This window comes from Rhodococcus sp. NPDC057529, assembly GCF_042802055.1.
GTDB lineage: Bacteria > Actinomycetota > Actinomycetes > Mycobacteriales > Mycobacteriaceae > Rhodococcus_F.
The window spans coordinates 1-42,848 of record NZ_JBHVEY010000022.1; the positions used below are offsets into that span (position 1 = coordinate 1).

Below are 42,848 nucleotides of genomic sequence, written 5' to 3' on the forward strand. Positions count from 1 at the left end.
TGGGCGCGTAACAGCGCGATCTCCTCACGCTCGGCGAACGACAGGTAGCGGCCCGTGGGCTCGTCCAGGCTGATCGGCGGCATGCCACCAGCGTGACGGAACCAACGGCACCCGACCGGCCACGACACGCCGACGGCCTCCGCGGCCTCGACCGTCGTCACTCCCGATGCGATCCGCCGCCAGAAGTCCCGCTGCACCGCACGAGAGGGCTCCGGCCGGCCCGGTGAACGCATCGGAGGTCGCAATGCCCTGTCCGCCGCCCACTGCCGCCTGGCACCCACCGGCGCCTCACGCATCTGCTTGTTGCTGCATCCCATCGCCACACCTCCGTGATCGAGGTGTTGCATCGACCGGTTGAGCCCGCCCAATATGCGTCGGCCGAGTTCGCCGAACTCTGCCGCGAGCTGGGGGTGACCAGATCGCGGGGTGCGGTCGGGACGTCGGCGGACAACGCGGCTGCCGAGTCGCTGAACGCGACGTTGAAACGGGAGACGCTGCAGGGCCGGAAGCGCTGGAACAGCGCGGGTGAGGCACGCGCCGCGGTCTTCCGTTGGATCACGCGATACAACACCAGAAGGAGGCATTCGAGCCTGGGCCAGATCTGCCCGGTCGAGTTCGAACGGCGATCGGCTACGCTGGCCACCGCCGCATAGGAATAGGTGTCCACATCTCGGGGGGAACGCCCGAGCATATGGGACTCTACGCGGACGCGCTGATCGTCGCGGACGCTTTCGCCACGTCGATCAGCTCCGAGCGGTCGGTACAGAATCCGCCGCGCGCACCCAATGTTCATGCGCCCGACCTGCCCCACCCGGCGGTGCCGGGTTGCGTGGGATGGGTTTCGTCGACCACCACCACAGCTCCGGGCCACTCGCTGGCGAGGCAGTCGAGGTAGTCCGGGCGCCGAACCGGCCCGCTGCCCACGGCCACGGCCACGGCCAGATGCCTGCTCTACCCGATCGGGGTCGCGGGCACAGGCAAATTCGACTGCCCGGGCCAACTTGTGGGGATCCAGCCGACACCGCCGACGGCGGCCCCGATCAGATAGCGGCGCCGCCCTCGCCGACGGCCAGGTATGCACCACGCATCCGTAATATACTGCTGCCGAGTTGATGTCGGGGTGGCGAAGGGGATGCCGGCGACCCGGTCGATCGTGACCGTTCGGGGTTGTCGGTCAGTAAATAGGTCGGCGCCCCATGGAACCGGCGCGCCCCTTCGATTCGGACCTCCCCTCGGCAAGAACGGATTCGACGTTTCCGCGGGCTTCTCCCAGTGACGCCTGGTTGTGGACCAGTGTTATCGTGCCCGGTGCCCGGTGCCCGGTGCCCGGTGACCGGTATTTCCGGGACGCGTGATGCGCTGTCGCCGTCCAAATCCTGCGGCACAGAGGAGGTCACACGCGGTTGGGCCGGCGGTCCCGTTGCCGATGACCAGAATCCGCCCGGGCGCTGCGGTGAAATGTCATCCCGGGGCCCGGTCATGCGAGCGTGAGTGTAGCCACCGGACAGACCCGGACACCCCGACATTGCGCCGTCGAAAACGGCATGCCGAGGCACCGGAAGCTGTGCCTACAGGGCCGCGGGCAGGATGAACGCACCCCACAGCAGCGGCGGCGCGACGAGGACGACGACGGCGCCATAGATCATCAGTTGCCTGAAGAGTTTCTCGCGTCGATCCGGGGTGGCGTTGGCGACCACCACGGCCCCGTTGGTGGAGAAGGGGCTGACGTCGACGATCGTACTGGCCACCGCCAATACTGCGACGACCGCCAGGGGGTCGAGGTTCGAGGTGCTCAACAGCGGTATGACCAACGGGACCAGCGCGGCGATCACGCCGCTGGAGGTGGCGAAGGCCGAGATCACCGCACCGACGTAGGCGAGGACCAGTGCCGCCGCGAGCGGCATTCCGATGGCGGTGACGGCTTCACCGACGAAGTCGATGGTGCCGATGGTGTCGAGCACCCCCACGTAGGTGAGCACTCCGCACACGAGAAGCACGACGGGCCATGGGATTGCCGCGATGGCGGCCTTGTGCTGCTGCGGACGGTACACGCCGACCGCGATGGCGAGGGTGATCGCGAGCAGGCCGATATCGAGGTTGAATGCGACACCGAGCAGGACGAGTGCGGCAATGGCGGCAAAGGTCAGTGCGATCTCGAGGGTGATCCTTCCCCCGCCGGGAGCCTCCGTCAGACCCGGGTCGGGGCCGTCGCCATCCGGCTCACCGGCCGGGCCGTCGCCGGGTCCCGACCCGGTCGCCGGAGTCGCGTCCGAGCCACCTCCCGCATACACCAGGGTTCGGCTCGCCCGCGACCTCCGCACACCGGTGGTCATCGAGGTGCGCGCGCCGATCACGAGGAACACCACGATCGCGGCGACCAGATTTGCCGCGAATCCGATCAGGAAGAGCATGGTGGGGTTGCTGGGATAGCCGTTGGCGTCCAGGACGCCTTGCACGATCACTCCGTAGACACTGATCGGGGACAAGGCGCCGGCCATGCATCCGTGGATGACGAGCAGACCCATGAGCAGCTGCGAGATCCGGTTCCTCGCCGCAAACGCCAGCGCGATCGGGGCCACGATGGGCACCGCGAAGACCGCGCCGATGGCGGAGAACAATGCTGCTGCACCGAACATGATCCACGGGATCAGCAGATTCCGGCCCTTGACCAACCGGACCGCCGCCCCGACCAACCAGTCGACGGCACCGTTGGCGCTGGCGATGTTGAACAGGTACGTGACACCGACCAGGACGATGAACAAGTTCCCCGGGAATCCGCTCAGCAGTTCCTTGGACGGAAGGTCGGCGAGCAACGAGCCGACCACGAAGACACCGACGAATGCGATCGCACCCAGGTTCAGTGGGGTGACGGTCGCCAGCACGAACGCGGCGATCAGGACGAGTATCGAAACGATGTGTAATGTCATGCTACCGAGCACCTTTCCTTGTCAACACGGTAGAAGTCGAGTTTGTCGTCGTCGATCTCGATGCCGATTCCGGGTGCGTCGCCGGGATGCAGATAGCCGCCGGTGATCTGGGGTGGCGTGCACAGCAGGTCGTCGGAAAGCCGATGGAAGTAGCTCAGTTCGGCGGGCAGCGCCGCAGCGGCAGGAAGCGCGGACCCGAAGGCCAGGCCGCACAACGCTCCGATCCCGCTGTCGCCCTGGCTTCCTATCAGCACGCGACCGCCGAGCGCGGTCACCAGGGCCACGATGTCGGCCGACGCCGTGAAACCGGTCCGCGCGACCTTGATGCTGATGTAGCGGGCGGCGCCGCCGACGACCTCCCGGGCGACGTCGCCGACCGTCGGGCAACTCTCGTCGCCGAGGATCGGTATCGGCAGGGCATTCGCTACGCGTCGACGACCGAGAAAGTCCGCTGCCGGGGTCGGTTCCTCCACCCACGAGATGGCCGCGACGTCCCGCATCCTCGCCAGGATCCGAATCGCGTCCTCGGGTTCGTAGGCCTGATTGGCATCGACGTAGATCGTCGCGTCCTCTCCCACCGCCCCGCGTACCCGGGTGACGCAGTCGAGGTCGCTGTCTTCGCGGTGTCCGACCTTGACCTTGAAGGAGCTCGCCCCGTAGGTGGCCTGTGCGTCCGCGGCCTCGTCGGCAACCGCGGCAGGGTCACCGAGACCAAGCATGTGGGTGACACGCAGCGGTTCGGCGGATCCTCCCAACAGCATTCGCACGGGCAGCCCGACCGCTTTGCCACGCAGATCGTGCAGCGCCATGTCGATGGCGCCCTTTGCGGTGTTGTTGGCCACCACTCGGTCCAGGTGGCGGCGAATGGATTGAACGGCGAAGGGATCCTTACCGACGATGACCGGGGCGAACCAGTCATTGATCGCCGCGACGATCGAGGCGAGTGATTCGCCGTAGAACATGGGACGGGCCGGCGCTTCGGCCTGACCGACGAGTCCGTCGTCGGTGTGCACCCGCACGAGTACGTGTTCGGCCCGAAGCAAGTCGCCGGCGATCATACGCATGGGCGCCCGATATGGAAGTACGAATGGAATCGCCTCTACCCCAGTAATTTTCACTTCTGAACCTTCCGATCGGTAGGACGACACTCCCGACACCGGCCGAATGTGAGGCGTATCTCTTCTGGACCAGTCAGACGCTAAGGCACCGCACTATGAAAGTCCATGACGCATTCAGCTCATGATTATGTATCCGATTGTTCATAATTCTGCGGCGTGACGTACCATCGCGATGAAGTTCTGCACCACCAGCGACGCATCGTCCGGGCGCCACACCATATTGAGCGTCACGGTCTCCGACTGCTCCGCAGGAACCGGGATCAGGCAGGCGCCGTCGACCACCAGATGCCGCGCCGCCTGCGGAACGAGCGCGACCCCCATCCCAGCGGCAACCAGGCAGCACACCGTGTGGCTCTCGTTGGCCCGGTGGAGCACCCGGGGCTCGAAACCCGCTCGCTGGCACGTTGCATGCACGGCGGCGACGACCGCGGTTGATCCGCTGTAGGACACGAAATCCTCGTCGTGCAGTTCTCCGACGTCGATCCACTCACGATCGGCTAGTGGATGGTCTTGCGGCACCAAGGCAGTCAGTCGTTCTCGCAGCACCACTTCACCGTCGAAATTGGTCAGTCCCGGTGTCGGGCGAACGAACCCGACGTCCAGGTCACCGACGCGCAGCGCATCGACCTGCCGCGGCGAGGTCAGCTCGCCTCGCAGATGTACCGCAACCTCCGGGTACTCGGCACGGAATCGGCGGATCAGACGGGGAACGACCCCGTAGGCCGCGGACCCGGCGAAACCAACGGAAATCTGACCGAGCTCGCCCCGCGCGGCGCGTGCCGCAGCAAGGCGTGCCTCCTCCGCGTCGTCGAGGACTTTGCGCGCACCTCGGAAGAACACTTCACCGGCCGGGGTCAAGGCGACACTCCTGGTCGAGCGCGCGAAGAGACGGAGTCCCAATTCGGCCTCGAGTTGCAGAATCTGCTTGCTGAGCGGAGGTGCGGCCATGTGGAGGCGGGCAGCCGCCCGCCCGAAATGCAGTTCCTCCGCCACGGTCACGAATGACTTCAGCACCCGAAGTTCCACAGCACACGCCCTTCTTCTCGAGTCTGGAAGCGGCTTCTCTCCCCGCCCACAGCTGGGCCGATTCTCGCAGCCGAGTCGACCCGGCCCGGCCCGCGACTGCCAGTACCAAACCTCGATCCTCGAGTGTCGGGTTTTCGGCCTGAGCGGTTTCGGATATTGGGTGTTTCCCAGCCGTCCCCCGCTGCTCGACCGGGGAAGGCGCCGCTGGCACGCGAGCCGACGGAGGCCGCCTGCGGTGTCCTCACTGGGGCCCGAGTCGAGAGTCTCGCTGCCGATGGGCATTTCCAGGGCGCTGTCAATTCAACGGCGCGTATTGGCTGGACTGTGCATCGGAGTGCGGTGGGGCCGGTTGCCGTCCCGGCTCAGGCTGCAGCGGGACGGCATGCGGTGCCGGTGACCTGATTCCAGATGGCGAAGCGGCCGGCCATTTCGGTGCGATAGACGCCGGCGGCCGGACGGTGTCGCCGGGGCCGGAGGTGCGGCGAAATCTGACTGACTACGACAGGAATCGGTGGGCGCCGCCGAGGGGTGCGGAAGCATCTCATGGCGCGGTCGCGGTGCCGGTCGGCTGCTGTGCGTTCCCCGCCCGGTTGTTCAGGCACTTCGCTTGCCCGGTGGTCGACCCAAGGGCATCACCCTCTCGCTGCCCCACCCGGTAGCTACCGAGCTTGTCGGTGATCAGCCCCTTGGCCGCTCCAGGTCGCCAACGGGTTGACACCGCGAAGTTCCTCACCGATGTCCACGATTCGGGTCCAGCGCACCGGGCTGGACGAACTCGCCACCCCGACAACCACTCCCACTGCCGGGCTGCCTGCGGTCGACTGTCACCGCCTACCGCGCCCGTCGCTCACCGCCACAGCACAACTCGCGGCCGGAAACATCACGTGGTCGAATGTGACCCCTACGCCACACGCGTGGCCCGAAACCCGGGGTACCCGCTTCTCGCCTTCTAGACCCGTTCGAAGATGGCTGTCAGACCCTGTCCCCCACCGATGCACATGGTTTCGAGGCCGTAGCGCACGTCCCGTCGTTCCATCTCACGCAACAGCGTGGCGAGAATCCGGACGCCGGTCGCGCCGACGGGGTGCCCGAGTGAAATCCCGGATCCGTTGACGTTGGTGCGCTGGAAGTCTGCTGCGCCGAAGTTCCATTCACGGGTGACGGCGAGGGCCTGCGCCGCGAAGGCTTCGTTCAGCTCGATCAGATCGATGTCCGCCAGTGACAGCCCCGCTCGTTTGAGGGCGCGCTCGGTGGACGGGACGGGTCCGATGCCCATCTCGGACGGCTCCACGCCGGCCACCGCCCAGGTGACGAGACGGGCCAGGGGGCGGAGTCCGAGTCGCTCGGCGTGGGCGCGGGTCGTGACGATGCACGCCGCTGCGCCGTCGTTCTGCCCACTCGCATTGCCCGCGGTGACCGTTGCCTCGGGGTCGGCGTTGCTCATGATCGGGCGCAGTCCGGCGAGCGATTCTGCCGTGGTGTCGGCACGCGGATGCTCGTCGCGGTCGATCACCGTGGGATCGCCTTTATGCCGCGGAACGTCCACGGACACGATTTCTTCGGCGAACGCGCCGGAGGCGATCGCTGCCACCGCGCGGCGATGCGATTCGGCCGCCAGTTCGTCCTGCTCCTGACGGCTGATGCCGTACTTGCGCCGGAGGTTCTCCGCCGTCTCGAGCATGCCGCCGGGGACGGGGTGATGGCGGCCACCGGAGGTGACGCGGCCCCGCGCCAACCTGTCGTGCAACGTCGCGGGTGCACCCTTGGCGCCCCAGCGCATCGACTCGGTGTAGTACTCGGCGCGGCTCATCGACTCCACCCCGCCCGCGATGATCAGATCGGCGACACCGGTCTGGACCCGCATGGACGCGTCGAGCACGGCCTGCAGACCGGACCCGCACCGGCGGTCGAGTTGCTGGCCGGGAACGGTCACCGGCATCCCCGCGTCCAGGGCGACCACGCGGCCGACAGCGGGAGCCTCGCCGTTGGGATAGCACTGGCCGAAGATCACGTCGTCGACGGCGGCCGGATCCACCGCGGTACGGGCCAGCAGTTCGGAGACCACGCGGGCACCGAGGTCGGCGGCGGGTATGTCCGTGAACTGGCCGCCGTAGCGTCCGACGGGTGTGCGGAGAGGTTCACAGACGACGATGTCGTTCGCCCGGGCACTCGAATTTTCAGACACTGCGGAAATCCCTTTCGTGGTCGGTCCACTGCTGCGCCCATTCGCGGAGTTCGACAGCCCGGACCTTCGTCCCGTTTCCCCCCACCGTGGTGGGCATCTTCTCGATCACGTGGACGGCGGCCGGCACCTTGAAGGCCGCCAAAGCGTCCGCACACCAGCGCCGGAAATCGGCGCCGCCGGCCGTTGCGCCCTCGACCGGGACAACGAACGCGATTGCCTCGGTGTAGCCGCCGGCGCCGGTGAGGCCGACGACCTTCGCGAGGTGGACGGCGTCGTGCTCGGTCAGGCGTTGCTCGATCTCGGCCGGATCCACCAGGAATCCGCGCAGACGCAGCACGTCACCCATCCGGCAGACGTAGGTGTATCCGCCGTCGCCGCTGGCGACCGCGAGATCGCCACTGCGGAACCAGCCGTCGTCGGTGAACGCGCGTGCCGCGGCCTCCGGGTTGCCCAGATAGGCATCGACCACGTTCGGTCCCCGCACCTGCAGTTCGCCCTGCTCCCCGTCCGGAAGGATGCTGTCGTCGAACGGGTCCGCAATACGAACCTCGATGGCGGGTTCGACCGGACGTCCACCGCCGTGCCAGCGTAGCGACTCGGGATCGCCGGAGGACCACAAGAGCATCAGGGCGAATACTTCGGACGAACCGAACACGCCGGTGGTGGCCGCGCCGAATTGGTCACGCGCCCACCGAGCAATCTCCTGTGAGCGGCCGAGGAAGTCGGCGATGCCGAGCGTCTTCAGCGACGACAGATCGGCGCGGACGCCGCCGTGCCAGGTGTCGTAGAGTCGGCCGAAGAGATCGTCGCCGCCCACCACGTGGGTCACGCGCAGCGACTGCATCCGGCCGAGCGTGGCCGCCGGGTCGAAAACCGGTTCCATCAGCAATGTGCCGCCGCCGGCCAGAGTGGCCATGGCGGTGCTGAACCCGAAGACCCCGGAGACCGGTAGCACGCACAACGTCACGTCACCGGGCGCCATACCGAGGATGGGCGCATCGGCGCGGGCGTGCCGGACGACGGCGCCTTCCCGGTGCGCGGCCAGTTTGGGCACCCCGGTGGACCCCGACGTCGTGAACGCAACCGTCAGTGGGTCGTCGGCGTCGGCGCGTGTGCCCGCGGCGGTGAGCGTTGCGGTGTCGGGGGTGACGGGAACCTGCACCCCACGGGTCTCTCCGCTGTCGGCGAGCCAGGCGCCGCCGCCGAGGTCGAAGGGCTGGGGGTCGGCGCTCTCGGAGGCCCGGCCGGGGCCACGAACGAGTGCCACCGACGGCGCCGGCAGTTCTACCGAATGCTGCGCCTCACGGAGCCTGCCGATCAGATCCAGCTTGTGGAAGCGGGCTGCCACGGCGATCACCGCGGGCCGTGCCGAGGTGAGGATGTGCGCGATCTCGTGGGTGTTGTATCGGGTGTTCACGCCGATGACGTGCGCGCCCACGGCGGCTGCGGCGAACTGCCAGAGAACGGCGTCCGACCAATTGGGCAGCAGCACGGCGACGCACTGTCCACGGCTGACGCCGACCTGCGTCAGCTCCGTACTCAGCGCAGCGACCCGGTCGGCGAGTTCGGCGCGGGTGGTGACGGTGGGGTGACCCTCGACGATATCGATGGTGGCTGCTGCCGTGGGGTCGGACGCCACGAGGTCGTCGAGCATGGCGGCGAGGGAGTCGCGACGGGTGGCGGTGCGTTGCGCGGTCACGAGAGCACCCCCACCGGGGCGAGGAGGACTGATCGAAGCTGGTTCAGCCATTCGGCGGCCACGGCGGCGAAGTCGGTCATTTCTTCCATGGGGTAGTGACCGACGCCGTCGAGGAGGGTGTAGCGGGCGAGCCCCGGCCGGTCTGCGTTGATCGTCACCGCGGCGTCTTCCACCGCGGCGGCATCGATCCAGGGGTCCTGCGCGCCGGCGACCAGGTGGATCGGGCAGGTGAGGTCGCCGAGCCGGTCGCGCACGTCGTGCGTTCCCCACCCGATCAGATCTGACGACGAGATCTCCGGGTCTTCACGTTTGTGCATCGTCGCGATGATCCGCGCCTTGGGCTCGGGAACCGCGTGGCCGACCGAGGCGAGCGTCCCGAGGTAGGTGCGCTCGGCGCGACTGGGACCGGCCACGTCCTCGAGCTCGCGGCGGAGCCCATTGACGTTGACGCGGCCGAGTCCCGCCTCGGCTGCCATCACGATCGCCCCGGCGAGCGGTCGTTGCGGGCGGGTGGCCAGCTCGAGGGTCAGCTTGCCGCCGATGGAGCAGCCGATGACGTGGGGGCGCTCCACTCCGAGCAGGTCGAGCGCCTTTCCGAGCCAGTCGCCGTAGGTGACCAGACTGGTGACCGGGCCGTCCACCGCGGGTTCGGAACGGCCGTGCCCCGGCAGATCGGGCACGATCACCCGATAGCCGTGGCCGGCCAGGTCGGACGCGACGTGCCGCCACTGCACCCCGCTCTGGCCGGCGGTATGCAAGCACACGACGGCGGGAGCTTCGGTGTCCGAGTGGGTTTCGGGGCTGATGATCTCGACGAATCCCAGCGCGCCGTCGATCTCCAGGTACCGGGCCTCGATCATGGCCGATCCTTCCTGCCGGCGATAGCGCGGGCATGAGCGATGATGGTGTTCAGCGGCTTGGTGAGGCGGATGTACTCGTAACCGTCACCGCTGGAGGAGAATCCGCCGCTGATCGCGCGTCGCATGAAGTCGTTGCGGTCGTCGAAGACGAGATCCACCCAGGTGGGTGCGGGGATGCGCAGTGTGAAGGTTGCGCCGGCCGGAACGCGGCGGGTGACGTCGATGATGCGACCGCGGTAGATCCGCACGTGCACCTCACGGCTGCGTCCCGATCCGTCGACGCAGCACAGTCCGATGGTGCCGTCCCAGGTGGACAGCGACGACGCGAAAGTGGGGTCTGCAGTAAGTGATTCGCGAAGAAGCTGCCCCCACTCCGGGGTGCAGAAGTCGGTTCTCGCGTCAGCTTCCGCGGTGAGCGGCGATGGCACCGACCAGGTCTCGTCGCCTTCCTCGCGGACGCGTCCGGCCTCGTCCACCAGGCTCACGCGCCGGTCGACGACCGCGCCGTCCCCGGAGGCCTGCACGCGAGTGACCACTGTGTCGGCGTGCACGACATCGGCGGCGCCGATCGGGGTGATGGTGCTCCACTGCAGCGCGGTGCGCGTGGCGCCGTCCGGTTGCGGGGCGAGGAGTCCGGCCACGACGATGCCGGTGATCGCGGGAGTGGGCACCATCGCGGCGGGCAGGGTGATGCCCGACTCCGCGATGAGGTCGGAAACCCGGCGGCCGGGGCCCTGAGTACGGTCACCGACCGTGATGCGCCGCTGCGGAGTGAGGATGCTCATTGTGCGGCCCGTCCCAGCAGCTCGTCGGAGATGATCCGCATCTGGATCTCGCTGGTGCCTTCGAAGATTTTGGTCAGACGGGCATCGCGCCAGTGACGTTCGACCTGGAAATCGGTGGTGTAACCGGCACCGCCATGAATCTGCACTGCCTCGCTGGTGACGTGCTCGGCCATCTCGGTGGCCACCAGCTTGCACATCGACGCTTCGAGCGAGCACCGTCGTCCGGTGTCGATGTCGGTGGCGACGGAGTACATCAGCTGACGGGCCGCCTCGATGTCCGCCGCCATCTTCGCGACCTTGAACCGCAAGTGCTGGAAGTCGGCGAGCTCGTGACCGAACTGTTTACGGACGTGCAGGTAGGCGATGGAGTCTTCGAGGGCGGCGCGGGCCAGGCCGATAGCGCGGGCGGCGGTGTGCGCGCGGCCGACCTCGAGTCCGGAGACGGCCAGGTAGAAGCCCTTGCCCTCCTCGCCGAGCATCCGGTCGGCGGGGATCCGGAAGTTGTCGAACGACAGCTCCCAGGTGCTCCAGCCGAAGTAGCCGATCTTGCGAACCTTGGTGCCGGAGACGCCGTCGGGGAATACCCCGCGGTCCTTCTCGACGAGGAAGGTGCTGATGCCGCGGTGCGGCTTCGCCGGATCCTTGTGCGGGTCGGTGCGGGCGAAGAGCACCAGGTAGTCGGCCTCGTCGGCGTAGGTGCACCACATCTTGGTGCCGTTGATCACCCAGTCGTCGCCGTCGCGGGTGGCGCGGCAGGAGATGTTGGCGACGTCGGAGCCGGCTTCGGCCTCGGACAGGGCGTACGCGCCGAGGTACTCGCCGCGCGCCACCTTCGGCAGCAATGCCGCTTCCTGCTCGGCAGTGAAGCCGCCGCCCATGCCGTTGCCGCGCGCCAGCAGGCCCGACACGCTCATCCAGGCCCGGGACAGTTCCTCCGCGACCAGGCAGTACTCGAAGACGCCCAGACCCAGGCCGCCGTATTCCTCGGGGATCATGATCCCGAAGAACCCGACCTCGGCCATCGCCTTCTTCAGCGAGTCGGGGATGGTGCCCTGCACCGGATCGAGGTCGTTGGCGACGGGCAGCACCTGCTTCATGGCGAAGTCGCGGGCGAGGTCGCGGATGGCGAGGCGGTCCTCGGTCAGATATCGCGGCGAATCGGTGCGCGGTTGGGACGGCCGGTGGGTCATGGACACTCCCTCGGGGAACAGCGGGCGGGGAACCAGCAGACGGGTGAATCACCAACCCGTCGATTAACGCTTGTTCACCCAGTAGAGCACGGCGCCGGGGCGCCGGTCAACGCCGGGGTCACCGCGGGCGGTATCCGACCAGGTTGAGGGCGTAGACGCCGTACGACTCCGCCACCGCCTGCGCCGAGAGCGGACCGTCGGTTCGGTACCAGAGGGCGATGCCCGAGCACATCGTCAGCACCGCGGTCACGGCCTGATGCACATGCGGGACCGAGAATACTCCCTGCTCGACGCCCTTTTCGGCGATCTCGACGAACAGGTACTCCTGCGCGTCGCGGGAGCCGACGACCCGTTTGCGATCGATTTCCTCGAGATAGCGCAGCTCCGTGTTGGCAACGAGGCAGGCACGCTGATTCCGGGCGGTGTAGAGCGAATGCGCAACCACCGCGGCGGCCCATCGATCAGCAGGTTCCGGCCCCGCCTTCCGCAAGGCGTTGCGGGTGGCGGCGAACTGCTCGTCACTGGCGGATCGCAGAATCTCCACCAGGAGCTCGGCCTTGTTCTCGAAATGGTTGTAGACATTCGCAGCGCTGCATCCTGCGCTTTTGGCAATGTTCCGCATGGTCGCCGCATGGAAGCCGGCCGTATAGAACTCATCGAGTGCGGTGTCGAGGATCCGTTGCCGAACGTTGGACAGCACCGCACCGTTCGACCGACTGTTCATGCCTCGGAGAGTAGGGCGAAGTCGACCACCAGGCAACAACCGCCCTTGACCGCGCGCTGTTTCCTCGGTTATGGTCCACATCACATGAACGACCGTTAATCGCCGCTCAGTACACCGTGGAGGTCTGGCACCTTGAGCACCCTCGAAGAACGAATCCGCCGCCTGGAGGATCTGGAAGCCATCCGGTACCTCGACGCGCAGTACTGCCGCCATCTCGACGACGGCAACTGGGACGCCCTGATGGAACTGTTCACCGACGACGGTGAATTCGACGGCCTGTCGAATCCGAACGGCAAGGCCGAGATGAGGGCCTTCTTCGCCGGGCTCGGCGACGGCGGGCTCACCGCCTTCTGGCACTTCATCACCAACCTCGAGATCGACCTCGACGGCGACCGCGGCACCGTCCGATCCTTCCTCTGGCAGCCCTGCGTCACCGACGCCAACGCGTCCGTCGCCGCCGGCCGGTACACCGATCAGGTGGTCCGAGTCGACGGCCGGTGGCTCTACCGCGTCAAGCAGGTCCGGTTCCATTTCTTCGGACCCTTGACCGACGGCTGGGACGAAAACCAATTCGCTCTCGACTCCGCCCGACGCGCGGCGGTGCGCGCATGACCGACATCACTGCCACGGATTCGACCTGGGTGCCGATGCTGCACCTCCCCGAAATGGCCGAACTCCGGCGTCGGCGCCGCACCGTCACCAACACCCTCGGCCTGGTCACCATCGCGCTGTTCGCGAGCTTCCTGGTCGGGTTCATCGTCTTCCCGGATCAGCTCGGGAGCCTCTCGCTGCTCGGCATCCCTCTCTCGCTGTGGGTGGTGTTCTCACAGTTCGCAGGCACCTGGGTGCTGGTGTTCGCGTATTTCCGACTGTCCCGCACCTACATCCAGCCCGCTGTCGACGACGCCGTCAGAGCTGTCACCGCGAACCGGGTTGTCACCGAAGAAGACAAGGAGCGTGCCGTATGACCGGCGACGCGGACTACCTCGCCATCGCGATTTGCGCGCTCGTCATCTCGCTCACCCTGTGGGTCACCTTCGCGGCCTCCCGACGGGCCCGCAGCGCAGACGGGTTCTTCGCCGCCGGCCGTTCGATCTCCAGTTGGCAGAACGGCTTTGCCATCGCCGGTGAATTCATCTCCGCGGGCAGCTTTCTCGGCACGACCGGATTGATCTTCTACAAGGGTGTCGACGGCACGATCATCCTGTTCACCTCGGTGATCTCGTTCCTGCCGATTCTGTTCCTGCTCGCCGAGAAGATGCGCAACCTCGGTAAGTACACCCTCGCCGATGTCCTCGTGTTCCGCACCGAAGCACGCAAAGTACGGGTGGTGGTGGCACTGAGCACGATCACCACCGGCGCCTTCCTGTTGATCGCTCAGCTGGTCGCCGCGGGCGTACTGCTCGAATCGGTCTCCGGCATCCCGTTCTGGCTGTCCGTGATCGTCGCCGGAACGCTGATGGGGGTCTACGTCTTTGTCGGCGGCATGCTTGCGACGACGTGGGTCCAGGTGATCAAATCGTCCATCCTCGCGGTTCTGGCGATCATCGTGGGATTCGGCATCCTCGCGCAGTTCGGTTTCAACCTTCCCCGACTCCTCGGCTCCGCCACCGATAACGCCGCCGCCGGGGAGGCCATGCTGTCCCCCGGCCTGATCTTCGGAAATTCCGGCACACTCGATCTGATCTCGTACGCACTGACCTTCGCACTCGGCACAGCAGGCATGGCGCACATCCTTATCCGGTTCTTCACAGTCCCGGAGGCCACCACGGCCCGCCGCTCGCTCGGCTGGACCATCGCCCTGTGCAGCATGTTCTATCTGATCGTCATCCTGATGGGCTTCGGTGCCGCGGCACTGCTCGGGCAGGGTGGCGCGGATCTCGTCGGCGCCGGCGGCAATATGACCGCACCGGTCCTGGTCACCGAACTCGGTGGTGGCGCCGGCACGATCGGCGGCTCGGTCGCGCTCGCCCTGGTGGCGGCGGTCGCATTCGCCAGCATCGTCGCGGTCGTCGCCGGGGTCGTGATTTCCGCCGCCGGCACGTTCGCCCGCGACGTGTGGCCGGCGCTCACGCGTAAGGAACCCGTCGAGCACCTCGACGCGGAATCGCGCGCCCGCGAGGACAACGCACAGGCCCGCATCGCACGCTTGGGCGCAGTGATGTTCAGCGTCATCGCCATTGCACTCACCCTGCTGGTCAGCGACGACACCAACATTACGTACTTCATGGGCATGGCATTCATGGTCGCCGGCAGCGCACATCTGCCCGCACTGGTACTGAGCCTGAACTGGCGTCGGTTCAACAGCACCGGCGCGATGTGGGGCATCCTCACCGGCCTGATCTCCACCATCGTCAGCCTGATGTTCACCCATGCACTGTGGCTCGGCGACGGTCCGGCGCCGCTGGCCATCCAACTCCCGGTGATCATCACGATGCCGCTCGGACTTGCGGCATGTGTCATCGGATCGCTCGTCGGCGAAAAGCGCCGCGGGCGCCGCGGCCACGAGGACGAGAAGTTCGCCGAAATGGTGGTGCGCGCCGAAACCGGCATCGGAGCGGAAGTCGCCGCCGTCCACTGATCCTCGCGGGGTCCGTTCCTCGCCCGCGGACGGACCCCACCCCGCAAAGGAGAAATCGAACATGACTCTGCCCTCCACGACCCTGCCGTCCACGACCGCGATGGAGTCAGTGGCCGCCGGACTGTGCGCGCGGTACAACTTCGCGTGGGACCGACTCGACGCCCAGGCCGTCAGTGCCTGCTTCACACCGGACGGCGTGTTCGTCGGCGCATCCGGCGAACCCCACCGTGGTACTGAGGAAATCGAGGCTTTCGTCCGGCTCTCGCCCTCGATCTTCGGCCCGAAAATGCGGCACATGACGTTGACACACATGGTCGAATCCGCTGACGAGCAGACGGGCACCCACACGTGTTATCTGATCTTCGTGGCGTGGACGGAGGACGGTGAGAGAACCATCAGCACCGGTGTGTACGAGGACACCCTACAGAACACACCCGACGGCTGGCGGTTCCGGAAGCGGGTTGTCCGGCTGGACTGAGCGCCGGAAGTCAATGTCCGGCGAATCACTTCGGAGACAGAGAACAACCCATGAATGACACCCCGACGATCCACACCAGTCTGTACTTCGAGGACTTCTACGTCGGCCAGGTACTGCACAGCGGCTCTCGCGTCGTGACCGCTACCGACCTCGCCGAGTTCACGCGGGTCAGTGGCGACGCGCATCCGTTGCACAGTGATCCGGAGTTCGCGGCCAGAACCCGATTCGGGCGACCCATCCTGCAGGGTCCGTTCGGGCTCGCGTCGGTGTTCGGCCTGCTGGGCGACATGCACGTGATCGACGACAGCATCATCGGCATGCTCGACACGAATTGGCGCTACCTCGGGCCCATCTTCGTCGGTGACGAGTTGTCCTTCGACATGACGATCACAGGAAAACGGCGGACGTCCCACGGCGATCAGGGCGTCGTCGATCGGCACATCACGCTTCATGATTCCATCGGCCGGATCGTCCAGGAGGGAACGAGCGCCATGCTCGTCCACGCGCGAACTGACGGAGCCGCAGACGAGGCGCACCGTGCCTTCGGCTCCGTGCAGTGGGGTGAGCGCCTCATCGAACATCTGAGTGGCGACACAGAATTCGCCTCCTCCCTAGGCGGTTTCGAGGGAACTATTGCACTTCGCAGCGGCTCCGACGAGGTCGGGTTCAGCATCGGAACGGGCCGCACCGTCGAGGTCGCGGAGCAGACCCCCACCGGACCTGCCTTCACCCTGATCGGCAGCAAGCTGACGTGGACCCGACTGTTCACCGGACCACGCAACGATTTCGGCGAACGCGTGTCGGACGCGGACATCACCGTCTACGGGAACACCCTCGAATACGACCGGACGACCGAGGCACTGACCATCCTCGTCGATCACGGCCGCGCACTGGCCGACGAACTGTGAGAGCGCACCAGTGCCTTCACCTGCGCGTTCCCGGGTGACGTGAAGCGTTCATCCGGGAGCTCGGCGCCGGTGGGACCGCGGGTTTCCGGTGGAAGCGATCTACCGCGACTGCGGGGTCGGCGAAATCCACTCGGCGCCAGCGATAGCCAGAATTGAATCATCGCTCGCCTGCTCGGCCGGGATATCACCGGCTGACCATCACCGCGTGCTGCAGACACGTATCCCGTCGTCCGCAGCACGCGGATCCACCGACCCACTCAGAAACGGGAATATTTCATGAAAACGATCGCGATGGGCGCCGTTCTCGCCGCTGTGCTCGTGACGGCCTGTACGGCGAACGGCGCTCCTGCGCAGGACACCCCGTCGGCGCAGTCCGGTGAACCCGGCAGAACCGTCGAGGAGGTGACGTATTCGAACGTCGTCCTCGAAGTCGTAGCGGAGGGCGAAGGCACCCCTCTGGTATTGCTGCCGTCGGCCGGACGGGACTCGTACGACCTCGATTCGGTCGCGGAAGAATTTGCAAACCAGGGTTTTCGGGTACTCCGGCCCCAGCCGCGAGGCATCGGTTCCAGTACCGGCCCGACGGAGTCGATCACCCTGCACGACTACGCTGCCGACGTGGCAGCGGTGATCGAGCACGAGAAGGCCGGGCCTGCGATCGTCGTCGGCCATGCCTTCGGGCACTACGTGGCACGAATGCTCGACGCCGACCGACCGGATCTGGTCCGTGGAGTCGTTGTCGCAGCCGGCGCGGAGCGCGACTTCGCCCCGCACCTGCGCGCAGTCATTGCCGATTCCGCCAACCTGGAACTTCCCGAGGAAGAGCGTCTCACCGCGCTACGTGAGGGATTCTTCGCGCCGAACAGCGATCCGACGGCATGGCTCGACGGATGGCATTCCGACGTGAAGGTGCAGCAACTCGCGGCCTCCGATCAGACCGATAAAGACGAATGGTGGGCCGTTGCGCACGCGCCGATTCTGGATCTGCAAGCCGGTGCCGATCCGTTCCGTCCGGACGCGAGTAGGAACGAGCTGAAAGACCGGTTTCCCGAGTTGGTTACGGTGGCGGTGATACCCGATACCAGCCACGCGTTACTGCCGGAGAATCCAGGCGCGGTCGTCGAGGAGATCGTCACCTGGGCCGAAAGCCTGTAATCGGAGGTTCGGTCACGAGAGTAGACCAGCCTAACTCCGCGGTGACACCGATTGGCCTGTAACGCGCCATCAGCGGCTGGCCCGGCGCATATTCCGATCGTGGCTCGCCCTCCCGGGCGGCCTTGGCATAACCGGGCCGATAGCCAGTTAGCACCTCCCGGACCTGCTCATCACGCTCTCATACGCGGACGAATTGCCCTCATTACTGCGTGGTTGCGGTTTAGTGAGCGATTTTTATCCGATCATGCGGAACGTGTGTGTTCGCCGGGAAAATCGCCGCGGGTTCCCGGCTACGGTCGAACGGGCATATCCACCCGAGCGATGCAGGTCCTTCGATGCGTTGTCCACCCCCAACCAGCTCACCAGCACGGTCACTGTCGGTGATGGCAACTGTGAAGGACAAGCTGGACGACGGCAAGCAGATCGTGACCGCCTCGATCACCAAGGAGGCCCGTCGACGAGCTCGGTGTCGCGGCCGGAGTCGCAGCGACGGCGCTGGTCAAGTCCACCAAGGTCATGCTCGGGGTCGAATGGTCCCGCCGGCGACCGGGTCGGGCGCACCCCGGGTGCCGGCAATCGGGCGCAACCACAACCGATCTGGTTGAATGCGGCCGGTCGAGACGCTCATGCTGGTGTCGGTGTGTCGTAAAGCGGATCGAGCACTGGCATCTGGTGCAGCCAGTACCATCGGGGGCGGCAAGTGACCACACGCTGCGCTGACTATGAGGAGTGGGAATGGCACACATCTCGATCATTGGCACCGGCAACATGGGTCAGGCCATTTCCGGTGTCGTCACCCAAGGTGGCAGCACCGTCGAGCTCTTCTCCACCAGCGACACCGACAAGCCGGTCACGGGCGACATCGTCGTGCTCGCAGTGCCCTACACGGCGGTGAGCCTGGTTCTCGATCAGCGAGGTGACCAGCTCGACGGAAAGATCGTCGTCGACATCACCAATCCGCTGAACTTCGATACCTTCGACTCCCTCACGGTGCCGGCGGACAGCTCCGCGGCGGCAGAGATTGCCGCCAAGCTTCCCAACTCCCATGTGCTCAAGGCGTTCAACACGACTTTCGCCGGCACACTCGCCGCGGGAACCGTGGGCCCGTTGCCCACCACGGTGCTGATCGCTGGCGATGACTCCAACGCCAAGTCCGTCCTGACCGGCGTGCTCACCGCTGGCGGGCTCAAAGCCCTCGACGCCGGCTCGCTCAAGCGTGCCCGCGAGATGGAGGCGCTCGGCTTCTTGCAGCTCAGCCTGGCCGCCAGCGAGAAGATCTCGTGGACCGGTGGCTTCGGCATCGTCACCTGATCCCAGGCTTCAACGAAACGGACTGCCTTTCCGGTAGCGAGCACCGTGCGGTCCGCGGTTCCGGTGATGGTCAGGTCGAGGGTTCGGGTCAGCATGTCCGTCACCATCCCCTACCGGCCGCGTCTCGATCTGCCTGCTATGGCTGCGTGCGTCCTCCTGGGAGCCGGTGAGTTGGTCATGCCGCGGTGTTTGCCCCTCGGGCATGACCAGCTCGCATGACCTGGGCTCAGGCCCAGATGTACTCCTCGGTGATGGCGCCGTCGCGCCACTTGGCAACGGTGACCATGCGGCCACCGCCTTCGATCGCGTCGATGTGCGCCTGGACACCGCGGGTTGGTTCCTGGCCCTTCCAGTCGACCAACACGTCCTCGGTGTGGTGATGGGCGAGAAGCCCTGCCAGTTGCTGGCCCATGCTCGCGACCCGATCCCTGCAGCCCGGGCCGCGACCGGCGAGAGGATTCGGAGTACGTGCGGCACGGGACCTGCTCGATCTTCTGCTGGACCAGAGCCCCTGGCCGGCTGGCGGCGTGTCGATGCCCAGCCCCGGCGCACCAACATCGACTGGGCCGGCAAGACAAAGACCTTCTGTGCGTGGACTACCCCGACGCAGAGACAGTGGTGCTGGTGATGGACAACCTCGGGCACCCACGGCATCGGATCGCTCTACGAGGCCTTCGAGCCGGCCGAGGCGTTCGCGCTCGGCGCAGCGGCTCGAGATCCACCACACCCCCAAACACAGCTCGTGGCTCAACGTCGCCGAGATCGAACTCTTGGTGCTGACCCGCCAGTGTCTGGACCGGCGCATCGAGGACCTCGAGACCCTGGGCGCCGAACTCGCCGCCTGGCAACGACAGACCAACGCCGATCAACGCCAGGTCCAGTGGCATTTCACCATTGACGACGCCCGCATCAAACTCCGCCACCTATATCCCAATACTTAGCCGCGACGGTCTACGGGGGTAAAAGGCAAACCGTGCGACTTTCAGGCGCCGCCCGCTAAATCTCACAGCTCACTCGTGGTCGCGGATCCGGCGGGCGGGACGACTCATCATTCTCAGATCGTTGCAGCTTCCGGAGGAACCGCTTGGCGGCCTCAGCGTATCGCCGGGGACAGCACCAGCACGCCGAGGACGACGCCATCCTGGTCGACGGCCCGCCACAGACCGCCGTCGATCGTCAAGAACACCTCGCCGAGATGCCACCTGTCGCCGGGGCGCGCGCGTCGGCCGCGCAGCCGGTTGCGAAGGCTGACCGAACTCGGCGCACCAGCGCCGAACCGTCTCATCTCGGGCTCGGCAAATTTGTCGAGTACGTGAAAACTCGATCTCCAGGGGTCATCCGACTGCCCTTCGGGCTGGCGGGGAAGGCTCTTCCGTGTCTCGCCGGAAGGTCCGGCGGTACGAATCAGTCCGGTCCAGGTCGGCGCGGGGTTTCACCCGGGGGTGGGGCGACCCCTCGACGACCCGACAGTGTGTGAACGGTCGACGGCGAATGACACGGTGAGGGCGGCCCGTGGTGTCTCCGATGCGGCGCCGACAGGCCGCTCAGGGAAGGACCCGTGCGGTCGACGCTCCGCGCGGCGGAGTCGGGGTGGGCGCTTTCGCCGGTCCGCCTCGGTCGTGCCACCCCACACGCCATAGGGTTCACCCACCGCCAGCGCGTGATCGCGACACTGCACGAGCACTGGGCAGACCTCACAGATCTGCCGGGCCCGCGCTTCGCGCCGATCGCGGGCGTGGCGCCGTTCCCCGTCGGGTGAGAAGAACACCGACAGATCGGCGCCTCGGCACGCGGCACGCACCCGCCACTCACCGGAATCAACGGTGACCGTCGCCGGGGACGGCTCCCTCGAGATCGACGAAGGCGGATCGCTATCCATCGACACCGCCGGCGTCGCGGCGCGGCAGATGCGCTCTGGCACGGGGATACTGCCGCTCACAGCCACCGGGATCCGCAGACGGCCCGGACAGGACACGTACAGCTGCGGTGGTGACGCTAACGTGGCTGCGGCGGGCCAGATCGAGCAGAGCATCGAAGGCGGTGTCATGGCTGCAGGTACGTTGCTCGGCCAGGGCTGCAGCCGCTGCGGACAGCAACTGCGCGTCCGTAGCTTCTGGCGAAGGCCCTCGTCCGGATACTGCTGAGGTGTCGGTCGGCACGAGTGTCCTTTCGCTACATCGGGCGGTCCGGCGGTACAGATGACGTCGGCACGGGTGAGCGATGCCGCGGCCCTCACCGTCGACGCCACCGATCCGTCACTCCAGCCTCCATCAACGGACATCCAGAGAACACGGACCTTTCCCTAGTCCTACCTAGTAGACCGTCGTGGCTAAGTGTTGGGATAAAGGTGGTGGAGTTTGATGCGGGCGTCGTCGGTGGTGAAGTGCCACTGGACCTGGCGTCGATCGGCGTTGGTCTGTCGTTGCCAGGCGGCGAGTTCGGCGTTGGGTGTCTCGGCCCCGGGAGTATCCGTCGGACGCCGACCGCCTCCGCGCCTGGCGAGCCAGGCAGAAGGAGAAGGCCACCCCGGCCGCACCGGCAATCGCCGAGGCGCCGGCGGACCGGCCGAAGCTGCGGCCACACGCTCAGGTCCTGCCGTTGCTGCGGCAGGAAACCGGTGACGCCGTAGCGAAGCTTTCCGCAATTGCCACCCGGATCACCGGCGCCGTCGACCATCTCGGAGATCCCGCCGCCATCGATGCGCACCCTGCGCCGCACCCAGGTGGCCGCGGACGAGGTGCGAGCCGACGCCGGCGCCGAGCTCGAGCAGCTCCGCGGCCAACTCGATACAGTGCTCGACGACCGAACCAACGCCGACGACCGCCGCCCAAGCCGTCGAGCGGACAGCGGAGGAGTCCGCTGCGGAGTTGGTCAACGCCCGGCGTGAGCATGCTGAGACGGTGCGCGCCTTGACGGCCACCCACGACGAGGAGAAGGCCGAGCAGCATCGCCTCGTCGAATCCCTGCGTACCCGGGTCGCCGAGCGTGAGAACGAGATCGCCCTGGTCCCCAGGGAAGCGGACCGTGCGTCCGCAGCCGCCGCGGCGACGGTCAGTCGGTCGGTCAGAGTTCGCACCATTCTTCTATGCGCGGCTGCGAGTGTCGGCGAGATCGGCACGTAGTTCTTCGGCTCGTTCACGGGCGGCGGCTGCTTGCGCTGGGGCGGTCGCGAGATCAGCTTTGGTGGTGGCGAGTTCGTCGCAGATTTCGTCGAGGTCTAATTCGAGGCGGTCGAACCTGACGGCGCACCTGGACCCGACGCGCACAACAGGTGTTCCAGCGCGTCACACATCGTCGAAGCGCGGTACGTGCGTGCCCTGCTACCCCTTCCCCGCCGTCCGGGCCACCCGCGGGAAGATTCGTCCATTGGATGGAGCACCGGCCTAACATCGTCAAATGACGACGATGACGTCGCTACCGCTGAGCGCGCTGAGACTCGGCTACCGGATTGCGCGCCTTCCATTGCGGCTTGCGGAGGACGTCACCGCTTCCGAACACGTCGGGGTGTTCGCCTATCGGTGCGATCGTATCGCCGCCCGGGTGCTCCGGGACGAGAGTTTGCTGATCGTGGACCACGAGCAGTCGGGGGTGGTCCGGCTGCACGAGTACCGTGACCGACAACGTTGCCGCAGGAACTCAACGCAGTGAACGAACACCGGACCTCAATCTCCCTCGACGACAACGGCTGGACGGGTGCAGTCGAGTAGTGACGACGTGCAGTCGTCTTCTGAAACTGACAACCTGCACGCCGCACATCGTCGATGAACCGAACCGTCCGAGAACCTGACCTCGCCGCAGTTGCCTCGAGGTCGGCGAGGCCGCCGGGCCGCACCAACCCCCGCACACACCCGGCTGCGCCGCTCTACTTCCAATCAACCTGACAGTGCTTTCAGTCCTCCGGCATGGCGCCCAGGCGCGCCAATAACGGAACAGCCTCGGCGAGCTTGGCGGCGTCCGTGGGACTCATCCCGTCCAGAAGGCGTCGAACTCCCCGGATCCACATCTCGTCGATCACACGGTTGTTGCGCTGGGCCACGGCCGTCTGATGCAGCCGGTGCGAGCGACGGTCGCCGGGGTCGGCCCGCTTCTCGAGCAGACCGCGGTCCACCAGGCTGCGCACGGTGGTGCTCACGTTGCTGCTCTGCAGACCCAGGGACCGAGCAACGTCGGACACGGTGCATCCGGGGCGTTCCTCCACGGCGCGGAGCACTTCGATCTCCGACTGCGGAAGCCGCGTCAGGCCGGCCTCTCGCTCCCCGAACCGGCGCAGGGCCCACACCAGGGAGCGCGCGGTGTGGGCCAAACGTTGGACATCGGCATCGACTATCGGCGCGGCTTTGGACACCACGCCAGCTTACCCTTACTATATATCTAATAATAGATATACTTCTAGATATACCTTTGCGAAACTGGAAGGTCGATGTGAACCAGAACTCACACGAATACGGCAGCGCAGTGCACGATACGGACGGGGAATTCCGCACTCCCCCGGGCCAGGCACGCGTCGCGCCGCCGAACGCGAACCTGCGCGCGGATCGATCGCCCCGTCTCCCGGCCAAGTTGGTCGCCACGCTGGCGCTGCTGGCCGCGGTGGCACCGTTGGCAATCGACATGTACCTGCCGGCGTTCCCCGCCATGGCGGTCGAGTTCGACACCAGCGCGTCCGCAGTGCAGTTGACCCTGACGACCTTCCTGGTCGGTCTCGCCCTGGGGCAGCTGGTGTTCGGGCCGCTCTCGGACCGGTACGGTCGGCGGCCGCTGCTGCTCATCGGCACCCTGGCCTGCGCAGCGTTCAGTGCGGCGTGCGCGCTCGCCCCCAGCATCGAACTTCTGGCCGGCGCACGATTCGTACAGGGCTTCGCCGGGGCGGCGGGCATCGTGCTGGGCCGCGCCGTGATCAGCGACCTCGCCCGCGGCGGCGCCGCCGCGAAGCTGTTCGGCCTGCTGGTCGTCATCAACGCCATCGCCCCGGTCCTCGCCCCGCTGCTCGGCGGCGCGGTCGTCACCGGCTTCGGATGGCGCGGGGTGTTCTGGGTCCTGACCGTGCTGTCCGCGCTGATGTTCGTATGCGTGCTGACGGTGGTGGCCGAAACCCACCCCCGGGAACGACGCACCGCCGAGGGCACCGTCGCGATGCTGCGTGACGCCCGCACCGTCCTCCGCAACCGCCGGTACGTCGGGTACACCCTGGTGTACGCGTTCGCGTTCGGCGTCATGTTCGCCTACATCTCCGCGTCACCGTTCGTCCTGCAAACCGTCCACGGGCTGTCGACCGCCTGGTACAGCGTCGCGTTCACCGCCAACGCACTGGGCCTGGTCCTCTTCAGCGTTGCCAACGGTGCCGTGGTCGCCCGCTTCGGCGACCGCGCCACCCTGCGGATCGGCCTGACGCTGCTGGCCGTGTTCGCCGTCGTGATGCTGATCAACAGCCTCGCCGGACCCGTCCTGTGGATCACCCTGATCGCACTGTGGGCCACCATGGGCAGCCTCGGCCTGGTCATCGCCAACGCCACCACCTTGGCCCTCGGCGAGGCACGACAGGCGGCTGGTACCGGCTCGGCCGTCCTCGGAGCGCTGCAGTTCCTGCTCGCCGCCGCGATCTCCCCCCTCGTAGGCATCGGCGGCGAGCACACGGCCGTGCCCATGGCGCTCGCCATGATCATCAGCGCAGTCATCGGCTCGGCCGCACTCACCCTGACCAGACAACGCCCCGCCGCACGCACCGCATAAAGCCTCCCCGAACTCCCGCACCACCAAAGACACAATTTCAGGGCGACAGATCATCGAGCAGGTGCGCATCATCGACCGCGACCACCACTCCGGCACTGCCCGCCCCGTCCACCAACGCGGACGGGGCCCGCTGCATTACCCGTGACCGGTTCTGGCCCGTCACGTTCAGCACGCCCGCGAACGCGCCGAGCGGTAGTGCCCTCGCGGACGCCGTCGCCGGAATCCGCCTGTTCTGCGCTCCGCGGCGCGGAGCCGACGACAACGTCTCCCGTGCGAGTCGCGTCTTGCCCACGCCCGCCGCGGCCGCGGCCACAATCCCCGTGATCCATCTGTCCGGCGCATGGCACGTTCGACGAACCGCAGTTCCTCTTCCCGCCCGATCAGCGGCCACGCCGCACCCATGGGTGAATCCTAGAATCGCACCGATCGCACTCGAGGCCGATTCACCGGACACCGCCCACATCAGACGAGCGACTGGTCAAGTCCCTGCGCGTGGTGTGCGACGCCGTCGCGTGATTCTCGTGAGGTGGCTATGCGGTCAGCGCGGCGGGTGACACCTCCCGCGCGCGTAACCCGTCACCGGTGGAGTACCCGCGCGGAGTACCCACCGGCAGGAGGAGTACTCCAGTACTTCTCACCAGGTCGAGAGTGCTTCTCACCAGGTCGAGCCGACCCGCCACACTTCTTCCTGCACCCCGCACGGGGCGTCGCCCAGAACGGCACCGCAGCCCAGGAGCACTCACCATGACCACCACCGTTGCTCACCACGTCGACCCGCACCTGATCGGAATCATCCACGATGCCCTGCGCCGCGACCTCGGCCGCACCTTCGACACCTGAGCACTCGCACCCCGCTCGGCGGCCACCACCGCACCGCCCTCGCCAACCACCCGCGCCGAGCACCCACAGCCGATGGCTCCCGCGGCGGCCTCGGTGTCCGGGCCGGAGTGCACCTTGGCGGCGCGGGCGCCGGTGGCGTCGACCAGGACGGTCACCTGAGGTTCCCGAACGGTGGACACGGGGGGTGTCCCTATGGTTCCTGTCAAGCCGCTGAGGGGAGCGGCTCCCGGTAAAGTTCCTTGTTTTTCAGCATGGCATAGAGGACGTCGCAGCGGCGTCGGGCGAGGCAGATCAGGGCCGCGTTGTGCTTCACTTCTCGGCACGCTTTTGTCGTAGTAGGTGCGACTGGTGGGGTCGTGGAGGGCGGAGAACGCGGACAGGAACAGCGCTCGTTTGAGTTTTTTGTTGCCGGAGCGGGCGGGGTGCTCACCACGTATCGATGAGCCTGATTTTCGGGTGACCGGTGCGATGCCGGCGTAGGCCGCCAGGTGGGCGGCGGAGGGGAAGGCGGAGCCGTCGCCGACCTCGATCAGGATCCGGGCCGCTGCCGAAGACGCCGATGCCGGGCATCGAGGTCAGGACCCGGGAAAGAGGGTGTTCATCGAGGGCCCTCTCCACGTCCGCGGCGACCGCTTTGCGTTGTAACAGAGTCTCTTTCAGTGAATCCGCGAGTTTGGGGAGAACGGTTTCGGCGGCCGCGGTGCCGGGCACCACCACGGTCTGCTCATCGAGGGCGGCAAGGATGTCGGTGGCCAACCGGGCGCCCATGCGGGGTGCGTGCTTGACCGCGATCGCGGTGAGCTTGCGCTTGCCGGCCTGCCGGATTCCGGCCGGCCCGCCGCAGCGGGAGAGGACCTCGAGCACCGCCGGATGGGCGATGCGGGGGCCGAGGACCCGCTCGAGGGCGGGGTGGATGGAGGTGAGCAGACCGCGGATGCGGTTGCTGACCCGGGTGGCCTCGCCGGCAAGGTCGTCGTCGCATCCGACGAGGACCTCGAGTTCGGCGAGGGCCTCGTCGCCGGTATCGACCCGGCGCAGGGTGTGCGGCATGGTGCGGGCGGTATCGGCAATGATGAACGCGTCTCGGGCATCGGTTTTCGCCTGTCCGGGGTACAGGTCGGCGATGCGGCGCATCGCCAGTCCGGGCAGGTAGCCGACGTCGTGGCTGCAGGCGCGGGCCACGGTGACCGGTAGGGCGCCGATGGTATTGGGTTGGTCGACGACCACCAGCACCGATCCGTGGGTGGCCAGGCGGTCGAAGACCGCCCGCAGCTTCGTCTCGTCGTTCGGCAACGCCTTGTCGTAGATCTTCTTTCCGGCGGCGGTCAGTCCGACGGCGTGGTGCTCACCTTTGCCGACGTCGATTCCGCAGTACACCGCATAGTTCGAGTCCATTCAGGGGTCGTCCCTTGTGTCTCGGTCGGCCGGTCGCCGATCCGGCATCGACGCCCGGCACCCACGCCTGCAAAGAGACCTACACAATTTCGGTTGGCCGTGTCCCTATCAGCGGTCCGTCGACGCCACCACACCCGGCGACACCACCCCCCGGATCATGCGAGAGACAGGGGCAACGAGTCATACCGGGTCTGGCGACCGTAGCCCTTCTGCGAAGGACCATAAATAACGTAACGGGTTAGCGGAAGATCGGGGCAATAGCCACCGACGATGCTATCGGCCGCGGAGGTCGAGTGACGGACACCGTCGCTGGGGTTGTGGTCGCTGCACTAAATTGGATTCGCCCACAGTGCGGGACTTGGCGACCACGCCGTAGGCAAGTCAGCAGCTGCCGATCGGGTAGCAGTGAACCCCTTCTGCCAGCTCTCACGTATCGAAATGATTAGGGGATTTTTCGCTGGTGAGTTGGGTTATTGTGCTGTTCGCCTCCTTATGCCCACCACCCAGAACCTTCGCGAAATGTGTCTTGACTCACGTTCCCCGTGAACCTACACTTTCGATTATTGAATCGGTTGCTCGATTCAATAACGACCCAATGACTTCTTGATTCGGCGACCTTCATCGATGAGAGAACTGAACTGCGCCCCATTGGTCGGCCCACACGAGTCTCAGCACTGTCGAGGCTCGCGTGGGCCAGTGCTAGCGCCGGCTCGGCCGCGGACTCATTGCGCCCCGTGCCCGCCGACGCCTCGATCACCGTCCGTCAGCACCTACGAAAGGGTCGCCATGGCTGCCGAACCACAAATCAAACGACCGCCACTACACAGGTTCCAGGTAATGATCGTCCTGCTGTGCGCGCTTCTCAACGCGCTGGACGGCTACGACATCTTCATCATGGGATTCGCGATCCCGTACTTCCCGGATGACTTCGCCTCCAGCTCCATGCAGGGCTACCTGATCAGTGCCGCGTTGGCGGGAATGGGCATCGGGTCCGTTGCTTTTGCGCCGCTGGCAGACCGATACGGTCGTCGTCTCGTACTGGTGGCGGGACTCACCCTCAACGCTGTGGGTCTGACCGTTTCCGCTCTGGCGCCGAACTATTGGGTTCTCCTCGGCTCACGCGTCATTACGGGGATCGCGGTCGGAACGATCGCGACCGTCGTCGTGGTCCTCGCGCCCGAAGTGGTCCCCCGGGCCTGGCGAAGCTTTGCGGTCGGCACCGTGATGTGCGGATATCCGCTAGGCAGTACCATCGCTGGCTTCGCCGGTGCGGCGCTCCTCGCTGCGGTCGGGGGGTCCTGGCAGGGAATGTTCTGGGTAGGGCTGGTCCTGTGCGTCATCGCGCTGATCGCCACGGTCACGTTCATGCCGGAATCGACCGTCTTCCTCCTCAGTAAGGGCGACCCAGAATCGTTGCGGAAGGCGGCCGTCACGCAGAGTCGTCTCGGGTTGGAAGACGACGCGCCGGTGGTTCAGGCCGACGAAGACGAGGTGCGCAAGACTCCCGCGACCGTCCGGTTGCTTGGACGCGAACTCAGGACACTGACCTTGCTGCTCTGGACCACCTACACCGCGTTGTCGGCGTCCTTCTACTTCATCAGTTCGTGGACACCCAAGCTGATTACGGATGCGACATCCGACAAGGCAGAAGGAGCACTTGCCGGTCTCATGATCTCGTTCGGCACATTGGCCGGGGCCGCGTTGTACGCGATCGTCGGACATAAGCTCTCACCGCCTCGGTACGTCGTGGCCGGGTCGGTCGTCGCAGTGGTGTCGTTGATCGGATTCGCGTCCACGCTCAATGGGGTGTTCGCGCTCATGATGGCTGCCGTCATGGGGCTCACCGTGTACGGAGCGATGGCGGCCACGGTGACGAGCACGCTGGTTTATCCGGTGCTTGCGCGAACACGCGGCATGGGCACGATGATCGGAGTGGCACGAGTCGGTGCGATCATCGCACCCATCCTCGCCGGCTATGCCCTGTCCTTCATATCGATCCGTAGCCTGTACTTCTCGGTCGTGGTGCTTCTGATCCTCGCCCTTCTGACGGCCGTTTCCCTGCTCAGCCTCTCCCGGAAGCCTCAGCAGTCCAGCGAAGTTCACAGTCTGCAGACCAGTCGATGAGCTATTCCATAGGTGAATGGAGACGTACCGCATACGGACTGCAGTCGATGTGTGAGCGCGGGCACTGCCAGTGCCACCCTCATCGAACTGATCAGTTGAGCCACAGTACGAACCGATGTGCCCGGCCCCCGCCTTTTAGCGGGGACCGGGGCCATCGGTGTTCGACGGAGTAAAACGGCATCGTCGAACAGGCGTCGATTCACCCATAGCGGTCGGCAAAACGCAGGGCCTCATCGACGCAGGGACGCCCTGCACGACAATTACTTCGGACGCCTTTTGTGGGCGCCGAGTCGGCCATCCGCGGGCTGAACGACAACCTCGGCGGCTGACCAAGCACTGAGGAGCGGACATGCAATTCACCACGATCCGACACGAGGTCGAGGACGGAATCCTCACCGTCGTCCTCGATCGACCGGAGAAACTCAATGCCTTCACCGTCGAAATGGCCGACGAGCTCGAACGCACCTTCGTTGCCGTCAATGACGACGATTCCGTGCGGGCGGTGATCGTCACCGGCGAGGGTCGCGCATTCTGCGCCGGCATGGACCTGTCGAGCGAGGGCAACGTGTTCGGGCTCGACGGGTCGAAGACGCCGTCACTGGGCGACATGGCCGACCTCGACGAGCCGGAGTTGCGTCGCGTCCGTGACACGGGCGGCCGGGTGACACTCGCGATCTACCAGTGCCGCAAGCCGGTGATCGCCGCGATCAACGGTGCAGCCGTCGGGATCGGCGCGACGATGACGCTGGCCATGGACGCGCGCCTCATGTCGACTCAGGCTCGGTTCGGTCTGGCCTTCGGAAGACTGGGTATCGTCCCGGAGGCGTGTTCGACGTGGTTCCTTCCCCGGATCGTCGGTATGCCCACCGCGTTGGACCTGGTATATCGCGCCGACATCCTCGACCCGGACACCACATGTGAGACCGGGCTCGCACAGGCCGTATACGAACCCGACGCACTTCTCACCGAGGCGCGGGCGCTGGCGAACTCATGGACGCGGGAGCGATCCCCGGTGTCCGTCGCACTCATGCGTCAGATGCTCTACCGGAACTCCGCTGCGCCGCACCCCGTCGAGGCGCACCGGGTCGATTCGCTGGCCATGTTTTACACAAGCCTCGGTGACGGCGATGAGGGCGTACACGCTTTCCTCGAGAAGCGCGAACCGCGCTTCAATGGGCAGGCATCGGAAATGCCTCCGTTCTACCAAGAGTGGATTTGAGGCGAGACCCTTCAGACCCGGCGTCTGTAGGCGGATGGATGGTGTGATACTGGTTACACATGGAGCGATTGTTGTATCGCCGAGGGTTGAGAGGGAAATGCGCGGATGGCATTCGTGCGGAGTATGCCGGCAACCCTGGTTGGCCCCGCTCCGACTGCACAGCCACTTCTGGACTCGAATTTCCTGACCGCCACCGGCCGGGCTTCGCTGACTGTCGTGACGCCGGAGCAACCAGGTCGCGTCAGATGCTTATTCGCATTGCGCGCCCCGACAGCAACTTGATCAGAACTCAATCATCACGCATGAATTGTTCGGTCTTGCGGAGCGCTGCGCCGAAGATACCGATGACCATGCTCCAAGGAGAATGTGATGGCGGCGGATAACCAACTCGTTCCAAACGCCCACGGGTTTTCGTGCGAAGTGACGAGTTTCGTCGGACGCCGAAATGAAGTAGCCGCGATCAAGACGTGTCTGTCGGGCTCTCGGATAGTGACGCTCACCGGATTCGGTGGGGTAGGAAAGACCCGGTTGGCTTGCCGTGTGGCCTCGGAAGTACGCAGGAGCTACACCGATGGCATCTGGTTTGTGGACCTCGCCTCGATCTCCAATCTTGAACTTGTCACGACCGCAATCACCGAAGTGCTCGACATTCGGGAAGGGTCGAGTCCGGGCCATATTCACACTCTCTTCGAATTCCTCAGTGGAAGACACGCGCTCATCGTTTTGGACAACTGCGAGCACTTGATCGAGGCCTGCGGCACCGTCGCCGCCGAGATTGTTCGGCAGTCATCCGGCGTGCAGATCCTGGCAACCAGTCGGGAGCCTCTCGGTGTGCTGGGTGAAACCGTGTTCGAGGTCCCGCCCATGTCGGTTCTGGACGACGCGCAGTTGGTTGAGGGACGAGAAGGTAAGAGCTTCCACAGCGAGGCGGTCGATCTTTTCGAGCAACGTGCTGCGTCCGTCGTCCCTGGATACACCGTCGATGACGAGAGCCGCGTAGCGGTTGCCCGTCTCTGCCAGCGGCTGGACGGCATCCCTTTGGCTATCGAACTCGCCGCTGTTCGGATCAGATCACTTCCCCTCGACCGCGTCCTGTCACGGGAAGGTCCCCTCTTCGATCTTTTGACTCAAGGAAACCGTGGCGGCCCGGTGCGGCATCAAACGCTGCGGGGCGCCATCGATTGGAGCTTCAATCTGTGCTCGCCGGACGAACAGACCCTGTGGGCGCGACTGTCGGTATTTGCGGGCGGTTTCGATTTCGATGCAGTCGAAAGCGTGTGCACTGATCCGGAAATTGTTCCGGACGCCTTTGAAGTCATCTCCAGCCTTGCCGAAAAATCGATCGTTGTCACCGCCCACTCCGGATCCACGGTTCGATATAAATTACTGGAAAGCATCAAGGATTACGCGGCCGAGAAACTTGCCGAGCTGGGCGACGGGGAAACCTGGCATAGGAATCACCGGGATTACTTCCTGCGTTTGTCGGAACTCAGCGAGAGTCGGTCACTGGGATCAGGACAGCTGGAATGGAACCGTCGACTCCAGCACGAGCGTGCGAACCTGCGGTCAGCGCTGGAGTACAGCCTGTCCACCCCCGGCGAGGCCCGCACCGGGCTGCGGATGGCGAGTTCGCTGTGGTTCTTCTGGAATGCGAGCGGCCTGCTGCAGGATGGGCGGTACTGGCTGACCCGCGCCCTGGAGACCGACCGGCAACCGAGCAGGGAGAGAGCGAAAGCGCTCTGGGTGATCGGTTGGTACGCAATGGTTCAAGGCGACAACGCCACCGCCATGCGATATTTGCTCGAAAGCAGCGCCCTTGCGGAATCGATCGGTGATCGAACCGCCCAGGCGTTTGCGCTCCAGTTCCGGGGCACCGTAGAGCAGATCGACGGAAATCTCGACGTAGCGTTGGATCTTCTCAATGCCGCGATGAAACATCACGTCGAGTCAGGTGAGGTCAACTCCCTGACACTGCTGGGCGGCGCTCAACTGGCTTTCGTGCACTGCCTGTCCGGAAACCTGGAACAATCAATCGCTTCGGCGGAGGGAACCATCGCCCAGGGCAAGTCGCAGGGGGAGCGTTTCGCGACGTCGTGGGCGTTGTGGGCGCGCGGACTTGCCCTCTGGACCCAGCGCGAGTTCGCGCACGCATCGGACTCGTTGAAGGAAGCGATCGAACTGAAGCAGTCGTTGTGCGACTGGTTGGGCGTATCCGTATGCACCGAGATTCTGGCGTGGATCGCGATCGAGGAAGGAAACCCTGTTCGAAGCGCACGCCTGTTGGGGATCGGGCGGACGCTGTGCGGCGAAATGGGGAGCTCTCCGCTCTTCGGAAGCGACGCGTTGGTCCGGACACGGACTCGTTACGAAAAGCGCGCTCGTCAGTTGCTCAGTGGTGCTGTATTCGAAAGAGAATCCCGGGCCGGGGAAGGGCTCGAACACCACGAGTCGATCGAATTCGCTTTGCAGAAGCGCACGTCTGAGCCGACGACGCCCGCCCCTCCTTCTGCGGAGGTGAAACTCACACCGCGCGAGAGGGACGTCGCGAAGCTGGTGGCGGAGGGACTGACGAACAAGGAGATCGCGGAGAGGTTGGTCATCTCGCGCCGCACCGTAGAGGGACACGTGGACCGCATCCTCGCGAAGACCGGTCATAGGTCCCGCTCGCAGCTGGCCGCCTGGATTGCCCGTGATGAGAGCGTCGATTAGAACCTGTCACGCACCGAACTGGACGACTACCCGGCGCGGTCACACGAACGGGCCGCCGCCCACGCCCCGGAAACTGTGGTTCGGGTTTCCCGATCAGGACGACACTCCTGCCGCGTCCGCCGGCGACGACGAGATCGGGGTCCCGGTGATTCGGGTCGGCTAGTTCCGGCAGCCAACAGCAGCGACCACCGCACCGCACCGATGGTCCTGCGGTTTGGTCGCGCGATTACCTGTGAGTGACTTGGCCTCTGCTCCGGTCGGAGGCGCGAGCAGGGGTCGACTCAACGTTCCACGGACATACCTGCGTACGGAATACAGGTAGTGAAACAGGTATATCTCGCCCATCACACCCGGCCCGTAATTGAGATTCTCATCACTGGATGTGGCGGTGGCTCGGACTTTGTGTCAGCTATCGAACACAACGACTCGTCGGTAGCGAAATACGCGCCGCTCAGGTCCGCGACCGCCTCTTACCCCTACGAAGAGAAGCGAGAATGTGGTGACGACAAGTATCCCCGTGATGCCGGACGTCCTTTCGGATGATTTCGCCCGGGACCCGCACAAGTACTACAAGATCATGCGCGACCACTACCCCCTGCTCCACCACGAAGCCAGCGGTTACTACTTCGTCAGCCGGTTCGACGACGTGGCGCGGGTGTACCGCGATTCGGACGCCTTCAGCAACGAAAACTACGCCTTCCAGATGGAGCCCGTAATCGGGCGGACCGTCATCCAGATGTCCGGCCGCGAGCACACCATCAACCGGCAGCTGATCACTCCGGCTCTGCGCGGCACCTACCTCGATGCCCTGCTTCCGCAGGTCGATCAGCTCGCGACCGACATGATCGCGGCCCTGCCCGATTCCGGGCCGGTCGACGTCATCGAGAATTTCACGAAGTGGTTCCCGATCAACGTCATCGTCAAGATGCTGGATCTGCCCAAAGAGGACCTGTCCAAGTTTCACGAGTGGTACTCCTCGCTCATGGCGTTCCTGGCCAACCTCACCCAGGACCCGGAGATTCACGCGTGGGGCATGCGGACCCAGCAGGAGTACCCGGCATACATCTTGCCGATCATCGCCGAACGGCGCCGAAACCCGGGAAACGATCTGATCTCCCGGCTCTGCCAGGCAGAGCTGGAAGGTGAACAGCTCTCCGATGAGCAGATCAAAGCCTTGATCGGTCTCCTTCTCATCGCTGGCGGCGAGACGACCGACAAGGCGATCGCCAGCACCCTCAAGCACCTGCTGCAGCATCCCGACCAGCTCGAAGCGGTGCGCGCGAACCCGGCACTGGCCACCAACGCACTCGTGGAGAACCTGCGCTACCACCCTCCCGTTCAGATCATTCTCCGCACAGCCACTGCGGACGTCGAGGTTGCGGGCGGGATCATCCCGGCCAAGAGCGTCGTCGCGTGCGTGAACGGCGCCGCCAACCGGGACGAGCGCAGGTACGAAGATCCGGACAAGTTCGACATCTTCCGCGAGGACATCGCCATGGATCGCGCCTTCGCCGGCGCGGCCGACCACATCGCATTCGCACTCGGCCGGCATTTCTGTGTCGGTTCCCTTCTCGCGAAGCGCGAAGCGGAAACCGCACTCACCCAACTGTTCGAGAAGTACCCCAACCTGCGCTTCGCGGACGGCTTCGAACCGGTGGATGTTGGTTTGTTCACTCGTGGGCCGGAAAAGCTGCTCCTCGAACTCGGTCCGGAGCGCTGAGCGAGTCGATGGATCAAGCGAACAACACACGGAGGCGGACAGACCGATGACAACCACGGCGCAACCAAACACTCACGACAACTCCACCCTCGACTCGACGCACTACCAGATGTTCATCGACGGCGAATGGGTCGACAGCGATGAAAAGTACGACCTGACCGAGCCGGCCACCGAAGAGGTATTCGCCACCGCGGCCAAGGGCGGAACACAGCACGCCGACGCCGCGGTGCAGGCCGCGAAACGCACATTCGAGTCGGGGATCTGGCGAAACATCTCTCCCGGTGGGCGGGCTGAGATCCTCGACCGCGCTGCCGACGCATTGGAGGCCCGCGCGGAGGAGCTGACCACCCTCGGCACCCGCGAGGGCGGAGCCCCCCTCAACCTGTCCAACGCATTCAGTGTCGGCATGCCGGTATGCAACACCCGGTACTTCGCCGACATCCTCCGCAAGCATGAGTTCGAGCGGCCGGGACCTCTAGTCGGGCCCGTTATTTCAGGCGGCTTGGTTCGGCGCGAGCCGATCGGCGTCTGTGTGGCAATCGTGCCCTGGAACTTCCCCACGGCTCTGGCCGTGTGGAAGGTGATGCCGGCCCTGGCCGCGGGTAACTCGGTCGTGCTCAAGACGGACGAGAAGACCCCCATCGGAGCGCTCGAGCTCGCGAAAGAGTTGCAGGCCGCTGGTGTCCCCGACGGGGTATTCAACGTGGTCACCGGTGACGGTGAGGTCGTGGGAGCTCAACTCGCCGCCCACCCGGACGTCCGCAAGGTCTCCTTCACCGGATCCACCGCGATTGGTAAGGAGATCGTCCACGCCGGCGCCGGGAACCTCAAGAAGGTGACCCTCGAACTCGGCGGCAAGGGCGCCAACATCATCCTCGACGACGCCGACTTGCGGACGGCTGTCGACGGATCGATCTGGGCCTTCTTGATGCACGCCGGCCAGGCCTGCGAGTCGGGAACTCGACTGCTGGTTCCGTCCTCCCTTCACGACGAGTTCGTGGACCGGATGATCGTCCGACTGCGGACCCAGAAGATCGGCAACCCGCTCGAGCCGGATACCGACATCGGACCGCTCATCAATGCCGCACAGCGCGACAGGGTGCTCGGCTACATCGAATCGGCAAAGACCGACGGGGCCACGGTCGCCTACGGCGGCGGCGTCCCTGCGGGCGAACCGTACCGGCGCGGCTTCTGGGTCGAGCCCACCATCCTCACCAACGTCACCAACGACATGACGGTGGCACGCGAGGAAGTGTTCGGCCCCGTCCTTGCCGTGATCCGCTACGACTCGATCGAGGAAGCAGTCAAGATCGCCAACGACACCGAATACGGGTTGTCGGCCGGGGTGTGGAGCCAAGATCTCAACCAGGCACTCGCCGTGGCCCGCCAGCTCGAAGCCGGCTCGGTGTGGATCAACGACTGGCACATGGGCAACCAGGAATACCCATTCGGCGGATACAAGCAGAGCGGCGTCGGCCGGGAACTCAGCGCGCACGCCCTCGACGAGTACACCGAACAGAAATCGATCCAGATCTGCCTGGAACCGAAGCTCGAGAACCGGGCATACGGCCTGGTCCTGTCGGTTCCGCCGTCCGACTGACCCGTAGTCTCTCGGCGCTGTGCGCCTGACGCTGTTCAACGAAACGGAGTAAGCATGAAAACCAAAGCCGCAGTGCTCTACGAAGCGGGCAAGCCCTTCGAGATCGAAGAACTCGAAGTCGTCGCCCCCGACGAGAACGAAGTTCTCGTCCGGTACGACTACTCGGGGCTCTGTCACTCCGACCTGCACATGGTCAAGGGGCACCTGCCCTTCCGGGCTCCCATGGTGTTCGGTCACGAAGGCGCCGGAGAGGTTCTCGAAGTCGGCTCCAAGGTCACGAACGTCAAGCCCGGTGATCATTTCGTCGCATCGTTCTTCCCGGTCTGCGGTCGGTGCAGGTGGTGCGCGACCGGCAACTCCCGGCTGTGCGACATGGGTGCCAACGGACTCGAAGGCTTCCTGCCTGGTGGCCGGTTCCCGTTCCAAGGCAAGAACGGTGACTACGGGTCCATGATGACTGTCGGCACGTTCAGCCAGTATGCGACCGTCCATGAGAATTCGGTGATCCCGATCCACGATTGGATTCCTCTGGACAAGGCCGCCTTGGTCGGCTGCGGCGTCCCCACTGGTTGGGGATCCGCGGTCAACTCGGCGAGCGTGCGGGCGGGAGATACCGTCGTCGTCTACGGCATCGGCGGCATCGGCACCAACGCAGTGCAAGGAGCCGCGTATGCGGGCGCACAACACCTGATCGCAGTCGATCCGGTCCCGTTCAAGCGGGAGAACGCCAAACGTTTCGGGGCCACCCACACCGCGGAGTCCGCCGAAGAGGCTCTCGCCCTGGTGCAGGAACTGACGTGGGGTGTGGGTGCTGACAGCACCATCATCACCATCGATCAGCTGACCGCCCAATCGGTCTCGGACGCCGCCGAGGCCACATCGAAGGGCGGCACGATCGTCATCACCTCGATGGGCCAGTACGAGGATGACACGATTCAACTGTCCGGAGTGCAGCTCGCTCTGTGGGGCAAGCGAATTCAGGGATCACTCTACGGTGGTTGCAACCCTGTCTACGACATCCCGAAGCTGCTGAGCTTGTACCAGAGCGGCCACGTGAAGCTCGATGAGCTCATCACGCAGACCTACTCGCTCGAGCAGGTCAACCAGGGTTACGAAGATCTCGAACAACACAAGAACATCCGCGGCGTCATCGTTCACGAACACTGAACCGACTCCCCGCAGCTCTCCGCTAGGCCGGGCGCGTCATCGACGGACCGACCTTTATGAGGCCGACGACGCCCAGGGCTCGAAGTCACCAATCTCGACCCTGGGCGCCGATTGCCCTCGCCGGGCACCCACCCGCGTGGAGAACCGCGCGACATCAAGGAGAAAGAAAATGGCCTACGTCATCTCGGGCCCCTGCACGGACATCATGGACAAGAGCTGCATGGAAGTGTGCCCGGTTCATTGCATCTACGAAGGTGCCCGCAAGTTGTACATCCATCCCGACGAATGCATCGACTGCGGGGCCTGTGAACCGAATTGTCCGGTCGAGGCAATCACGTACGAAACCGAAGTACCTCCGGATCAGGAGCCGCACGTCGCCGACAATCGGGACTTCTTTTACTCTGTCCTGCCTGGGCGTGACGGCGAACTCGGACTGATCGGCGGTGCCCGAGATTTCGGTCCGGTCGGTGTCGATACCCCGCTCGTGGCTAGCCAGCCGCCTTGCCCGTCGAACCAGCTGTGACCGGCGCTGAGGACCTTCCCATGAGAAATGCCCGCATAGCAGTAATCGGCTCCGGCCCTGCCGGCCTGTTCGCCGCTGACGAGCTGGTCCGGCAACAGGACGTCGACGTCGAGGTCGACATCATCGACCGCGTTCCCGCCCCGTACGGGCTCGTCCGATACGGTGTTGCACCAGATCACCCCCGGATCAAGGCTGTCATCGGAAGCCTGCAACGCATCCTGGAAAATCCCAAGGTCCGATTCCTCGGAAACGTCGAATTCGGTACCGATATCGACCGCCCATTCCTCGACGCGCACTACACCGCGACGATCTACGCAACCGGCGCATCCCGCGACCGATCGATCGGAATAGCAGGAGAAGACCTGCTCGGCAGCCGCTCCGCGACCGCCTTCGTGTCCTGGTACAGCGGCCACCCCGACAGCCCGAACGATTTCTCCCTGCGCGAGGACACCGTCGCCGTGATCGGCGCCGGAAATGTCGCCCTCGACGTAGCACGAATCCTCGCGAAAACTGCCGCAGAGCTCGACAGTACCGACATGCCGCCGCATGTCCTGGACACGTTGCGCGACAGTCGCGTCCGTGACATCCACGTGATCTGCCGGCGTGGACCGGAATTCGCCAAGTTCACCACCAAAGAGCTACGCGAGCTCCGGAACCTGACCGACGCAGACATCATCGTCGATCCCGCCGAGCTCACCAGCTCACCACGCGAGGGCCTCGACAAGGCCACCCTCGCCAACCTCGCGGTCCTCGAGGAGTTCGCGTCCCGACCGCGTACCGACCGAACGCACCGAATTCACTTTCACTTCTGGCGAAATCCGATCGAGATCCTCGGCTACGAGCACGTCGACGGTCTTCGCATCGAGTGCACTGAACTCGCGCCGGATGGAACCGTGCACGGCACCGGCGAGATCGACACTCTTCCCACCCAGCTCATCCTCAGATCGGTCGGCTATCGCAGTGTTCCCCTCGACGGCCTGCCGTTCGACTCTGCCCGAGGCACTATTCCCAATCAGCTCGGCAGGGTCGTCGATGATGCCGGGCGCGTTGTCCCGGCCCAGTACGTCACCGGATGGCTCAAGCGTGGACCATCGGGGGTGATCGGAACCAACCGCGTTGACTCGGTCGAAACCGTCGCCAGCGTGATGGAGGACCTCGTGTCCAGTCCCGAACAGGGCACCAGCGTGTCCGCCGATGCCGTAGACGCCGCCCTGCGTACGCGCGGAGTCAAGGCGATCGGATACGACGGCTGGCTACGAATCAACGGTGACGAGATCGAACGGGGCCGGGTGTCGGGTAAGGATCGAACGAAGATCCCCGATTGGGAAACACTGCGTCGGCTCGGGCATGAGGTGCTCACCTCCGGGTGAGCGGGCTCGTCGCCTATTCGATCGCTCAGCGGACAGACCCATCAGTCGGTGTACACACGTAGGTCATCAGGGATGTGAAGTCTGCCGGACGTGAAGCAACAGTGTTCGCGGATGTGAAGGAGGCCGACGGTGTCTGTCACTGTCGAAGAAGAGCTGGCTCCGGAGATCAAGCTGCCGCAACAAGCGCATGCGCACGGCCTGCCGGTGCTCGAATCACAGGTCGACCAGGTCGTACGCTGCGAGCTCTCCCGGTTGTATCGTCGGTTGGCCTTGACCAATGAGGAACGCGACGTAGTCGAGGAAGCCGTGCAACGGGTCTGCCAGCTCGTGGTGCTGGTCCCGGTCGCGAAGTGGCGCGGCGATCCCGCCCTGGTGAAAGAACTCCTGTGCGAATGACCTACGGTGATGGGACATCGCGGCGTGCCTCGAATTGCTGCGTGGCGAACCAGAAGTGGCAACTTCCGCGTAAACCGACGCGACGGCCATGCGACCGCGCGTCGAGGTTAGATCGCAGGTCGATCGCTCCGGCACATCCCGAGATCGTCGTCGTTCTCACACACGAAAAGGTATGAACCATGTTCGCTGTTCAGTTCTATTCTCCTGGGGACATCGATATGCTCCAGCTGCGAGATATTCCAGTTCCCAGTCCGGGTGAGGGCGAAGTACTCATCGCCCTCGAGGCATCGGCGATCAACCCCGCGGACGTGAAAATTCGTAGCGGGATGATCACACCTCGTCAGGGAAGTGCGCCGTTCACGCTCGGGTACGACCTGGTGGGCACCGTCAAGGAGACGGGTCCGAAGGCCGGCCGGTTTCTGCCCGGTGCTCAGGTAATTGGTGTCTCGACGTTGGCCGTCACCGGTACCGGGACATGGTCGGAGTTCGTTTGCCTGCCGGAGGCGTCCCTTGCCCGTGCCCCCGAAGATGTCGACCCGGCGATCTTGGCCCAGTTGCCCCTCCCCGGCTTGACCGCGATGCAGGCCGTCGACGCTCTGCAGTTGGCTCAAGGATCTGAAGTTCTTGTCTCCGGAGCCGCCGGCGCGGTCGGACGTATCGCACTGCAGCTTCTCCACCTCCGCGGATACCGCGCCCACGCGTTGGTTCGGCGGGCCGAGCAGGCAGAGTTGTTGCCTGCCTGTGTAGCCGAGGAAGTACATATCGGCTCACTGCCGGTCTCCCGCGTCGACGGAGTGATCGATGCTGCTGGGATTGATCTGTCCGCCGCGTTACGGCCTGGGGGGCACTACGTGACCGTGGTCCCGGGAAGCCCGCCGCACAGCGTGTCGAAGGAGGCCGCGACGCTGGTGGTCGCTCACGAGTCCGGCGCGATGTTGCACGCACTCGCCGAACTCCTCACCGCTGGTGAGCTCGACCTTCCCGAGTCGACAACGTTCAAATTTTCTGAGATCGAGGCTGCTCACCGCGAGTACGACCGCCGGCTGGGACGCCGCATCACGCTCGTCGTCTGACCGGCTAGTCGGTCACCCGGGAACCCGCTAGCGCGTGCACCTCGCCGAGCCCTCCCCCTATCAACCTCACCAATCTCGCAGAAGGCCAGCAATGAACCCGTCACCAGTACAAGACCACACCCCCGCGCCCGCAACCGCGCCCGCAACCGCGCCCGCCGACTTTGTGCGGCTGAGGGTTTCGGAACGAATCGTCGAAGCGTCAGGCGTGGTCTCGCTGCGGTTGGTGCACCCGGAGGGCGAACAGGTGCCGACATGGGAGCCGGGTGCGCACATCGACGTCGAGGTCGCCGGGGTGACCCGTCAGTACTCGCTGAGCGATGCCGAACCGGCGCCGGGTTCCTGGCGTATCGCGGTGCTGCGGGAGCCCGCGAGCCGCGGAGGTTCTCGAGCGATCCATGACGCGGTGCATGCAGGGACGGAATTGGTCGTCGGCGCCCCCAGGAACCGCTTTCCGTTGCTTCCCGCGCAGAGGTACATCTTCGTTGCCGGTGGGATCGGCATCACGCCGATCCTGCCGATGATCGGCGAAGCAGAGAGGCGAGGCGCCGACTGGTCCTTGGTCTACGGCGGCCGCTCCCTGGACACGATGGCTTTCGCCGATGACCTCGCACGATACGGTGACCGCGTCACGCTCGTCCCGGAGGACACGAAGGGTCGGGTCGACTTCGCGAAGTATCTCCGGCAGGTGCACGATGACACCCTGATCTACGCCTGCGGTCCGGCCCCGTTGCTCGATGCCCTCGCGCAAGCATCCGACCACTGGCCGGCCGGCAGCCTGCACGTGGAACAATTCGTCGCACAGGATATCGATTCTGCCGGTGACGTCGAATTCGAAGTCGAGTTCGCGGCGAGCGGTGTCACGGCGATGATTCCACCGGATCGGTCGATTCTGGATGTGGCGAATGACCTCGGATTACCGACGCTCTCCTCGTGTGAGGAGGGGGTCTGCGGTACATGCCAGACCGCCGTGTTGAAGGGCACTGCGGACCACCGGGACGCGGTCATGACCGATGACGAGAAGGCATCCGCCTCGTCGATGTTCATCTGTGTGTCCCGGTCGAAAGCCGGCACTCGGTTGCAGCTCGACCTGTGAGGACAGGTACTGGCCATCAGCTCTCGCATCGGCGTTGCACCTGACGCGACCAGGCTTCCGATGCACGCCCCGACAATGCCACCCACCCGCATCCTCTGGCGTTTTCGAGGGACGCGTCCCCCGCTGACGTCGAATGCACGCCCTACGCCCCGGCGCATCCGAGGAGGGTACCGAAAATGAATTCCCCGCACTCGCTTTCGAAAAGCACAGTCGTTGCCGCCGTACCCGGCGATTGGAGGCTGCGCGCTGCGTGCCGGCGGAGCGACCCGTCGGTGTTCTTCGGCCCCGACGGTGAACGCAGCCGCGACTGTGCCCGTCGGGAATAGCGTGAACGGAAGATCTGTCAGGACTGCCCGGTCCTCGTGTCTTGCGAGCAACCATGCCCTGACGACGGGCGAACAACATACATGGACTCTGGGGCGGCATGACCGAGGGTGATCGCTGAAGCAGCCGCCGTCGGCAACGAATCAGGTGCCTACCGTTTGTTTCCCCACCCGCCGCCCGCACGGCCGGTGGGCACTCGTACTGACCGCCCGGAACACGTCCTTGGATCGACGCAATTACGCAGCGGGTTCCCAGAAGCAGACCGCGACAGACTCAGCCAACAGATCGGCGTCCCTCACCGGGGTTTCCGCCCAGCACCGCGCGTTGCTCTCATGCCGCTCCGGCTCGCGCAGCCATAGTTCTCGTCGAGCCGTCCTTGTCATGCTCACGCGGAGCACCGAGAGCCGACATCAGATACGTAGGCTTTTGCGCCGGGCCTCGACGTTGGCGGCTCGACCGCCCGCACCACTCTGGCAGTGACAGACAGCGGCGGGGAGAGGGGGCGGAAAGAGAGGGGGGGGGGGGTTTTCTTCTCTTGCCTGGGTTTTTCTCCCCCTCCCGCGCCAGGCTTGGGCTGGGGGTTTTTTTTTTTTTTTCCTTCTGCTTTTTTTTTTTTTT

At 65.3% G+C, this 42,848-nt stretch carries 39 protein-coding genes and 3 pseudogenes; 25 read left to right on the forward strand and 17 right to left on the reverse strand.

Annotation, left to right across the window (positions count from 1 at the left end):
• Positions 1-296, reverse strand: a pseudogene (locus ACFU5V_RS33000) (IS30 family transposase); the annotation flags it as partial.
• Between the two features lie 66 nt (positions 297-362).
• On the opposite strand from ACFU5V_RS33000, the pseudogene ACFU5V_RS33005 reads away from it, so the two are divergent.
• Positions 363-653, forward strand: a pseudogene (locus tag ACFU5V_RS33005) (transposase); the annotation flags it as partial.
• A 136-nt stretch (positions 654-789) separates the two neighbouring features.
• Here ACFU5V_RS33005 and ACFU5V_RS33010 read toward each other — a convergent pair.
• The 10 genes from ACFU5V_RS33010 to ACFU5V_RS33055 form a co-directional block, all read right to left on the reverse strand.
• Positions 790-936, reverse strand: coding sequence for a hypothetical protein (locus ACFU5V_RS33010; RefSeq protein ID WP_378704154.1), 147 nt, complete (start codon positions 934-936; stop codon positions 790-792).
• A gap of 632 nt (positions 937-1,568) precedes the next feature.
• Positions 1,569-2,927: an SLC13 family permease gene (locus ACFU5V_RS33015; RefSeq protein WP_378704156.1), complete on the reverse strand. Its 1,359-nt coding sequence runs from the start codon at positions 2,925-2,927 to the stop codon at positions 1,569-1,571.
• Complete coding sequence (locus ACFU5V_RS33020) at positions 2,924-3,991, reverse strand: mandelate racemase/muconate lactonizing enzyme family protein (protein ID WP_378704158.1); 1,068 nt, start codon at positions 3,989-3,991, stop codon at positions 2,924-2,926. Before ACFU5V_RS33020 ends, ACFU5V_RS33015 begins: the two co-directional genes overlap by 4 nt.
• Before the next feature lie 195 nt (positions 3,992-4,186).
• Positions 4,187-5,059 (reverse strand): LysR substrate-binding domain-containing protein, encoded by an 873-nt coding sequence (locus tag ACFU5V_RS33025; RefSeq protein ID WP_378704159.1) that lies wholly within the window; start codon positions 5,057-5,059, stop codon positions 4,187-4,189.
• Between the two features lie 961 nt (positions 5,060-6,020).
• Positions 6,021-7,256, reverse strand: coding sequence for an acetyl-CoA C-acetyltransferase (locus tag ACFU5V_RS33030; protein WP_378704161.1), 1,236 nt, complete (start codon positions 7,254-7,256; stop codon positions 6,021-6,023).
• The gene (locus tag ACFU5V_RS33035; RefSeq protein ID WP_378704163.1) at positions 7,249-8,955 is read right to left on the reverse strand and encodes an AMP-binding protein; all 1,707 of its coding nucleotides are present in this window, start codon (positions 8,953-8,955) and stop codon (positions 7,249-7,251) included. Before ACFU5V_RS33035 ends, ACFU5V_RS33030 begins: the two co-directional genes overlap by 8 nt.
• Positions 8,952-9,815: an alpha/beta fold hydrolase gene (locus ACFU5V_RS33040; RefSeq protein ID WP_378704164.1), complete on the reverse strand. Its 864-nt coding sequence runs from the start codon at positions 9,813-9,815 to the stop codon at positions 8,952-8,954. The genes ACFU5V_RS33035 and ACFU5V_RS33040 overlap by 4 nt, the downstream gene beginning before the upstream one ends.
• Complete coding sequence (locus ACFU5V_RS33045; RefSeq protein WP_378704166.1) at positions 9,812-10,600, reverse strand: hypothetical protein; 789 nt, start codon at positions 10,598-10,600, stop codon at positions 9,812-9,814. Before ACFU5V_RS33045 ends, ACFU5V_RS33040 begins: the two co-directional genes overlap by 4 nt.
• On the reverse strand, positions 10,597-11,790 hold the full coding sequence (locus ACFU5V_RS33050) for an acyl-CoA dehydrogenase family protein (RefSeq protein WP_378704168.1): 1,194 nt from the start codon (positions 11,788-11,790) through the stop codon (positions 10,597-10,599). The genes ACFU5V_RS33045 and ACFU5V_RS33050 overlap by 4 nt, the downstream gene beginning before the upstream one ends.
• A 118-nt stretch (positions 11,791-11,908) precedes the next feature.
• Positions 11,909-12,514 carry a TetR/AcrR family transcriptional regulator gene (locus ACFU5V_RS33055; protein ID WP_378704170.1) on the reverse strand — a complete coding sequence of 202 codons (606 nt, stop codon included), beginning with the start codon at positions 12,512-12,514 and terminating at the stop codon, positions 11,909-11,911.
• 132 nt (positions 12,515-12,646) lie between these two features.
• Between ACFU5V_RS33055 and ACFU5V_RS33060 the strand changes: the two genes are divergently transcribed.
• The 7 genes from ACFU5V_RS33060 to ACFU5V_RS33090 all read left to right on the forward strand — a co-directional run bounded on the left by ACFU5V_RS33060 (position 12,647) and on the right by ACFU5V_RS33090 (position 18,947).
• A complete protein-coding gene (locus tag ACFU5V_RS33060) occupies positions 12,647-13,126 on the forward strand; it encodes a nuclear transport factor 2 family protein (protein WP_378704172.1) in 480 nt (159 codons plus the stop codon).
• Positions 13,123-13,482 carry a DUF485 domain-containing protein gene (locus ACFU5V_RS33065; RefSeq protein WP_378704174.1) on the forward strand — a complete coding sequence of 120 codons (360 nt, stop codon included), beginning with the start codon at positions 13,123-13,125 and terminating at the stop codon, positions 13,480-13,482. Before ACFU5V_RS33060 ends, ACFU5V_RS33065 begins: the two co-directional genes overlap by 4 nt.
• Positions 13,479-15,095 carry a cation acetate symporter gene (locus tag ACFU5V_RS33070; protein ID WP_378704176.1) on the forward strand — a complete coding sequence of 539 codons (1,617 nt, stop codon included), beginning with the start codon at positions 13,479-13,481 and terminating at the stop codon, positions 15,093-15,095. Before ACFU5V_RS33065 ends, ACFU5V_RS33070 begins: the two co-directional genes overlap by 4 nt.
• 61 nt (positions 15,096-15,156) lie before the next feature.
• A complete protein-coding gene (locus ACFU5V_RS33075; protein ID WP_378704178.1) occupies positions 15,157-15,573 on the forward strand; it encodes a nuclear transport factor 2 family protein in 417 nt (138 codons plus the stop codon).
• Between the two features lie 50 nt (positions 15,574-15,623).
• Positions 15,624-16,481 (forward strand): MaoC family dehydratase, encoded by an 858-nt coding sequence (locus ACFU5V_RS33080; RefSeq protein WP_378704180.1) that lies wholly within the window; start codon positions 15,624-15,626, stop codon positions 16,479-16,481.
• A 402-nt stretch (positions 16,482-16,883) separates the two neighbouring features.
• On the forward strand, positions 16,884-17,636 hold the full coding sequence (locus ACFU5V_RS33085) for an alpha/beta fold hydrolase (protein ID WP_378704441.1): 753 nt from the start codon (positions 16,884-16,886) through the stop codon (positions 17,634-17,636).
• 735 nt (positions 17,637-18,371) lie between these two features.
• Positions 18,372-18,947: an NADPH-dependent F420 reductase gene (locus tag ACFU5V_RS33090; RefSeq protein WP_378704182.1), complete on the forward strand. Its 576-nt coding sequence runs from the start codon at positions 18,372-18,374 to the stop codon at positions 18,945-18,947.
• Between the two features lie 226 nt (positions 18,948-19,173).
• On the opposite strand, the gene ACFU5V_RS33095 is transcribed toward ACFU5V_RS33090, so the two are convergent.
• Positions 19,174-19,359, reverse strand: a complete 186-nt coding sequence (locus tag ACFU5V_RS33095) for a hypothetical protein (RefSeq protein ID WP_378704184.1) — start codon at positions 19,357-19,359, stop codon at positions 19,174-19,176.
• Between the two features lie 121 nt (positions 19,360-19,480).
• Here ACFU5V_RS33095 and ACFU5V_RS33100 point away from each other — a divergent pair, with 121 nt between their 5' ends.
• Positions 19,481-19,888, forward strand: a complete 408-nt coding sequence (locus ACFU5V_RS33100; RefSeq protein ID WP_378704443.1) for a transposase — start codon at positions 19,481-19,483, stop codon at positions 19,886-19,888.
• Between the two features lie 152 nt (positions 19,889-20,040).
• On the opposite strand, the gene ACFU5V_RS33105 is transcribed toward ACFU5V_RS33100, so the two are convergent.
• Positions 20,041-20,232: a hypothetical protein gene (locus ACFU5V_RS33105; protein WP_378704186.1), complete on the reverse strand. Its 192-nt coding sequence runs from the start codon at positions 20,230-20,232 to the stop codon at positions 20,041-20,043.
• Positions 20,233-20,379: 147 nt separating this feature from the next.
• Positions 20,380-20,826: a WhiB family transcriptional regulator gene (locus tag ACFU5V_RS33110; RefSeq protein WP_378704188.1), complete on the reverse strand. Its 447-nt coding sequence runs from the start codon at positions 20,824-20,826 to the stop codon at positions 20,380-20,382.
• On the opposite strand from ACFU5V_RS33110, the gene ACFU5V_RS33115 reads away from it, so the two are divergent.
• The 4 genes from ACFU5V_RS33115 (at position 20,771) to ACFU5V_RS33130 (ending at position 22,595) form a co-directional block, all read left to right on the forward strand.
• Complete coding sequence (locus tag ACFU5V_RS33115) at positions 20,771-21,091, forward strand: hypothetical protein (RefSeq protein ID WP_378704190.1); 321 nt, start codon at positions 20,771-20,773, stop codon at positions 21,089-21,091. The genes ACFU5V_RS33110 and ACFU5V_RS33115 overlap by 56 nt on opposite strands.
• A 500-nt stretch (positions 21,092-21,591) precedes the next feature.
• Entirely contained in the window at positions 21,592-21,834 is a 243-nt protein-coding gene (locus ACFU5V_RS33120) for a hypothetical protein (RefSeq protein WP_378704192.1), read from the forward strand.
• A 13-nt stretch (positions 21,835-21,847) separates the two neighbouring features.
• Positions 21,848-22,069: a hypothetical protein gene (locus tag ACFU5V_RS33125; RefSeq protein ID WP_378704194.1), complete on the forward strand. Its 222-nt coding sequence runs from the start codon at positions 21,848-21,850 to the stop codon at positions 22,067-22,069.
• 274 nt (positions 22,070-22,343) lie between these two features.
• Positions 22,344-22,595 carry a hypothetical protein gene (locus ACFU5V_RS33130; RefSeq protein ID WP_378704196.1) on the forward strand — a complete coding sequence of 84 codons (252 nt, stop codon included), beginning with the start codon at positions 22,344-22,346 and terminating at the stop codon, positions 22,593-22,595.
• Positions 22,596-22,836: 241 nt separating this feature from the next.
• Here the strand turns inward: ACFU5V_RS33130 and ACFU5V_RS33135 are convergent, their stop codons facing one another.
• Entirely contained in the window at positions 22,837-23,292 is a 456-nt protein-coding gene (locus tag ACFU5V_RS33135; RefSeq protein WP_378704198.1) for a MarR family winged helix-turn-helix transcriptional regulator, read from the reverse strand.
• Between the two features lie 77 nt (positions 23,293-23,369).
• Between ACFU5V_RS33135 and ACFU5V_RS33140 the strand changes: the two genes are divergently transcribed.
• Positions 23,370-24,677: a multidrug effflux MFS transporter gene (locus tag ACFU5V_RS33140; protein ID WP_378704199.1), complete on the forward strand. Its 1,308-nt coding sequence runs from the start codon at positions 23,370-23,372 to the stop codon at positions 24,675-24,677.
• 37 nt (positions 24,678-24,714) lie between these two features.
• Here the strand turns inward: ACFU5V_RS33140 and ACFU5V_RS33145 are convergent, their stop codons facing one another.
• The gene (locus tag ACFU5V_RS33145; protein ID WP_378704201.1) at positions 24,715-24,990 is read right to left on the reverse strand and encodes a hypothetical protein; all 276 of its coding nucleotides are present in this window, start codon (positions 24,988-24,990) and stop codon (positions 24,715-24,717) included.
• A gap of 729 nt (positions 24,991-25,719) precedes the next feature.
• Positions 25,720-26,912 (reverse strand): annotated as a pseudogene (locus ACFU5V_RS33150) (IS110 family transposase).
• A gap of 837 nt (positions 26,913-27,749) precedes the next feature.
• Between ACFU5V_RS33150 and ACFU5V_RS33155 the strand changes: the two are divergent.
• The 11 genes from ACFU5V_RS33155 (at position 27,750) to ACFU5V_RS33205 (ending at position 41,906) form a co-directional block, all read left to right on the forward strand.
• Entirely contained in the window at positions 27,750-29,036 is a 1,287-nt protein-coding gene (locus ACFU5V_RS33155; RefSeq protein ID WP_378704202.1) for an MFS transporter, read from the forward strand.
• 349 nt (positions 29,037-29,385) lie between these two features.
• Positions 29,386-30,255, forward strand: a complete 870-nt coding sequence (locus ACFU5V_RS33160) for a crotonase/enoyl-CoA hydratase family protein (protein WP_378704203.1) — start codon at positions 29,386-29,388, stop codon at positions 30,253-30,255.
• A 369-nt stretch (positions 30,256-30,624) separates the two neighbouring features.
• Positions 30,625-32,964 (forward strand): ATP-binding protein, encoded by a 2,340-nt coding sequence (locus tag ACFU5V_RS33165; RefSeq protein ID WP_378704204.1) that lies wholly within the window; start codon positions 30,625-30,627, stop codon positions 32,962-32,964.
• Between the two features lie 520 nt (positions 32,965-33,484).
• The gene (locus ACFU5V_RS33170; protein ID WP_378704206.1) at positions 33,485-34,684 is read left to right on the forward strand and encodes a cytochrome P450; all 1,200 of its coding nucleotides are present in this window, start codon (positions 33,485-33,487) and stop codon (positions 34,682-34,684) included.
• 46 nt (positions 34,685-34,730) lie between these two features.
• A complete protein-coding gene (locus tag ACFU5V_RS33175) occupies positions 34,731-36,284 on the forward strand; it encodes an aldehyde dehydrogenase family protein (RefSeq protein WP_378704207.1) in 1,554 nt (517 codons plus the stop codon).
• Positions 36,285-36,338: 54 nt separating this feature from the next.
• Entirely contained in the window at positions 36,339-37,451 is a 1,113-nt protein-coding gene (locus ACFU5V_RS33180) for a Zn-dependent alcohol dehydrogenase (protein WP_378704209.1), read from the forward strand.
• Between the two features lie 169 nt (positions 37,452-37,620).
• Complete coding sequence (gene fdxA / locus ACFU5V_RS33185; protein WP_378704210.1) at positions 37,621-37,974, forward strand: ferredoxin; 354 nt, start codon at positions 37,621-37,623, stop codon at positions 37,972-37,974.
• Positions 37,975-37,994: 20 nt separating this feature from the next.
• Entirely contained in the window at positions 37,995-39,344 is a 1,350-nt protein-coding gene (locus ACFU5V_RS33190) for an FAD-dependent oxidoreductase (RefSeq protein WP_378704212.1), read from the forward strand.
• A 129-nt stretch (positions 39,345-39,473) separates the two neighbouring features.
• Entirely contained in the window at positions 39,474-39,740 is a 267-nt protein-coding gene (locus ACFU5V_RS33195; protein WP_378704213.1) for a hypothetical protein, read from the forward strand.
• Positions 39,741-39,958: 218 nt separating this feature from the next.
• On the forward strand, positions 39,959-40,813 hold the full coding sequence (locus ACFU5V_RS33200) for an NADP-dependent oxidoreductase (protein WP_378704214.1): 855 nt from the start codon (positions 39,959-39,961) through the stop codon (positions 40,811-40,813).
• A gap of 205 nt (positions 40,814-41,018) precedes the next feature.
• Positions 41,019-41,906, forward strand: a complete 888-nt coding sequence (locus tag ACFU5V_RS33205; protein WP_378704216.1) for a PDR/VanB family oxidoreductase — start codon at positions 41,019-41,021, stop codon at positions 41,904-41,906.
• Positions 41,907-42,848 lie beyond the last annotated feature (942 nt).

What these genes read in the sequence shown, in the direction of transcription:
- ACFU5V_RS33015 (WP_378704156.1), bottom strand. Translation starts at nt 2,927, where the DNA reads ATGACATTACACATCGTTTCGATACTCGTCCTGATCGCCGCGTTCGTG.
- ACFU5V_RS33020 (WP_378704158.1), bottom strand. Translation starts at nt 3,991, where the DNA reads ATGCGTATGATCGCCGGCGACTTGCTTCGGGCCGAACACGTACTCGTG.
- ACFU5V_RS33040 (WP_378704164.1), bottom strand. Translation starts at nt 9,815, where the DNA reads ATGATCGAGGCCCGGTACCTGGAGATCGACGGCGCGCTGGGATTCGTC.
- ACFU5V_RS33045 (WP_378704166.1), bottom strand. Translation starts at nt 10,600, where the DNA reads ATGAGCATCCTCACTCCGCAGCGGCGCATCACGGTCGGTGACCGTACT.
- ACFU5V_RS33050 (WP_378704168.1), bottom strand. Translation starts at nt 11,790, where the DNA reads ATGACCCACCGGCCGTCCCAACCGCGCACCGATTCGCCGCGATATCTG.
- ACFU5V_RS33055 (WP_378704170.1), bottom strand. Translation starts at nt 12,514, where the DNA reads ATGAACAGTCGGTCGAACGGTGCGGTGCTGTCCAACGTTCGGCAACGG.
- ACFU5V_RS33065 (WP_378704174.1), top strand. Translation starts at nt 13,123, where the DNA reads ATGACCGACATCACTGCCACGGATTCGACCTGGGTGCCGATGCTGCAC.
- ACFU5V_RS33070 (WP_378704176.1), top strand. Translation starts at nt 13,479, where the DNA reads ATGACCGGCGACGCGGACTACCTCGCCATCGCGATTTGCGCGCTCGTC.
- ACFU5V_RS33075 (WP_378704178.1), top strand. Translation starts at nt 15,157, where the DNA reads ATGACTCTGCCCTCCACGACCCTGCCGTCCACGACCGCGATGGAGTCA.
- ACFU5V_RS33080 (WP_378704180.1), top strand. Translation starts at nt 15,624, where the DNA reads ATGAATGACACCCCGACGATCCACACCAGTCTGTACTTCGAGGACTTC.
- ACFU5V_RS33090 (WP_378704182.1), top strand. Translation starts at nt 18,372, where the DNA reads ATGGCACACATCTCGATCATTGGCACCGGCAACATGGGTCAGGCCATT.
- ACFU5V_RS33095 (WP_378704184.1), bottom strand. Translation starts at nt 19,359, where the DNA reads ATGGGCCAGCAACTGGCAGGGCTTCTCGCCCATCACCACACCGAGGAC.
- ACFU5V_RS33100 (WP_378704443.1), top strand. Translation starts at nt 19,481, where the DNA reads ATGCCCAGCCCCGGCGCACCAACATCGACTGGGCCGGCAAGACAAAGA.
- ACFU5V_RS33105 (WP_378704186.1), bottom strand. Translation starts at nt 20,232, where the DNA reads ATGAGACGGTTCGGCGCTGGTGCGCCGAGTTCGGTCAGCCTTCGCAAC.
- ACFU5V_RS33110 (WP_378704188.1), bottom strand. Translation starts at nt 20,826, where the DNA reads ATGGATAGCGATCCGCCTTCGTCGATCTCGAGGGAGCCGTCCCCGGCG.
- ACFU5V_RS33130 (WP_378704196.1), top strand. Translation starts at nt 22,344, where the DNA reads ATGACGACGATGACGTCGCTACCGCTGAGCGCGCTGAGACTCGGCTAC.
- ACFU5V_RS33155 (WP_378704202.1), top strand. Translation starts at nt 27,750, where the DNA reads ATGATCGTCCTGCTGTGCGCGCTTCTCAACGCGCTGGACGGCTACGAC.
- ACFU5V_RS33160 (WP_378704203.1), top strand. Translation starts at nt 29,386, where the DNA reads ATGCAATTCACCACGATCCGACACGAGGTCGAGGACGGAATCCTCACC.
- ACFU5V_RS33165 (WP_378704204.1), top strand. Translation starts at nt 30,625, where the DNA reads ATGGCGGCGGATAACCAACTCGTTCCAAACGCCCACGGGTTTTCGTGC.
- ACFU5V_RS33170 (WP_378704206.1), top strand. Translation starts at nt 33,485, where the DNA reads ATGCCGGACGTCCTTTCGGATGATTTCGCCCGGGACCCGCACAAGTAC.
- ACFU5V_RS33175 (WP_378704207.1), top strand. Translation starts at nt 34,731, where the DNA reads ATGACAACCACGGCGCAACCAAACACTCACGACAACTCCACCCTCGAC.
- ACFU5V_RS33180 (WP_378704209.1), top strand. Translation starts at nt 36,339, where the DNA reads ATGAAAACCAAAGCCGCAGTGCTCTACGAAGCGGGCAAGCCCTTCGAG.
- fdxA (WP_378704210.1), top strand. Translation starts at nt 37,621, where the DNA reads ATGGCCTACGTCATCTCGGGCCCCTGCACGGACATCATGGACAAGAGC.
- ACFU5V_RS33190 (WP_378704212.1), top strand. Translation starts at nt 37,995, where the DNA reads ATGAGAAATGCCCGCATAGCAGTAATCGGCTCCGGCCCTGCCGGCCTG.
- ACFU5V_RS33200 (WP_378704214.1), top strand. Translation starts at nt 39,959, where the DNA reads ATGCTCCAGCTGCGAGATATTCCAGTTCCCAGTCCGGGTGAGGGCGAA.